At 60.2% G+C, this 54,080-nt stretch carries 58 protein-coding genes and 2 pseudogenes (2 of these 60 only partly in view); 21 read left to right on the top strand and 39 right to left on the bottom strand.

What is annotated here, in order from left to right; all coding sequences use genetic code 11:
- A protein-coding gene (locus ACXHRN_RS23590) for a DUF1049 domain-containing protein (protein WP_488638713.1) crosses the window boundary here: on the top strand, nt 1–245 show its 3' portion. 97 nt of this gene lie to the left of the window's left edge; the window shows 245 of its 342 coding nt (coding positions 98–342); its start codon lies beyond the left edge, outside the window; the stop codon is at nt 243–245.
- 5 nt (nt 246–250) lie between these two features.
- On the opposite strand, the gene ACXHRN_RS23585 is transcribed toward ACXHRN_RS23590, so the two are convergent.
- Both ACXHRN_RS23585 and fhuF read right to left on the bottom strand, forming a co-directional pair.
- Nucleotides 251–787: a GNAT family N-acetyltransferase gene (locus tag ACXHRN_RS23585; RefSeq protein ID WP_488638712.1), complete on the bottom strand. Its 537-nt coding sequence runs from the start codon at nt 785–787 to the stop codon at nt 251–253.
- 43 nt (nt 788–830) lie between these two features.
- On the bottom strand, nt 831–1,361 hold the full coding sequence (fhuF, locus tag ACXHRN_RS23580; RefSeq protein WP_488638711.1) for a siderophore-iron reductase FhuF: 531 nt from the start codon (nt 1,359–1,361) through the stop codon (nt 831–833).
- 137 nt (nt 1,362–1,498) lie between these two features.
- Here fhuF and ACXHRN_RS23575 point away from each other — a divergent pair, with 137 nt between their 5' ends.
- Nucleotides 1,499–1,633, top strand: coding sequence for a hypothetical protein (locus tag ACXHRN_RS23575; protein WP_488638710.1), 135 nt, complete (start codon nt 1,499–1,501; stop codon nt 1,631–1,633).
- A 49-nt stretch (nt 1,634–1,682) separates the two neighbouring features.
- On the opposite strand, the gene ACXHRN_RS23570 is transcribed toward ACXHRN_RS23575, so the two are convergent.
- Both ACXHRN_RS23570 and ACXHRN_RS23565 read right to left on the bottom strand, forming a co-directional pair.
- A complete protein-coding gene (locus tag ACXHRN_RS23570; protein ID WP_488638709.1) occupies nt 1,683–2,405 on the bottom strand; it encodes an anti-sigma factor in 723 nt (240 codons plus the stop codon).
- Nucleotides 2,402–2,935, bottom strand: a complete 534-nt coding sequence (locus ACXHRN_RS23565) for a sigma-70 family RNA polymerase sigma factor (RefSeq protein WP_488638708.1) — start codon at nt 2,933–2,935, stop codon at nt 2,402–2,404. The genes ACXHRN_RS23570 and ACXHRN_RS23565 overlap by 4 nt, the downstream gene beginning before the upstream one ends.
- A 156-nt stretch (nt 2,936–3,091) precedes the next feature.
- On the opposite strand from ACXHRN_RS23565, the gene argB reads away from it, so the two are divergent.
- Both argB and ACXHRN_RS23555 read left to right on the top strand, forming a co-directional pair.
- Complete coding sequence (gene argB, locus ACXHRN_RS23560) at nt 3,092–3,979, top strand: acetylglutamate kinase (RefSeq protein WP_488638707.1); 888 nt, start codon at nt 3,092–3,094, stop codon at nt 3,977–3,979.
- Nucleotides 3,980–4,033: 54 nt separating this feature from the next.
- The gene (locus tag ACXHRN_RS23555; protein WP_488638706.1) at nt 4,034–4,765 is read left to right on the top strand and encodes a glycoside hydrolase family 16 protein; all 732 of its coding nucleotides are present in this window, start codon (nt 4,034–4,036) and stop codon (nt 4,763–4,765) included.
- A gap of 31 nt (nt 4,766–4,796) precedes the next feature.
- Here ACXHRN_RS23555 and ACXHRN_RS23550 read toward each other — a convergent pair whose 3' ends face one another.
- The 12 genes from ACXHRN_RS23550 to ACXHRN_RS23495 form a co-directional block, all read right to left on the bottom strand.
- Nucleotides 4,797–6,290 carry an MFS transporter gene (locus tag ACXHRN_RS23550; protein WP_488638705.1) on the bottom strand — a complete coding sequence of 498 codons (1,494 nt, stop codon included), beginning with the start codon at nt 6,288–6,290 and terminating at the stop codon, nt 4,797–4,799.
- Entirely contained in the window at nt 6,283–6,900 is a 618-nt protein-coding gene (locus ACXHRN_RS23545) for a TetR/AcrR family transcriptional regulator (RefSeq protein WP_488638704.1), read from the bottom strand. Before ACXHRN_RS23545 ends, ACXHRN_RS23550 begins: the two co-directional genes overlap by 8 nt.
- 151 nt (nt 6,901–7,051) lie before the next feature.
- A complete protein-coding gene (locus ACXHRN_RS23540; RefSeq protein ID WP_488638703.1) occupies nt 7,052–7,510 on the bottom strand; it encodes an NfeD family protein in 459 nt (152 codons plus the stop codon).
- Nucleotides 7,507–8,559: an SPFH domain-containing protein gene (locus ACXHRN_RS23535; RefSeq protein WP_488641999.1), complete on the bottom strand. Its 1,053-nt coding sequence runs from the start codon at nt 8,557–8,559 to the stop codon at nt 7,507–7,509. The genes ACXHRN_RS23540 and ACXHRN_RS23535 overlap by 4 nt, the downstream gene beginning before the upstream one ends.
- A 113-nt stretch (nt 8,560–8,672) precedes the next feature.
- A complete protein-coding gene (gene hemH, locus ACXHRN_RS23530; protein WP_488638702.1) occupies nt 8,673–9,701 on the bottom strand; it encodes a ferrochelatase in 1,029 nt (342 codons plus the stop codon).
- 116 nt (nt 9,702–9,817) lie between these two features.
- A complete protein-coding gene (locus ACXHRN_RS23525; protein WP_488641998.1) occupies nt 9,818–11,800 on the bottom strand; it encodes a 5'-nucleotidase C-terminal domain-containing protein in 1,983 nt (660 codons plus the stop codon).
- Nucleotides 11,801–11,944: 144 nt separating this feature from the next.
- Nucleotides 11,945–12,307 carry an outer membrane lipoprotein Omp10 gene (omp10, locus tag ACXHRN_RS23520; protein ID WP_488641997.1) on the bottom strand — a complete coding sequence of 121 codons (363 nt, stop codon included), beginning with the start codon at nt 12,305–12,307 and terminating at the stop codon, nt 11,945–11,947.
- A 187-nt stretch (nt 12,308–12,494) separates the two neighbouring features.
- Nucleotides 12,495–13,097, bottom strand: a complete 603-nt coding sequence (locus ACXHRN_RS23515) for an HAD family hydrolase (protein WP_488638701.1) — start codon at nt 13,095–13,097, stop codon at nt 12,495–12,497.
- A gap of 67 nt (nt 13,098–13,164) precedes the next feature.
- The gene (locus tag ACXHRN_RS23510) at nt 13,165–14,610 is read right to left on the bottom strand and encodes a homospermidine synthase (protein WP_488638700.1); all 1,446 of its coding nucleotides are present in this window, start codon (nt 14,608–14,610) and stop codon (nt 13,165–13,167) included.
- Between the two features lie 132 nt (nt 14,611–14,742).
- Entirely contained in the window at nt 14,743–15,645 is a 903-nt protein-coding gene (locus tag ACXHRN_RS23505) for a heme-dependent oxidative N-demethylase family protein (RefSeq protein ID WP_488638699.1), read from the bottom strand.
- Nucleotides 15,642–16,010: a nuclear transport factor 2 family protein gene (locus tag ACXHRN_RS23500; protein WP_488638698.1), complete on the bottom strand. Its 369-nt coding sequence runs from the start codon at nt 16,008–16,010 to the stop codon at nt 15,642–15,644. The genes ACXHRN_RS23505 and ACXHRN_RS23500 overlap by 4 nt, the downstream gene beginning before the upstream one ends.
- The gene (locus tag ACXHRN_RS23495) at nt 16,007–16,291 is read right to left on the bottom strand and encodes a YciI family protein (protein WP_488638697.1); all 285 of its coding nucleotides are present in this window, start codon (nt 16,289–16,291) and stop codon (nt 16,007–16,009) included. Before ACXHRN_RS23495 ends, ACXHRN_RS23500 begins: the two co-directional genes overlap by 4 nt.
- 139 nt (nt 16,292–16,430) lie before the next feature.
- Between ACXHRN_RS23495 and trhO the strand changes: the two genes are divergently transcribed.
- From trhO to ACXHRN_RS23475, 4 genes are all read left to right on the top strand, one after another.
- Nucleotides 16,431–17,375: an oxygen-dependent tRNA uridine(34) hydroxylase TrhO gene (gene trhO, locus ACXHRN_RS23490; protein WP_488641996.1), complete on the top strand. Its 945-nt coding sequence runs from the start codon at nt 16,431–16,433 to the stop codon at nt 17,373–17,375.
- A 20-nt stretch (nt 17,376–17,395) separates the two neighbouring features.
- A complete protein-coding gene (locus tag ACXHRN_RS23485; RefSeq protein ID WP_488638696.1) occupies nt 17,396–18,577 on the top strand; it encodes an amino acid aminotransferase in 1,182 nt (393 codons plus the stop codon).
- A 113-nt stretch (nt 18,578–18,690) separates the two neighbouring features.
- On the top strand, nt 18,691–19,164 hold the full coding sequence (locus ACXHRN_RS23480) for a MarR family winged helix-turn-helix transcriptional regulator (RefSeq protein ID WP_488638695.1): 474 nt from the start codon (nt 18,691–18,693) through the stop codon (nt 19,162–19,164).
- Entirely contained in the window at nt 19,161–19,604 is a 444-nt protein-coding gene (locus ACXHRN_RS23475; protein ID WP_488638694.1) for a hypothetical protein, read from the top strand. The genes ACXHRN_RS23480 and ACXHRN_RS23475 overlap by 4 nt, the downstream gene beginning before the upstream one ends.
- A gap of 17 nt (nt 19,605–19,621) precedes the next feature.
- Here ACXHRN_RS23475 and ACXHRN_RS23470 read toward each other — a convergent pair whose 3' ends face one another.
- Both ACXHRN_RS23470 and ACXHRN_RS23465 read right to left on the bottom strand, forming a co-directional pair.
- Nucleotides 19,622–20,155, bottom strand: coding sequence for an NADPH-dependent FMN reductase (locus ACXHRN_RS23470; protein WP_488638693.1), 534 nt, complete (start codon nt 20,153–20,155; stop codon nt 19,622–19,624).
- Nucleotides 20,156–20,160: 5 nt separating this feature from the next.
- Nucleotides 20,161–21,546, bottom strand: coding sequence for a GH1 family beta-glucosidase (locus tag ACXHRN_RS23465; protein WP_488641995.1), 1,386 nt, complete (start codon nt 21,544–21,546; stop codon nt 20,161–20,163).
- A gap of 212 nt (nt 21,547–21,758) precedes the next feature.
- On the opposite strand from ACXHRN_RS23465, the gene ACXHRN_RS23460 reads away from it, so the two are divergent.
- Genes ACXHRN_RS23460 through ACXHRN_RS23450 form a run of 3 tightly spaced genes read left to right on the top strand, consistent with a single transcriptional unit; the run spans nt 21,759 to nt 23,069 of the window.
- Nucleotides 21,759–22,346: a TetR/AcrR family transcriptional regulator gene (locus ACXHRN_RS23460; protein WP_488638692.1), complete on the top strand. Its 588-nt coding sequence runs from the start codon at nt 21,759–21,761 to the stop codon at nt 22,344–22,346.
- Nucleotides 22,336–22,701 carry a nuclear transport factor 2 family protein gene (locus tag ACXHRN_RS23455; RefSeq protein ID WP_488638691.1) on the top strand — a complete coding sequence of 122 codons (366 nt, stop codon included), beginning with the start codon at nt 22,336–22,338 and terminating at the stop codon, nt 22,699–22,701. The genes ACXHRN_RS23460 and ACXHRN_RS23455 overlap by 11 nt, the downstream gene beginning before the upstream one ends.
- Nucleotides 22,698–23,069, top strand: coding sequence for a TfoX/Sxy family protein (locus tag ACXHRN_RS23450; RefSeq protein ID WP_488638690.1), 372 nt, complete (start codon nt 22,698–22,700; stop codon nt 23,067–23,069). Before ACXHRN_RS23455 ends, ACXHRN_RS23450 begins: the two co-directional genes overlap by 4 nt.
- A 15-nt stretch (nt 23,070–23,084) precedes the next feature.
- Here the strand turns inward: ACXHRN_RS23450 and ACXHRN_RS23445 are convergent, their stop codons facing one another.
- The 5 genes from ACXHRN_RS23445 to ACXHRN_RS23425 all read right to left on the bottom strand — a co-directional run bounded on the left by ACXHRN_RS23445 (nt 23,085) and on the right by ACXHRN_RS23425 (nt 29,263).
- On the bottom strand, nt 23,085–24,254 hold the full coding sequence (locus ACXHRN_RS23445; RefSeq protein ID WP_488638689.1) for a Gfo/Idh/MocA family protein: 1,170 nt from the start codon (nt 24,252–24,254) through the stop codon (nt 23,085–23,087).
- A gap of 181 nt (nt 24,255–24,435) precedes the next feature.
- Nucleotides 24,436–25,488 (bottom strand): sugar phosphate isomerase/epimerase family protein, encoded by a 1,053-nt coding sequence (locus ACXHRN_RS23440; RefSeq protein ID WP_488638688.1) that lies wholly within the window; start codon nt 25,486–25,488, stop codon nt 24,436–24,438.
- A 153-nt stretch (nt 25,489–25,641) separates the two neighbouring features.
- A complete protein-coding gene (locus ACXHRN_RS23435; RefSeq protein WP_488638687.1) occupies nt 25,642–26,592 on the bottom strand; it encodes a substrate-binding domain-containing protein in 951 nt (316 codons plus the stop codon).
- 64 nt (nt 26,593–26,656) lie between these two features.
- Nucleotides 26,657–27,667 carry an ABC transporter permease gene (locus tag ACXHRN_RS23430; RefSeq protein WP_488638686.1) on the bottom strand — a complete coding sequence of 337 codons (1,011 nt, stop codon included), beginning with the start codon at nt 27,665–27,667 and terminating at the stop codon, nt 26,657–26,659.
- Nucleotides 27,668–27,736: 69 nt separating this feature from the next.
- On the bottom strand, nt 27,737–29,263 hold the full coding sequence (locus ACXHRN_RS23425; protein ID WP_488638685.1) for a sugar ABC transporter ATP-binding protein: 1,527 nt from the start codon (nt 29,261–29,263) through the stop codon (nt 27,737–27,739).
- A gap of 162 nt (nt 29,264–29,425) precedes the next feature.
- Here ACXHRN_RS23425 and ACXHRN_RS23420 point away from each other — a divergent pair, with 162 nt between their 5' ends.
- Nucleotides 29,426–30,457 carry a LacI family DNA-binding transcriptional regulator gene (locus ACXHRN_RS23420; RefSeq protein ID WP_488638684.1) on the top strand — a complete coding sequence of 344 codons (1,032 nt, stop codon included), beginning with the start codon at nt 29,426–29,428 and terminating at the stop codon, nt 30,455–30,457.
- Nucleotides 30,458–30,506: 49 nt separating this feature from the next.
- On the opposite strand, the gene ACXHRN_RS23415 is transcribed toward ACXHRN_RS23420, so the two are convergent.
- The 9 genes from ACXHRN_RS23415 to ACXHRN_RS23375 all read right to left on the bottom strand — a co-directional run bounded on the left by ACXHRN_RS23415 (nt 30,507) and on the right by ACXHRN_RS23375 (nt 38,745).
- Nucleotides 30,507–30,725 (bottom strand): hypothetical protein, encoded by a 219-nt coding sequence (locus ACXHRN_RS23415; RefSeq protein ID WP_488638683.1) that lies wholly within the window; start codon nt 30,723–30,725, stop codon nt 30,507–30,509.
- A gap of 151 nt (nt 30,726–30,876) precedes the next feature.
- On the bottom strand, nt 30,877–32,184 hold the full coding sequence (gene xylA / locus ACXHRN_RS23410; RefSeq protein WP_488638682.1) for a xylose isomerase: 1,308 nt from the start codon (nt 32,182–32,184) through the stop codon (nt 30,877–30,879).
- A 34-nt stretch (nt 32,185–32,218) separates the two neighbouring features.
- Nucleotides 32,219–33,673: a xylulokinase gene (gene xylB / locus ACXHRN_RS23405; RefSeq protein ID WP_488638681.1), complete on the bottom strand. Its 1,455-nt coding sequence runs from the start codon at nt 33,671–33,673 to the stop codon at nt 32,219–32,221.
- A 23-nt stretch (nt 33,674–33,696) separates the two neighbouring features.
- Nucleotides 33,697–34,725, bottom strand: coding sequence for a LacI family DNA-binding transcriptional regulator (locus tag ACXHRN_RS23400; RefSeq protein WP_488638680.1), 1,029 nt, complete (start codon nt 34,723–34,725; stop codon nt 33,697–33,699).
- A gap of 123 nt (nt 34,726–34,848) precedes the next feature.
- Nucleotides 34,849–35,325 (bottom strand): hypothetical protein, encoded by a 477-nt coding sequence (locus ACXHRN_RS23395; RefSeq protein ID WP_488638679.1) that lies wholly within the window; start codon nt 35,323–35,325, stop codon nt 34,849–34,851.
- Nucleotides 35,326–35,440: 115 nt separating this feature from the next.
- Nucleotides 35,441–35,947 carry a DUF1993 domain-containing protein gene (locus ACXHRN_RS23390; protein ID WP_488638678.1) on the bottom strand — a complete coding sequence of 169 codons (507 nt, stop codon included), beginning with the start codon at nt 35,945–35,947 and terminating at the stop codon, nt 35,441–35,443.
- 95 nt (nt 35,948–36,042) lie between these two features.
- Complete coding sequence (locus ACXHRN_RS23385; protein WP_488638677.1) at nt 36,043–37,110, bottom strand: nickel/cobalt transporter; 1,068 nt, start codon at nt 37,108–37,110, stop codon at nt 36,043–36,045.
- Nucleotides 37,101–37,742, bottom strand: coding sequence for a DUF1007 family protein (locus tag ACXHRN_RS23380; protein ID WP_488638676.1), 642 nt, complete (start codon nt 37,740–37,742; stop codon nt 37,101–37,103). The genes ACXHRN_RS23385 and ACXHRN_RS23380 overlap by 10 nt, the downstream gene beginning before the upstream one ends.
- Before the next feature lie 109 nt (nt 37,743–37,851).
- Nucleotides 37,852–38,745 (bottom strand): LysR family transcriptional regulator, encoded by an 894-nt coding sequence (locus ACXHRN_RS23375; RefSeq protein WP_488638675.1) that lies wholly within the window; start codon nt 38,743–38,745, stop codon nt 37,852–37,854.
- Nucleotides 38,746–39,326: 581 nt separating this feature from the next.
- On the opposite strand from ACXHRN_RS23375, the gene odc2 reads away from it, so the two are divergent.
- Nucleotides 39,327–40,457: an ornithine/lysine decarboxylase gene (gene odc2, locus ACXHRN_RS23370; protein ID WP_488638674.1), complete on the top strand. Its 1,131-nt coding sequence runs from the start codon at nt 39,327–39,329 to the stop codon at nt 40,455–40,457.
- Between the two features lie 93 nt (nt 40,458–40,550).
- Complete coding sequence (locus ACXHRN_RS23365) at nt 40,551–41,150, top strand: GNAT family N-acetyltransferase (RefSeq protein ID WP_488638673.1); 600 nt, start codon at nt 40,551–40,553, stop codon at nt 41,148–41,150.
- Between the two features lie 132 nt (nt 41,151–41,282).
- Here ACXHRN_RS23365 and ACXHRN_RS23360 read toward each other — a convergent pair whose 3' ends face one another.
- From ACXHRN_RS23360 to ACXHRN_RS23345, 4 genes and pseudogenes are all read right to left on the bottom strand, one after another.
- Complete coding sequence (locus tag ACXHRN_RS23360; protein ID WP_488638672.1) at nt 41,283–42,008, bottom strand: hypothetical protein; 726 nt, start codon at nt 42,006–42,008, stop codon at nt 41,283–41,285.
- A 12-nt stretch (nt 42,009–42,020) separates the two neighbouring features.
- The gene (locus ACXHRN_RS23355) at nt 42,021–42,527 is read right to left on the bottom strand and encodes a Panacea domain-containing protein (protein WP_488638671.1); all 507 of its coding nucleotides are present in this window, start codon (nt 42,525–42,527) and stop codon (nt 42,021–42,023) included.
- A gap of 463 nt (nt 42,528–42,990) precedes the next feature.
- Nucleotides 42,991–43,197: pseudogene (locus tag ACXHRN_RS23350) on the bottom strand (cupin domain-containing protein); the annotation flags it as partial.
- Between the two features lie 13 nt (nt 43,198–43,210).
- The gene (locus ACXHRN_RS23345) at nt 43,211–43,684 is read right to left on the bottom strand and encodes a VOC family protein (RefSeq protein WP_488638670.1); all 474 of its coding nucleotides are present in this window, start codon (nt 43,682–43,684) and stop codon (nt 43,211–43,213) included.
- Between the two features lie 336 nt (nt 43,685–44,020).
- Here ACXHRN_RS23345 and ACXHRN_RS23340 point away from each other — a divergent pair, with 336 nt between their 5' ends.
- Nucleotides 44,021–45,604, top strand: a complete 1,584-nt coding sequence (locus tag ACXHRN_RS23340) for a Na+/H+ antiporter (protein WP_488638669.1) — start codon at nt 44,021–44,023, stop codon at nt 45,602–45,604.
- A gap of 4 nt (nt 45,605–45,608) precedes the next feature.
- Here the strand turns inward: ACXHRN_RS23340 and ACXHRN_RS23335 are convergent, their stop codons facing one another.
- The gene (locus tag ACXHRN_RS23335) at nt 45,609–46,466 is read right to left on the bottom strand and encodes a MerR family transcriptional regulator (protein ID WP_488638668.1); all 858 of its coding nucleotides are present in this window, start codon (nt 46,464–46,466) and stop codon (nt 45,609–45,611) included.
- A gap of 136 nt (nt 46,467–46,602) precedes the next feature.
- Between ACXHRN_RS23335 and ACXHRN_RS23330 the strand changes: the two genes are divergently transcribed.
- The 3 genes from ACXHRN_RS23330 to ygiD all read left to right on the top strand — a co-directional run bounded on the left by ACXHRN_RS23330 (nt 46,603) and on the right by ygiD (nt 50,346).
- Nucleotides 46,603–47,883 (top strand): 4-aminobutyrate--2-oxoglutarate transaminase, encoded by a 1,281-nt coding sequence (locus tag ACXHRN_RS23330; protein WP_488638667.1) that lies wholly within the window; start codon nt 46,603–46,605, stop codon nt 47,881–47,883.
- A gap of 3 nt (nt 47,884–47,886) precedes the next feature.
- Nucleotides 47,887–49,365, top strand: coding sequence for an NAD-dependent succinate-semialdehyde dehydrogenase (locus tag ACXHRN_RS23325; RefSeq protein WP_488638666.1), 1,479 nt, complete (start codon nt 47,887–47,889; stop codon nt 49,363–49,365).
- A gap of 171 nt (nt 49,366–49,536) precedes the next feature.
- Nucleotides 49,537–50,346: a 4,5-DOPA-extradiol-dioxygenase gene (gene ygiD, locus ACXHRN_RS23320; RefSeq protein WP_488638665.1), complete on the top strand. Its 810-nt coding sequence runs from the start codon at nt 49,537–49,539 to the stop codon at nt 50,344–50,346.
- Nucleotides 50,347–50,349: 3 nt separating this feature from the next.
- Here ygiD and ACXHRN_RS23315 read toward each other — a convergent pair whose 3' ends face one another.
- Nucleotides 50,350–50,790 (bottom strand): DUF1810 domain-containing protein, encoded by a 441-nt coding sequence (locus ACXHRN_RS23315; protein WP_488638664.1) that lies wholly within the window; start codon nt 50,788–50,790, stop codon nt 50,350–50,352.
- Between ACXHRN_RS23315 and ACXHRN_RS23310 the strand changes: the two genes are divergently transcribed.
- A complete protein-coding gene (locus tag ACXHRN_RS23310) occupies nt 50,783–51,430 on the top strand; it encodes a hypothetical protein (RefSeq protein WP_488638663.1) in 648 nt (215 codons plus the stop codon). The genes ACXHRN_RS23315 and ACXHRN_RS23310 overlap by 8 nt on opposite strands.
- Before the next feature lie 43 nt (nt 51,431–51,473).
- Here the strand turns inward: ACXHRN_RS23310 and amaB are convergent.
- Nucleotides 51,474–52,937, bottom strand: a pseudogene (amaB, locus tag ACXHRN_RS23305) (L-piperidine-6-carboxylate dehydrogenase); the annotation flags it as partial.
- Nucleotides 52,938–53,183: 246 nt separating this feature from the next.
- On the opposite strand from amaB, the gene ACXHRN_RS23300 reads away from it, so the two are divergent.
- Together ACXHRN_RS23300 and ACXHRN_RS23295 are read left to right on the top strand one after the other, a co-directional pair.
- The gene (locus ACXHRN_RS23300; protein WP_488638662.1) at nt 53,184–53,375 is read left to right on the top strand and encodes a hypothetical protein; all 192 of its coding nucleotides are present in this window, start codon (nt 53,184–53,186) and stop codon (nt 53,373–53,375) included.
- Between the two features lie 125 nt (nt 53,376–53,500).
- Nucleotides 53,501–54,080 carry the 5' portion of a hypothetical protein gene (locus ACXHRN_RS23295; RefSeq protein WP_488638661.1) on the top strand. It continues 374 nt past the right edge of the window, so only the first 580 of its 954 coding nucleotides appear in the window; its start codon is at nt 53,501–53,503; the stop codon falls past the right edge of the window.

The raw sequence follows: 54,080 nt of genomic DNA, 5'->3' as shown, positions 1-54,080 counted from the left end.
TCAACCCATTCCGCCCGGAAGACAGCGTTCTGTCGTTGTCGCTGCCCTTCTTCGTCTTCCTGTTCATCGCGCTGATGATCGGCGTACTGATCGGCTCCTCGGCCACGTGGCTGGCGCAGGGCAAGCACCGCAAGCGCGCCCGCGATGAGGCACAGGAAGCGCGCAAATGGCGTGACGAAGCCGGCCGCCAGCGCAACCAGCTTGAACAGGCCACCACGCAGAAGCTGATCTCGGCTTCGAAGTAAACGCCTTACAACGGGCGCGCCATGAAGACTTCGGTGTGCTTGATGGTGTCGGGTATTTCACGGAATTGCGGGCATCGAACGAAGCCGAAGGCCTCGTAGACCGAGATCGCGTTCCTCATGTAGACCGTTGTTTGCAGCACAAGCTTGATGTGGTGACCCTCGGCGGCTTCCAGGAGAGCTTTCTGGATAAGCGCTTTGCCGATGCCCTTGCCTCTGAACTCGGGATCGACATAGAATTTCTGAAGTTCCAGGGTGGTATCGTCGAAGGTATCCAAGCCGATGCATCCCGCAGCTGCGTCATCCCATCTGGCAACGAATATCTTTGCAATCTCACCGCTGAACTGGCGGCCAGGCTGGCGCTGGTATAGCCATGAAAGAGGCCGAGCACGACCTCGGGCGCCACGCCATAGGCCTGCACCTCCTGTGCGTCCCACTCTCCGAGCGCATCGCCCAGCCTTGCTACGACTTCGAAATCCTCTGCGCAATCCGCCCTGGAAACAGAAATCATCCGTCGCTCCTTGCTCGCCAGATGCCGGATACATAGCATAGGTTGAATTGCTCTTCCATCATCCGGCCATAAGGGCGTCATTCCCGCCCTGCCGGAAGCGGGCAGACCATGCCGCAGCCCGGCACACCGGGCAGGATATAGCGCAGGCAGCAGACGCGCCGGCGCGAGAAATCTCCCTCCGTTCCGCATTCGCGGCGGATGAGGCCGAAGACCGGATTGGTTCGCCCATCCCGCCACGTCTCGCCTTCAATGATTGCAAGCTCCTCGGCGGAAGCCACTTCGCCCATCTGCGTTGCAGCCTCGCGGATAATCCAGTCGAGATAAACCACCAAATTCGACCAAAGCAGCTTTCTTGACAGTCCGGCGTTTGCAGCGAGTGCCTGAACCAGCGGTGCCGCATGGTCAAAGATTGCGCCTTCCAACGCCTCGGAAAGGCTGACATCCGCATTGCCGTGACCCTCGTGATCGAGTGCGAAGGCAATGGGTGCCGAAGTCGTGGGCTCGAGGCAGATGCGGATCGTGTTCAGCGACAGCGGCAGATGCGGCGATGCTGGCGCCAGGCGACGACAGGGCCAATCACCAGTCCGCTGAAATAGTACATCGTCCACATCGACGCTGCGGCTCGATGGTCCACGCCGCCAAAGCGCGTCGCGTAGCGATCGAATACCCGGTTGCAAACATCAGGATCCAGGAGATCGCGGCATGAGATGGAATCTTGATGGGATGTACCGAGCAGGAACTTTCCATGACAGTAGGGGAATTTCTCGCCAAACAGGTGATCAAGGTTCTGGGCGCTTTCGCTTGCCAAAGCGCTGCTATCGTCGGTCATGTCATCGTCTTCATTCAAGATGTGTCGCACAGCGAGTCACCACATCTCTAATGAAACTTGAGTCGTATTGGAAGGTTTAAGAGGCCAGACTGCTCTGGTCTCAGAGCAGCCGTGTCTTGCCGAGCGCAATGACCGGGCCAGTCGGCTTGCCGGTCGGCGAGCCACCCAGGGGCTCGACCGTCATGGCGATGGTCTTGCCGGCGGCGAACGCGTCGCGCAGGCTGGCATTGATCAGGATATCGCCGTGGCCGTCTTCGGGCAGCACGCCGAGCGAGGCCGGCGGCTTGCCGTCTTCGATCAGCCACAGTTCGAGCGACTTCGGCTGCTCCTGCTTCAGCGCAGCCGGCGTGACGCTAAGCTTGCCGGAGGAAAAATCATAGGTCGCGACGAGACTGATCGGCGAATCCATGCCGGTGAGTTCGGCGACCAGCGGCGCCGCGGCCTTTGGCGTCCAGGGAAGCTGGATGCGACCGGAGATGCCAAACCCGACGGCGAGCACCAAGGCGGCGGCCGTCAGCGTCCGCCAGACGGCGACCGAACCCCAGAGCGACTGCCAGATTCCCGAAGATGTCGAATCGGGTACACCGAACAGGCGCTGCTCGATCTTGGTATAAGCATCCTGCGGCGGGCGGGCATCCTGGTATTCGTCGTTGAAATCGGCGAGATTGGTCTGCCAGCGGCGAACCTGCGTGGCAAATTTCGGATCGGAGGCGATCCGCGCTTCGACGCGGCGGCGGTCCTCCTCGGACAGGACGCCGAGTACATATTCGCCGGAGATGATTTCATCCCGGCTTTTGTCCCAATCCTGCGGTCTGTCGCTCATTGCCCGAGGCACTCTCTCAGTTTCAACAGGCTGCGCCGCAGCCAGGTTCGCATCGTGTTCAGCGGAATATTATAGATTTCCGCGAGTTCCTGATAGCTCAAACCTTCGACGTAAGCACGTTTTACCGCATCAGCCTTATCAGATTCGAGCGTCTGCATACACTTGTCTATTCGGCCACCCTCGCTGCGGTTCACAGCTGCGGTTTCCGGGTCTATTTCGTCGCTAGCAAGATCGAAAGCCTCGTCGATTGCCGAGGCCTGTGGTTTGCGGGCGCGGAGCATGTCGATGGCGTGATTGCGGGCAATCGCCATAAGCCACGTTTCCGCGCGTCCTTCCTCCGGGCGAAACCTGTCGGCGCGCTGCCAGATCTTGACGAAGACCTCCTGCAGCGCATCCTCGGACTCGCCCCGATCTCTAACTATACGGAGAAGCACCGAGAAGAGTTTCGGGGAATACAGGACATAGAGGCGGGAGAAGGCGGCGCGGTCCTTCAGCGATACGCGACCCAAGAGAGCACCGAGATCATCCATTGTTTCTCATCCGCCGGGCCGCTGGCCCCAAATCGCTTTCGGGAAATCGAAATCGTTCTGAACGTCCGGTTTACGCGAGAAACCTGTCTGCGGATCATTCCATGTGACAAAGAGTTACGCTAAAGAAGCCTCGACTTTTTCTTCCGAGAGGCCCCGATGTCCCAGTCCGAGAACGAGACCCAGGCGCGTTTGCTTGCCCAGGCGCTGCCGTTCATGCAACGGTATGAGAACAAGACGATCGTTGTCAAATATGGCGGTCACGCCATGGGCAATCCCGAACTCGGCAAAGCATTTGCGAGCGACATCGGCTTGCTCAAGCAATCCGGCGTCAACCCTATCGTCGTCCACGGCGGCGGGCCGCAGATCGGCGCCATGCTCGCCAAGATGGGCATCGAATCACGTTTCGAGAACGGCCTGCGCGTCACCGACCAGAAGACGGTCGAGATCGTCGAAATGGTTCTGGCCGGCTCGATCAACAAGGAAATCGTCGGCCTGATCAACCAGACCGGCGAATGGGCGATCGGCCTCTGCGGCAAGGACGGCAACATGGTGTTTGCCGAAAAGGCCCGAAAGACCGTCATCGATCCTGATTCGAACATCGAGCGCGTGCTCGACCTCGGTTTCGTCGGCGAGGTCGTCGAAGTCGACCGGACACTGATCGACCTGCTGGCCAAGTCGGAAATGATCCCGGTCATCGCGCCGGTCGCGCCAGGTCGCGACGGCCACACCTACAATATCAATGCCGACACCTTTGCCGGCGCGATCGCCGGTGCGCTCAATGCCGTGCGCCTCCTGTTCCTCACTGACGTACCCGGTGTGCTCGACAAGAATGGCGAATTGATCAAGGAGCTCTCAGTCTCCCAGGCGCATGCGCTGATCAAGGACGGCACGATCTCGGGCGGGATGATCCCCAAGGTCGAGACCTGCATCGAGGCGATCGAAGGCGGTGTCGAAGGCGTCGTCATCCTCAACGGCAAGACACCACACTCCGTGCTGTTGGAACTGTTTACCGAAATGGGCGCCGGAACGCTGATCGTTCGCTGATCAGCCTGAAATCAGCCAGCGGGACTAGAGTGTCGCGTCCCGCTGGAGAAACGTATGCTCAAACCTGTTCTCGTCGTTGCTTTCATTGCGACAATGCTGGTGCCGGCGACAGCCGACGCCAAGCGCATCCGCTTTTCCGGTTATGACTTCAAGATCAAGCAGGGCGAGGGACTCGGGCCGGGCCCCAATAATTGGGCGACCTCGCAGGCCTTCGTCGACAGCAAGGGCCGGCTGCATCTCAGATTCTCCAAGAAGAAGGGCAAGTGGTACGCAGGCGAGATCCAAAGCGTCAGCCGCTTCGGCTTCGGCAAATACGAGATCGAATTCACCGGCGATATCGGCGGCCAGGACAAGAATGTCGTGTTCGGCTTTTTCAACTATCCGCCCGCCGATGTCGGTCCTGACGCGACCAACGAGATCGATATCGAGTTCGCCCGCTGGGGAAACAAGAGCTACCCGCCGTTGAACTACACCGTCTGGCCGGTCGATCCCGGCCTCAAGGCAACCACCCAGAGCTTCAGCTTCAAGAATGGTGTCGCCAAGAGCGAGCACAAGTTCGTGTGGGAACCCGATCGCGTCAGCTATTACTCCGTTGTCGTCAGGGACAACGGCACAGCCGGCCAGGATGCCTACTGGTCCTTCCAGCCGAAGAACCCCGGCAAGCGCATCAGTTCCAGCCCGATGCCGATCTTCTTCAATCTCTGGGGATTTCGCGGCCAGGAGCCCAGCGATGGCGAGAATGTCGAGGTGATCGTCAACTCGTTCAAATTCACGCCAGCAAAATGAAAAGGCCCGGCGAACGGGGCCTCGATGCTTGCTATTCCGCGATAACGGGCCTTGTGGCCGGCTGCGCCGCATGTGTCGGCGGCGCTTTCAGCAGCGTGGCCACCAGCGCGACGATCACATAGCAGGCGATATTGTAGAGCAAAGCCGTCTCAAATGCGGTCTTGAAGGCATCGTGTTGGACGACACCGCCAGCCATCTGCGATCCCAGCAGCGAGAAGAAGATCTCCGAGATGATCGCCACGCCAAATGCGCCGCCCATCTGCTGGATGGATTGCAGCGCGCCGGATCCCGAACCCGCATCGCGCGGCGGCACGCCGGCAAGAGCGACCTGAAACAGCGGCGAGATGGCGATGCCCGTTCCAAGGCCGCCGAGAAACAGAGGCAGGATGAAGTGCGACCGGATGACGACATCGCCGACGCCGGCCACCGTGTATCTGAGGATCAGCGCTGAGACGATCAGGATCGCGCAGCCCAGGATGAGCCGCTGCTTCGGCCCCTTGCCACCAAGCCGGCCCGTGACCACCGAGGCGATCAGCACGCCGATCGGGAAGGGGATGGTCGTCAGGCCGGATTCCAGCGGATTGAGGCTGTATCCACCCTGCAGGAAGATCGCCAGAATCAGGAAGAAGCCCGGCATAGCCGAGAAGAACACCATGGCGCCCAAGGCTGCGAAGACGAAATTGTGGTTGCGCATCAGGCTGAGCGGCACGAGCTCAGCGGCACCCCGGGCATTCTGCTGGCGCTCCCACCAGATGAATAGGGCGATGAACGGAATAAACAGCGCCATCATCGCCAGGCACCAGGCGGGCCAGCCGAAGCCGCGGCCCTCGATCAGCGGGAAAATCAAGCAGAAGGTACCGAACGCGGCAATGGCGATGCCGACCCAGTCGTTCTTCAGCTTCGGATTGCCCTTGATGTCGGGGATCAGGTAGCGGCCGGCAATCACGCAGGCAATGCCGATCGGCACGTTGATCAGGAAGATCGGTCGCCAGTCGAGTCCGAAAATGTCGGCGTGGATCAGGGTGCCGCCGGTCACCGGGCCCGCAACCGAGGCAAGCCCTGCCGTCAGGCCGAACAGCGAGAAGGCCACCGCCCGCTCCTTCGGTGGAAACATGATCTGGGCGATTGCCAGCACCTGCGGCGTCATCACCGCACCGGCAATGCCCTGGATGACCCGCGATGCGATCAGCATCTCGACATTGGCTGCAAGCCCGCACAGCATCGAGGCGATGGTGAAGGCGGCGACGCCGATCAGGAAGATGCGCTTTTTGCCGACGATATCGCCATAGCGGCCGAACGGCAGCAGGCCGAGCGCGAAGGCAAGAATGTATCCCGCCACCACCCATTCGATGCCGCTTTCCGAGACCCCGAGATTCTTCTGCATTGACGGCAGGGCGACATTGACGATGGTCACGTCGATCATGTTCATGAAGCTCGCCATCAGCAGCACGCCCATTGCGATCCACCGGCGTTCGAAGGCATGCATTTCGCCATGCGGGGCGGGATGCGTTGGATTGTCAGACATTGGATTGTGCCTTTGCTTTATCGGAAAGAAGGGCGCGCAACAGTTCGGCGACGGGGCGGTCCATGCTTTGCCGGTCATCGAGCCGGAAGATCGACCCGGCAATCAGCACGCCGATGACCATATACGCTGCGGAATGAGAATCGAGATCGGCGCGGAACGTTCCATCCGCCACGCCCGCTTCGAGGATCTCGGCGATCTGTCGGTGCCAGTAGGCACGCATCGGTGTGATGTACCGGGCGATGCTCTCGTCATGACGAGCCCGCCGTCCCATTTCCTCCATGACCAGCAGCAATTCTGGATTTTCGCGCCGGGTCTCGCGGTGCTGGTTGATCTCGATCTTCAGCTGCTCGAGCGGCGGAAGCCCTTCGCGAGGGTGGCGCGCGTGTTGGCTCATGAAATCATCCTGCATCGACTGCGCTACCAACTGAATGAGCGCGTCCTTCGAGGGGACATGATAGTGAAGGGTGGCTATGTTGATGCCGACCCGGTCGGCGATCTCGCGTGTCCGCAGCCCCTCAAACCCCTTCTCGACGATCAGCGATCGCGCAACGGCTGCGATTGCGCGCTTGCGGTCGTCGGTGGGCTGATATTTTTGCGGAATCTCGGTCATGGTGTCTCGATCAAATCTATCCATCAATCACTTGATTGATTTTAGATCGAGAGTCAATCATCTGATTGAGAAAAAGTGAAACGGTTGCTTCACGGCCTGCCTCGGTCGGCGCTTCGATCGAAGCAGGATGGAACGCCCGCAATTATGACGCCTAGAACGCTTCGACCTTCAGGCCGCTGCCCTGGCTGCCGACGATCTTCACTTTCGTGCCTGCCGGCAGGTCCGGCCCGCTGACCGTCCAGAACGCATCGCCGATGCGCACGCGGCCGCGGCCATTCAGGATGGGATCCGTCAGGTCGGCGGTGCGGCCGATCAGACTGGCGCCGCGATCGTTCAGCGTCGGCTCCTCGGACTTGGCGCCCGAGCGGATCAGCCACGTGCGGCCGATAAACAGGCTGATGCATGACAGCACGGCAAACACCAGCCATTGCACCTGCCAGCCCCACCAGGCGGTTTCCCAGAGCATGTTGGAGAGTAGGCCGGTGATGACGCCGGCAATGCCGACCCAGATCAGGAAGTTGCCGGGCAGCATGATTTCGGCCACCAGCAGGACGATGCCGAAGATCCACCAGGCCCAGGGCCCGGCATTGTGAACAAGGTTGCTGATCATGTCAGATCACTCTGCGGCTCGGTCGGGCGGATCACGAACGGATTGGGCGTGCTGGCGGTAACGACAGGTGTCGAGCGAGTTGCCTGGCGCGGCGTTGCCGGTGCGGTGCCGCCGTCATTGCCATTGCCGAACACTTCCCTGGCGATGGCGCCGATGCCGCCGAGCGAGCCAATCAGCGAAGATGCCTCCATCGGCATCAGCACGATCTTGGAATTGCTTGCTGTGCCGATCGAGGCCAGGGCCTCGGTGTATTTCTGCGCCACGAAGTAGTTGATGGCCTGCACGTTGCCGGCGGCGATGGCCTCGGACACCATTTTCGTCGCCTTGGCTTCGGCCTCGGCCAGGCGTTCGCGGGCTTCGGCTTCGCGGTAGGCGGCCTCGCGTTCGCCCTCGGCCTTGAGGATGGTCGCCTGCTTGGCGCCCTCGGCCTTGAGGATCTGGGCATTTCTAAAGCCTTCGGCTTCAAGCACCTGGGCGCGCTTTTCGCGCTCGGCTTTCATCTGCCGTGCCATGGAATCGACCAGGTTCTGCGGCGGGGTGATGTCCTTGATCTCGACGCGGGTGATCTTGATGCCCCACGGGCTGGCGGCTTCATCGACGGTACGCAGCAGCCGCTCGTTGATCGTTTCGCGGTTGGACAGCAACTCGTCGAGATCCATAGAGCCCATGACCGAGCGGATATTGGTCATGGTCAGGTTGAGCAGCGCCTGATTGAGGTTGGAAATCTGGTAGGCCGCCTGGGCGGCGTTCAGCACCTGATAGAAGGCGACGGCATCGGCCTTGACGCTGGCATTGTCCTTGGTGATGACCTCTTGCGTCGGCACGTCGAGCACCTGCTCCATGACGTTCAATTTCGCACCGATCGTGTCGATGTAGGGCACGATCAGGTTGAGGCCGGGATGTAGCGTGCGAGTGTAGCGCTTGAAGCGTTCGACAGTGTAATTATAACCCTGAGGCACCGTCTTGATGCCCGCGATCAATGTCCAAAGAACAAATATCACGATCGCGATGACCGCATAATCCATGCCTGAAAAGGTATCGAAATCCATCATTTCCTCCAAAGGCGCGGATTGTTGCAGCCCACGCCTGATATCTACCATAAGACGTTGGTATCCGGCGTTTTATTTGCAAGGTGGCGGGACTATAAATCGGACGGGCGGATCTAAACCCAGCCCATCAATTCCCTTCGCACCTGCTCCTCCAGCACATCCATGCCGGGCTCGCTGTCGTTGAGGCAGGGGATATGGCTGAACTTCTCACCGCCATTGTGATGGAAGCTTTCGGCGGCCTGCTCGGCGATCTCTTCCAGCGTTTCCAGACAATCGGAAACGAAGCCGGGATTGAGCACGGCGATCCGCTTGACGCCGTCCTGAGCCAGCTTCTCCACCGTCTTGTCGGTATAGGGTTTCAGCCATTCCTCCGGCCCGAAGCGGGACTGGAAGGTTAGCATCAGTTTCTTGTCGTCCCAGCCCAGACGTTCCCGCAGTAGACGCCCCGTCTTCTGGCAATGGCGATAATAGGGATCCCCCTTGTCGAAATAGCTCTGCGGAATGCCGTGAAACGACATGATCACCTTTTCAGGCTCCCAGTCGAGCGTGGCGAGATGCGTGGTGATCGAATTGGCCAGTGCCTCGATATAGGCGGGATGGTCGTGATAGGGCGGCACCGTGCGAAGTGCCGGCTGCCAGCGCATCGTCTTCAGCGCATCGAACGCCTTGTCGTTGACGGTGGCAGTCGTTGCGGCCGCATATTGCGGATAAAGCGGAAACAGCAGGATCCGTTCGCAGCCCTGCTTCTGTAGCGCATCCAGCTTTTCGGCGATCGAAGGATTGCCATAGCGCATGCCCCAGTCGACGATCACATCGGGAAATTCGGCCAGCCGCGCGGCCATCTTCTCAGCCTGCGAGCGGGTATAGGTGCGCAGATAGCTTTCGTCGCGCTCCTTGTTCCAGATCAGCTCATAGGCCTTGCCGACCTTCTGCGGGCGGCGGTTGAGCACGATGCCGAACAAGATCGGATACCATTTCCAGGGCGACCATTCGATCACCCGCCGGTCCATCAGGAATTCCTTGAGATAGCGCCGCATAGATTTGTAGTCGGTGCCGTCGGGCGTGCCGAGATTGACGAGCAGCACCCCGATCTTGCCCCGCTTTGCAGGCGCGTGATTGGCGGGAGTGTGTTGCTCAGTCATTTCAGGTCCTTTGTTTTTCTTCTTCTACGCGCCGGGCGGGATGGGGCTTTCCTGCATATAGAAAATAACAACGGCCCGGGAAAGGCCGGGCCGTTGGGATAGATTGACGCTGGCACTTACTTGGCGGGAATTTCGAGCTCCTCGCCAACATGCAAGCGGCGCGCGCGCATGTCGGTATTGGCCTTGGCGATCTTCTCCCACATCGTGGCATCGCCGTAGAATTGCTTGGCCAGATCCCAGAACGTATCGCCCTTGGCGATCACGTGCTTGGTGTCGGTGGTCAAGGCAGGCTCCGTTTTCGGCTTGGCATTCATGGCGGGCTCGGTCTTGACCTCGGGCGCCTTGCTGACGAGGTCTGTCGAGGCGGCCGGCAGTTCGGGGGTCTTCACATCGCTGGCTGGCGCCACCTTGGATGCATCCGCAGCGGCATCGGCGGGTTTTGCTGCTTCCGTCTGTTGTGCGGTATCCGCTGGCTTTGCCATCTCGGCCGCAGCCGCGACCGCGGTGATACGACCATCGAGATACGGCTTGTATGGCGAATGCTTGGCGATATAGGCAGCTGTCGTATCTTCGAGGCTCGGGCCGAAGTCATAGGCATTCATCGCCTTGTCCTTGAACACGACATAGCCGTCGCCGCCCGCCCGCGTATAGTTATTGGCCACCACGCCATAGGTCTCGGCGTTGTCCAGTGGCTTGAACGTGCCACCCTCGTTGACCTCGACCGAGACGACGCGGCTGCCCGGAGGTTTTGTCGGATCGAAGGAATACTTGATGCCGGAGACCTGCGGGAAGCGGCCTTTGCCTTCTTCGATCTGGCTCAATCCGCTTTCGAGTGCGGCCACAACATCGGCGCCCTTCAGCTCGAATGTCGCAAGCGAGTTCTGGAACGGCAGCACCGTCAGCACCTCGCCCATCGACACATCGCCAGCGTCGATGGAAGCGCGCAAGCCGCCGCCATTGGCGAATGCGATCTCGATACCCTGGTCCTTGACGCGATCGAGCATCGCGTCGGCAACCAGGTTGCCCATTTCGCATTCCTTGGTACGGCAGGTCTCGCGCGAGCCGTCGATTGGGGCGGCGGTCGAGCCGATCACCTTTTGCTTGAGCGCCTCGATCGGTGCGCCAAGTTCCTTCACGCGGGCTGCGATCGCCTCGTCCGGCTTGAACGAAGCGTCGATCAGGATCGGGTCGCCCTTGGCCGACTTGACCACGCCGGCGTCGTCGAACACCACGTTGAGATCGCCCAGATACTTCGAATAGGAGCCGGCCTGCACGACCGGCACCTTGTAGCCGCCGGGATTGTCGACCATCGTCGGATAGGGGCCGGCGGCACTCTTGTCGGTGTTCGACAGCAGGCTATGCGAATGGCCGCCGACCACGATATCGACATCGGGGATCTTGGCGATCACGGCGAGATCGCGGGGATAACCGACATGCGTCAGCGCAATGATCTTGTTGACGCCCTGCGCCTTCAGCTTCTGCACTTCGTCGGAGATCGCCTTGTCGTCGATGCCGATCATGATGTTCGGGCCGGGAGAGGACAGTTCGTCGGTGTCATTGGCGACCGCCCCGACGATGCCGATCTTCTGGCCGCCGACATCGAGCACCAGCGACGGCACGATCTTGTCTTTAATCACGGATTTGTAATTCGCCAGCACGTTGGCAGTGACCACCGGGAACGTCACCTTGTCGAGAAAGATCTTGAGGCCGTCCTCGCTGTCGTCGAATTCATGGTTGCCGACGGTCATCGCGTCGAACTTCATCAGGTTCAGGAACTCCGCCTCGGCAGCGCCCTTGTAGGTCGTGTAGAACAGCGATCCCTGGAAATTGTCGCCCGCATTCAACAACAGCACGTTCTTGCCGGCGAGCCCCGCGCGGGTCTGGTCGATGGCCGTCTTCAGGCGGGCAACGCCGCCGAAGCACTCATTCTTGGATTCCTCCTCGGCCGAGCAGGTCGAATCGTATTTGTTGATCGATTCGATACGCGAGTGCAAATCGTTGATGTGAAGGATATTGAGTTCGTAGTCTGCCAGTGCGGCGCCAGCCGAGACGGCTAGGCCTGAAATACTCATAAGCGCTAAACGTAAGTAATGGCTCATCATTTTTCTCCTTCTCATTCCAAAATTCCAGCGAGAAATGGACTATCCGTTTCTCGTCAGCTTTGTCGTTCAAAGTCGATAGTCGCTCCGGATGGGAGCCCCGGAGCAAAAATGGAAGTACTGCCGGCTTATGCGGCAGTCACATCAGGATTTACGCATCAGAATAAACTGCGCGCCAGAATCGGCGGTGCAATTGACCTGACTTGGTGAAATCATCGCGCAATTGACCTTGGACTGCTTGTTCTGCACATGCGAGGTCATGCTGATCTCGTAGAGGTTGTTGCCGGGGAGCTTGATGTAGGTACCGGAAGCCAGAAGCTGGTTGGTATCTGTCGTTCGCGTGTTGAAAGCGCCCGCCTGGAAGGTCGAGATCAGGCCATTCGGGTCGGTCCATGCACCATCGATGGAAGCGGCGGCTGGTTGCGTCGGCAGCGGTCTGTCGCTGCTCGTTGTGCAGGAAGCCAAGGCCGCAGTCACAAGCAGGGCCGGAATGGCAAGCATCTTCATATTGGTCTCCCCTTCAGGTCGCCGGCCAAAGTCTGGCGCGACCGGCATTTCGTCACAAATTATTTTGACGCTTTTCCAGAATGAAAGCAAGGCATTGGCCAGCATCATTCGCGGCACGAGACATGATTGCAACATCGATTGGATTGAACGCTCCAAACGAACTGCGACGACGATGGTTCCCGTGTGTTCAACGGGCCTCCAGAATCGCCGCAAGCGAGCTATCGGCATGCCAGTGGGCACTTTGCCAGCCGGCCGCCTGAGCCGCCTCGACATTGGCACTCGTGTCATCGATCAGCAGCAGTTCGCGCGGTGCAAGGCCTGTCAAATCCGCTACCTTGTCGAAGAATAGCCTGTCAGGTTTGCGGCAACCGAGCGCCGCCGAATAGTGCATTCCATCGACGTGTGTTGCCAGTCCGATCGTTTCCATCAGATATTGCGCGCGGCGGTGCTCCTGGTTGGTCGTCAGATAGACGTGCATGCCGCGCTGCCGCTGCTCATCCAGTCCCGCCAGCAGGGCGGCATTGATCCGGGCGTCGTTTTCGAACCAGTAAGTGAGAACGACGTCAGCACTGAGATTGCAGGGGATTTTGTCCAGAGCCTTCGGCAGTTGCTCGGCGATGTCGGTGCGGCCGAGCACGATGTTTTCCCAATAGGGCAGGAAGAAATGTCGATGCAGATCGTCGGACGTGATGCCGAGATCCACTTCCAGCCCTGTTTCCCACGGCTTGCCATCATGGGGTCGGCCGGAAATGAGCACGCCGTCGACATCGATCATCAATGCTTTGATCATGCCCGGCCGCCCTCAATGGTGGTGTTTGAAACCCGCATCGCTGCGGGTTCCAAGATGCGCAAGCCTGTCAGCGAACCAGAATGTTCCGGAACTGCCAGGGATCGGACGTATCGAGGTCTTCCGGGAACAGGCCGGGACGACCGTCGAGTGGCGTCCAGTCGGTGTAGTGGCCTTCGACCGGACCGAGATAGGGCGCTTGCACTTCCAGGCAGCGCTTGTAGTCCATCTCATCGGCTTCGACGATGCCGGCCGTCGGGTTTTCGAGCGCCCAGACCATGCCGGCGAGCACGGCGGATGTCACCTGCAGGCCGGTGGCATTCTGGTAAGGTGCGAGCTTGCGGGCTTCCTCGAGGGAAAGCCGCGAGCCGTACCAGTAGGCATTCTTCTCATGGCCGTAGAGCAGCACGCCGAGTTCGTCGACACCGTCGACCAGTTCGTCCTCGTTGAGCACGTGCTGCACCGGCTGCGCATTGCCGCCATTGCCGAACATCTCATGCAGCGACAGAATGGCGTCGTTGGACGGATGATAGGCGTAGTGGCAGGTCGGGCGGAACGTCACGTCGCCATCCTTGTCCTGCACGGTGAAATATTCGGCGATCGAGATCGCTTCATTGTGCGTGACTAGGAAGCCGTATTGCGGGCCGGGGGTCGGGCACCAGGTACGGACGCGCGTATTGGCGCCGGGCTGGTCGATATAGATTGCGGACTTGTGGCCCTTCTTGAACTTCTTGCCGTTCTTGGGCATCCATTTTTCATGCGTGCCCCAGCCGAGTTCGGCAGGCTGCAGGCCTTCAGAAATGAAGCCTTCGACGGACCAGGTGTTCCAGAAGGTGTTGAACGGCTTGGGGTTCTTGGTGCGCTGGGTGTCGCGCTCGGCGATATGCACGCCCTTGACGCCAACCTTCTTCATCAGCTTGGCCCAGCCTTCGCGGTCGTCCTGCGAGGGCTCGTCATACTTGACGCCGATTTCGTTGGCGAGGTTGATCAGCGCCTGCTTGACGAACCACGACACCATGCCTGGATTGGCGCCACAGGTGGAAACCGCCGTTGCCCCACCGGGGTTCTTGGCCTTCTCCTTGCGCATGGTCTCGCGCAGCGCGTAGTTCGTGCGCTCGGCATTATCCATCTCCTGGTCGAAATAGAAGCCGAGCCAGGGCTCGACCACGGTATCGACATAGAGAACGTCATGCTTGCGGCAAAGCTTCATGACGTCGACCGAGCCGATATCGACCGACAGGTTGACGCAGAAGCCCTGGCCTTCGCCCTCTGTCAGGAGCGGCTTCAGCAGCGACTTGTAATTATCCTTGGTGACATGTGCCTGGATATGCCTGATCCCATGCTTTGCGAGAAGCTCCGCTTCGTCGTTTCGCGGTTCGATCACGACCATTCGGCTCTTGTCGAATTTGAAGTGGCGCTCGATGAGGGGTAAAGTACCACGTCCGATCGAGCCAAAGCCGATCATTACGATCGGGCCAGTGATTTCGCCATATACCGGATAGTTTTGATCATTCATTTTGGGGAGGCACTCCTGTGGTTGTTAAGAACGCCCCCACTAACCACGTTTCTCCGTCACAAAAAAGGGGAAACTGTGCCCATCACACGCCTTGCTTAACGGGATTCACACCTGTTTTGGCGTCTTTTAGGGCTAGCTACCCGCAAAATTATCGGCATTTCTGAGATAGCCCACCAGCGCATCGCGCTTGGTCACCATGCCCTTGTAGGCGAGTTGCTCGGGCGTGAAACCGTCCAACCGTTCGGCCAGTGCCCCTGCCATCTGCCCACCATCGCCAAGCGCCATCAGCATGGCGACCGGGTCGGCATAGATGCGGATGGTGAAGACGATGCCGCCGCTCTTCGGCAGGCGCCTGAGCGTCTGGCGCTCGACGCGGATAAAGTTTGTCGCCGGCGTGAAAGCCATCTTCTCGGACCGCGCGCCACGTTCAGGCGGCCAGAAGAGATCGCCGCCGGGATAGACCGACCAGTTCATCCGCACTGCCGGCAGGTCCGGCTGCAAATTGTCGAAGATGCGGTTGAGCATGGTCGCGTTGCGCGTGCCGCCTTCAAAGCCCGGCACATGCGCGTGCACGCCCTCCATCGGCAGCCCAGCCTTTTCTTTGAGCGACCAGCCGGAGGGGAAGGCCAGATGCGCCGCCGTCAGATGCCAGCCAGTCCAGCGCTTTTCGAGAATGACGAGATCGTCCTGAACGAGGGCGGCCGCCTTCTGGATCGGTGTGGTGCCCGGATCAGCAAGAACGACTTTTCTCTCCAGGAATTCGATTGTGTCGCCGGCGCGCGCATAGCGGTCGGCATGCCTGGCAGTCAGATGCTCGACCAGAAGATCGAGGCATTCCTGCTGCGCAGGAAGCGACGATTGCTCGGAATAGAAAATCTCTTCAAAATGCTCCCGCGCCAAACGGTCCTTTTCGGCAAGGAACGGCTCAAGATCGTCATCCGGTTCGATCCAGCAGCTGGGATCGAGCGCGGACAGGCCGATGGTAAAGGGCTTTGAGGAACCGTCATAAGGGGTGTATTTGAGATGCGTGGTCATTCTGTCTTCGTACCCTGATGAAATACCATCCGCCATTGGCCGTCTTGTTCAAGACGCCATACCGAACTGCGAAGGCTGCGGCTTGCGCCATTCTCGCTCGCCAGGACGGTGATCGTATAAGTCGCCAGTGCGATGTCCTTGCCCAGCAGCTGCAGCGTGAAGTCGCCGATGCGGTAGTCGATCGATATCGTCTCTGCAGCAAGCGCCGCCATTACCGTCGTCCTGTCAAAGACACGGCCCGACTTGCCAAACTCCCGAAAATCCGCCGCCAGCAACTGGCTCGTCACTTCGGCTGAGGAGCGGGTCCCGAAATCCAGCAGTTGCCGCTCAAGGCTTTCGATATAGAGGGAAAGATCGGCAGTCATGCCTTCAGGCTCTCCAGCCCTTCTGTTGCCGTGGTGAAGGCGACTTCAGTGATGTCATAGACCGCAATGCCGTGGATCACGAATGGGTCGTTGTCGCAGAAATCCTCGATTTCTGACCTGTCGCCCCTTGCCAGAATGACGCCGCCGGTGCGTGGCACCTTGCGGCCCGAAGCCAGGAACCAGCCTTCGTCGTAGCCTTGCTTCACCCAGGCCATATGCGCATCCATATGGGCATCGGCCTGGTCGAGGGGCGTCTGGTAAGTCAGCGAGAGGATCAGCATCGGGCATCCTGATTGCATTTCCGAATTTGCCGTCGAGCGTATCAGCTTGGAATCGGAATACAAGATTGCCCGCAATGCGTGGCAGCAAGCTATTTGACGGTGATTGCACTTGCCGCCCAAAAGCGCTATTTCCCCGGCCATGACCGAGATTGCGACCCAATCCAGCCCAGACGCAGCAAGCCCCTACCTGGTGGCCGCGCTCTATCATTTCGTCTCCGTTCCCGGCTTTCGCGAGCTGCGCGAACCGTTGCAGGCCTTCTGCGAGGCCAGTGATGTGAGGGGGACGCTGCTGCTTGCCCACGAGGGCATCAACGGCACGATCGCCGGCCCCGATGCAGGCGTGCATGCCGTGCTCGCCTTCCTGCGCGCCCAACCGGAATTCGCCGGGTTGGAGCATAAGGAAAGTCGCGCCAGCAAGGCACCCTTCCTGCGCATGAAAGTGAAACTGAAGAAAGAGATCGTCACCATGGGCGTCGAAGATATCGACCCGCTCAGAGTGGTCGGTACCTATGTCGCGCCGCGCGACTGGAATGCTTTGATCAGCGATCCCGATACGATCATCATCGATACACGCAACGACTACGAGACGGCACTTGGTGTCTTCAAGGGCGCGGTCGACCCTGACATCAAGACCTTTCGTGACTTTCCCGATTGGGTGAAGGCCAATGAAGGCCTGCACAACAAGCCGAAGATCGCCATGTATTGCACCGGCGGCATCCGCTGCGAAAAGGCCACGGCCTATATGAAGGAACAGGGCTTCGACGAGGTTTTCCATCTCAAGGGAGGCATCCTGAAATATCTGGAGGAAGTGCCGGCCGAGGAAAGCCTGTGGGAGGGCGCCTGTTTCGTCTTCGATGAGCGCGTCTCCGTCGTCCAGGACCTCAGGCAAGGCGATCACAAGCTCTGCCGCGCCTGCCGCAATCCGCTGACGCCGGAAGACATGGCATCTCCGCACTATGAAGCTGGCGTTTCCTGTCCGCAATGCTACGAGGTTCGTAGCGAGGACGATCGCAACCGCTTCCGCGAACGCGAACGCCAGGCCAAGCTTGCCCGGCAGCGCGGCCAGAAGCATATCGGTACCTGATTCAGCCCAAAGGAAAATCCATGTTCGAAACCCTGACTGCCGCTCCGCCGGATGTGATCCTCAGCCTCTCGGTTCTTTATCGCAACGACCCGCGGCCGACGAAAATGGATCTCGGCGTCGGGGTCTACAAGGATTCCGCCGGCGCAACCGTGATCATGCATGCGGTGCGCGAAGCCGAAAAGCGGCTATACGAGAGCCAGCAAACCAAGACCTATGTCGGCATGGCCGGCGATGAGGGCTTCAACAAGGGTATGCTGAAGCTGGTGTTCGGCGACGACGCCGATCTCAGCCGCATGTTCGCCTGCCAGACGGCGGGCGGTTCGGGCGCGCTGCGCACCGTGGCCGACCTGCTTCACAAGGCCCGTCCCGACGCCACGGTCTGGATGTCGGACCCGACCTGGGCCAACCACGTGCCGATCGCCAAGGCGGCCGGCTTCAAGATCGCCACCTATCCCTACTTCGATGCCGAGACGGGTCTGGTCAAGGCCGAAGAAATGCTCGAAGGGCTGAAGCAGGCCAAAGCGGGCGACATCATCCTGCTGCATGGCTGCTGCCACAATCCCACCGGCGCCAACCTGACGACCGAGCAATGGGGACCGGTTGCCGATCTGATCGTCGAGCGTGGCCTTTTCCCCTTCGTCGACCTCGCCTACCAGGGCTTTGGCGACGGCCTGGAAGAAGATGCGGCGCCCGTTCGGCTGCTGGCCGGCAAGGTGCCGGAAATGGCGGTTGCCACCTCCTGCTCCAAGAATTTCTCGGTCTATCGCGATCGCGTCGGCGCCGTCATCCTGATGGGCAAGGACGCCGACAGCGTCAAGATCGCGGGCGGCCAGGCACTCGCCACCACCCGCGTGCTCTATTCCATGCCACCGGATCATGCCGCCGCTGCCGTCCGGATCATCCTCGAAGACGATGCGTTGCGTGCCGACTGGAAGGCCGAGCTCGAGCAGATGCGCCTGCGCATGCTCAATCTGCGCAAGGGCTTTGCCGACGCCTTGCGCCGTCAGTCTAATTCCACGCGCTTCGATTTCATCGCCGACCATCGCGGCATGTTCTCGCGGCTCGGACTGACGCCGGCGCAGGTCGAACGTCTCCGCGACGAATTCGGGATCTACATGGTCGGAGATTCCCGGTTCAACGTGGCGGGTCTCAAAGAAGACCGGCTCGACGAACTGGCCAAGGCCGTCGTCTCGGTGCTCTAAGGAAAACCTTGACCACAATCTCTAGCGGGCCGCACGGCCCGCTTTCTTTTTGTTCCCGGTAAATTGACATCTAGTTGCCATTATGGTAACTAGATGTCAAATTGGAGACGAAGATGATAGTCCGAACTGCTGAAGCCCAGGCCTTGACCGATGTCATGCTGACGATCTTTCGCGTCAATGGGCGACTGCTCGCCCGAGGCGACCAACTGTCGGGGGCGCTTGGTTTGACCAGCGCCAGATGGCAGGCGCTGGGCGCAATAGCCCTTTCGGACCGGCCGCAGAGCGTGCCTGACGTCGCCGACCGCATGGGCATGACCCGGCAAGGCGCGCAGAAGCAGGTCAATCTCCTCGAGGGCGACGGATTGGTGGAGCCGATGCCGAACCCGCGGCACAAGCGCTCGCCGCTTTACCGATTGACCGAGGCAGGCATCGCCGCATTCGAAGACATCGACCACCGACACACCCGTTGGGCCAACCTTCTCGCCGACGGAATGTCAGAGCCGGAACTTCGGAAGGCACTCGATGTCATCGAAAGCCTCGGAGCGCGCCTCGAAGCCATAGACCCACTCAAAGCGAGCCAGCCATGAAGACCTTCCTGCATGCCGCCGTCGGCACACTGTCCATCCTCCTGGTGGCAAGCTTCCTTGCCTCCACGATCCTTGCCGAGCTGTTTCTGTCCTATCCGGGTATCGCCGCCGTCAAAGCCGGCATTGCCGCAACGATCGCGCTGCTGGTCGGCGCGATGGCAGCAACCGGAGGCAGTGGCGCCATCCTCGCGCGCGGTCGTGTGAGCCCGGTGATTAAGAGGAAGGTGCAGCGGATGAAGCTGATCGCGGCCAACGGGCTGCTGGTGATGCTGCCGTCGGCCATTTTCCTGTACTACCGTTCGGCGGCAAACCAGTTCGATGCGATTTTCTTGACTGTCCAGGTGGTGGAAATTGCCGGCGGAATGCTGCAGTTGTTCCTGCTCGGAAGGAATTTCCGCGACGGATTGAAAATGACCAGGGCCAAGAGGGTCGCGACCTGAGTTGCGTGAGCGAAGATCTAGCCTTGTTCGATCCATTCCCCAAACCGCTCGAGCGCCGCAACCATATCGGCCTGCGCCTCGGGTGCGGTAAGTGCTTGATCGATCTGATCACCTTTCTTGCCGAGCAGGTGGATCGCCATTCCCGCATGCGGCATCAATCGCACCGACATGGTCTTCAGCACTTCGCGAAGGGCGGCGTCCGAAATGTCGTTGCGGTTCGAAGCGCGCACCAGCATCACAGGTTTGAATGGTATCTCGTCGCGCGACACCAGCCAGTCTAGAGCGTTCTTCAGCCCGCCGGGAATACCATGCGCATATTCGGGGCAGGCGATGATCAGGCCATCGGCCTCGCCGACCTGGCGGGCAAAATCCAGCACCGGCTGCGGCGTCAGGTCACCCTCAAGATCGGGATTGAAGATCGGCAGGTTGCCCAAGCCTTCGAACAGATCGATCGAGACGCCGGCAGGTGCCTTGCCTGCCATCGCCCGCAGCAGCGCCGAGTTGGTCGAAACCCGGCGCAGGCTGCCTGAAATGGCCAGCAATCTTACCATGCGGCTCAGGCGGCGTTGGTCTTGGCGAAGTTGCCCTTGGGGAACTGCTGTGCCAGTTCGCTATACCACTTGCCGCTCTTCTTGACCGTGCGGACTTGTGTCTCATAATCGACATGGACGAGGCCGAAGCGCATGCGATAGCCTTCCGCCCACTCGAAATTGTCCATCAGCGACCAGGCGAAGTAACCGCGGAAGGGATAGCCCTCCTTGATCAGTTCGGCGGTCACCGAGAGATGGTCGACATAGTAGTTCAGGCGCGGCTGATCGTCGACCGAGCCGTCGGTACCAATGCCCATATTGTAGGCCGCGCCATTTTCGGTGATGTAGCATTCCGGCAGGTCGTAGGTCGCATAAAGTTCGCGCACGACGTGGCTGAGGCCCGAGGAGTCGATTTCCCAGCCGATATCGGTCTTTTCAGGATGCACGGGCGGCGCATTGACGACGGCCGGATAGGCCGCCGCCGGATCCGCATGGTGGGCGACGCGGGCAGGGGTGTAATAGTTCAGGCCCCACCAGTCGATCTTTTGCGAAATGATCTTGAGATCGTTGTCCTCGATCTTCGGCATGATGTCGCCATAGGCATCGAGCAACGGCTTCGGATATTCACCCTTGAACAGGGGTCCGAAGAACATGCCGTTGTGGAAGTCGTTGGCGCGGACAGCAGCGGCCTTGTCGGCGTCGCTTTCAGAAGCCGGGATTATCGACATGGCGTTGTAGACGATACCGACAGGCAGCTTCGGCGCTTCCGAACGGATTGCTTCGACAGCCAGGCCGTGGGCGAGATTGGTATAATGGGCTGCATGCAGGGTCGCCTGCATGTTGCGCTCGCCCGGCGCATGAATGCCGAGCAGGTGCGAGAGGATTACCGAACACCACGGTTCATTGAAAGTCGCCACCGAGTCCAGCCGGTCGCCAAGGCGACGGATCACCGTCTGTGCGTAGCGCTGAAAGGCGTAGGCGGTCGAACGCGACGTCCAGCCGCCATCGCCCATCAGTGTCAGCGGCAGGTCCCAATGATAGAGCGTCGCGAATGTCTTGATACCGCGCGCCTTGCAGCCATCGATAAGGCGGTCATAGAAATCCAGACCCTTTTCGTTGAGCGGGCCGACGCCATCGGGATAGACCCGCGGCCAGGCAATCGAGAAGCGATAGGCTTCGACGCCCAGTTCCTTGATCAGGTCAAGGTCTTCATCGAGACGGTTATAGTGATCGCAGGCAACGTCGCCATTGTCGCGGTTGTGAACACGACCCGGCATATTGGAAAATGCGTCCCATATGGACGGCTTGCGGCCATCGGCCTTCGAGGCGCCTTCGATCTGGAAAGCAGCCGTCGCAACGCCAAACACAAAATCTCCCGGAAACCGGGCGGCGAGAATTTTCGGATCCATGATGCGGCCTTCTTTGAAATTGTTTACGCCGCTTTTAAATAATTTAAATCGATTGAAAGCAGGCGACGAGGCGTTTTTAGCCCTGTCGCCCTTTAATGGCAAGTGACATTTGTCAGACTTTTATAAGGCCGCGCAGCGGCCTGCCCAGAAATTGCAGGTTGACCGGCGATTTAAAATTCTTATTCTAGAATAAGAATTTTAATAAGAGGCACGCAATGCCGCGAACACGATCCTATGATGAGACTTTGGTGCTGAAAGGTGCCGCGCGTGCATTTCGATTGCATGGCTATCAGGCCGCATCGATACGCGACCTCGAAGAGGCGACTGGCCTGAAGGCAGGCAGCATCTACAACAGTTTTGGCGACAAGGCAGGTTTGTTCGATGCTACTTTCGAGTACTACAACCACGCCGTACTGCAAGGCCGCATCGACCGCTATGCCCCCGCCGAAGCCGGACTTAAGGGGTTGCGCGATCTTTTCGTGTCCTTGATGCATGAAGCTGATGGCGAAAGCTATGGCTGCATGATTACCAACGCCGCCGTGGAACTCGATGCGTCAGGCGGTGCCTATCGGCACGTGCGCGAAGGTCTGGCAATTCTCTCGCAAACCTTTTCCGATCGCCTGCATGCGGCGTCGCGCGAAGGCAGCTTGCGGGCCAATATCGATCCCGACGTGGCAGCAGCCAAGCTGCTCGCGCTCTACCAGGGTATCCTGGTGCTTGTCCGCGCGCAGCAAGACAAGAATATCCTCGAGCGGCTTGTCGCCGCCGAATTTCTCGAACTGGAGCGTGACTATGACAGCTGAGGTTATTTGGAAGCGATATGCTGCGACCTGGTCGCTGGGCGACGAGCAACGGGAAGGTGAGCTTGCAGCCTGCCTCGCAAGCGATGCAACCTATTGTGATCCGAATGGGCTGATAGAAGGGCCGGATGGGCTTTCGGGCTACATGCGGCAGTTCCAGCACGGTGTGCCTGGAGCGCGGTTCGAGATCGGATCGGTTTTGCATCATCATGGCCGATCGATTGCGAACTGGACGCTGCGTGGACCGGGCGGCGGTGCGCTGCAGACGGGCGCAAGCTTTGCCACGATCGCCAATGATGGCCGTCTTCAGGATATCAGCGGGTTTTTCTATTCGGCGGAAGAACCTACCCAGCCATGAGCTTTGCTTCCTCGCTTGAATTGGCTCGGGAGGTCGCGGACGGCGCCAGCCGTCTCGGCTCGATCACGACCTCCCGGTTTTTTGGCGGAGCGGCGCTGAAACTGGACGGCATTCAATTTGCATTCGTGATCAAGAGCTCGCTTTACCTGCGGGTCGATGATCATGGGCGAGCCGCAATGCAAGCCTTGGGTGCCCAGCCATTCGTCTATGCAGGGGCATCGGGTCCGGTAACGGTGGCGAGCTACTACGAAACGCCTGCCGAGATCATGGATGATGCCGACAGTCTGAACGAGTGGGTCATACGTTCACACAAAGCGGCCGTTGCTCTTCGACGGGGTAAGTCATCGCGGGCAGGGCGCCCGCGATAACAGACTTTCTACGAGTCAGACTTTTACCCAGGCGCCGTTGCGCTTGGACGAAGCAATGCAGGCTTCCACGAATGCGACACCCTTCACTCCGTCCTGCACGGTGGGGTAAAGCACGTCGGGATCGACCTTCTGGCCCTTGCGCTTGGCGATGATCGCGCGCGCCGCCTCGGTGTAGATGGTTGCAAAGCCCTCAAGATAGCCTTCCGGATGGCCCGACGGGATGCGCGAGACGCGGCCTGCGGCCGGACCTGCGCCGGCACCGTTGCGGGTGATCAGCTGGCGTGTTTTGCCGAGCGGCGTGAACCACAGATAGTTCGGGTCTGCCTGCACCCATTCGATGCCGCCCTTGGTGCCATAGACGCGGACCTTGAGGCCGTTTTCATGGCCTGTCGCCACCTGGCTGCACCAGAGAAGACCCTTGGCGCCGCCGTGATAGCGCATCATCACATGCGCATTGTCGTCGAGCTGCCGACCCTTGACGAATGTGTGGACGTCTGCGGCCAGTTCCTCAAGTTCAAGGCCGGAAACGAACGCGCCGAGATTGTAGGCGTGGGTGCCGATGTCGCCGGTCGAGCCGCCGACGCCGGATTGCTTCGGGTCTGTGCGCCATGCCGCCTGCTTCTGGCCGGTCTGCTCGATGGGTTCCGCCAGCCAATCCTGCGGATACTCCATCTGCACGAGACGAATTTCGCCCAGCTCTCCCGATTTCACCATTTCACGGGCCTGACGGACCATCGGATAGCCGGTGTAATTGTGGGTGAGAATGAACAGTGCATCGGATTCCTCGGCGACCTTCAAGAGCTTCTTGGCATCAGTGAGGTTGGAAGTCAGCGGCTTGTCGCAGATGACGTGGATGCCACGACGCAGGAATTCCTTTGCGGCGGGATAGTGCATGTGGTTCGGCGTGACGATCGACACCGCCTCGATACCATCCTTGAGCTTGGCTTCACGGATCGCCATCGCCTTGAAGTCGTCATAGATGCGCGACGGATGCAGGCCAAGCTCGGCGCCCGACTGCTGCGATTTCTCGGGCGTGGAGGAAAGCGCGCCCGCCACCAGTTCGTACTGGTCGTCGATGCGGCTGGCAATGCGATGCACCGCGCCGATAAAGGCGCCCGAGCCGCCACCCACCATGCCGAGCTTGATCCGTGGCTCGCGCTTTTCCGTCGTTCCTTCGATGGCCATTCTTTCCTCCTAGGAAATTGGTTTGCTTCTACGGTGCCACGAGTCTCTTCTCCCCTCGGGGAGAAGGTGGCGGCAGCACAGGCATAACTTGTTATGCCGGGGATGAGGGGATCTAGCGAGATTGTGGCTCTCCCCTCATCTGTCCTTCGGACATCTTCTCCCCAAGGGGAGAAGAGGGATATCACAGTCCCAGCATCCGCCGGTTGGCGGCATCATCCGTACCGGCATCGGCAAAATCGTCGAATGCCTTTTCGGTCACGCGGATTATGTGCGCCTTGACGAATTCAGCCCCCTCGCGGGCACCGTCTTCGGGATGCTTGAGCGCACATTCCCATTCGACCACGGCCCAGCCGTCGAAATCATTGGCGGTCATCTTGGAGAACACGGCGCCGAAATCGACCTGGCCATCGCCGAGCGACCGGAAGCGGCCGGCGCGGTTGACCCAGCCCTGATAGCCGCCATAGACGCCTTGACGGCCGGTCGGATTGAACTCGGCATCCTTGACGTGGAACATCTTGATGCGGTCTTTGTAGATGTCGATATTGTCGAGGTAATCCAGGCACTGCAGCACGTAGTGCGAGGGATCGTAGAGCATGTTGGCGCGGGGATGGTTTTTGACCCGTTCGAGGAACATCTCGAAGGTCACGCCATCATGCAGGTCTTCGCCCGGATGGATCTCGTAGCAAATATCGACGCCATTGGCGTCGGCATGGTCGAGGATCGGCGTCCAGCGGCGGGCGAGCTCGTCAAAAGCGGTTTCGACCAGGCCGGCAGGGCGCTGCGGCCAGGGATACATGAACGGCCAGGCAAGCGCGCCGGAAAAGGTCGCGTGCGCCTTGATACCCATATGCTTCGACGCCGTCAGCGCCATCTTTACCTGCTCGACGGCCCATTCCTGTCGTGCCTTGGGGTTGCCGCGCACTTCCGGCGCCGCAAAGCCATCGAAGGCCTCGTCATAAACAGGATTGACGGCCACCAGCTGGCCCTGAAGGTGGGTCGAAAGCTCGGTGACTTCGATACCGTTCTGGCGAGCCTGGCCGAGAAATTCGTCGCAATAGTCCTTTGAGGAAGCGGCCTTCTTGAGGTCGATCAGCTGGCTGGCCCAAGTCGGCACCTGCACGCCGATATAGCCGGTATCGGCCGCCCATTTGGTGATGGCGTCCCATGAATTGAATGGCGCCACGTCGCCGGCAAACTGTCCCAGGAACAGTGCCGGACCCTTGATTGTCTTCATGCTTTCCTCCCGAAAGATGCTTCTGCAACGTTGCCGTAAACGTTTAGATAATTTCCACGGCGGGTACAACTGAGATGAATCCAGTCTGCGGAATAAATCTGCCCGGACAAGCCGGGCAGATCGATGTCATGTACTTCCGTGAGAACCGTTCGATTAGAACGGGGAATCGGGGAAGTAGAAATCCTTGGCATTGTCCTTGGTGATCAAGGTCGCATCGAGCGTGTAGCTGCCGCGAACCGGAACCTGGCCGTAGAAGTTGGCGACCGTCATTTCGAGCGCGGTGCCCACCATTGCCGGCGGATAGAGCACGTCGACCGGGATCATCTTATCGCCGTCCATGACCTTCTTGACCATGTCCTTGGAGCCGGCGCCGGCGACGACATACTGGATGTCGGTGCGCTTGGCTTGGTCGATGGCCTGCAGCACGCCGACGGCCATGTCGTCATCCTGGCACCAGACCACGTCGATCTTCGGATACTTGGTCAGGTAGTCCTGCATGACCTTGAAGGCATCGTCGCGGTTCCAGTTGCCGAACTGGCGGTCGAGAACCTTGACGTTGGAGCCTTCGATGCCCTTGTCGAAACCGTCCTGGCGCTGCTGGTCGATCGGAATCGGCAGGCCGCGGATCACGACGACCTGCGCGTCAGGCGTGGTGGACTTGATATATTCGCCGGCGGTCTGGCCGAGCGCCGGGTTGTTGCCGGCGATGTAGAGGTCACGCACCGAGTTGTCGTTGACCGAAGGCGCGCGGTCGACGATGGCGACGAACGTGCCCTTGCTCTTGACTTCCTTGATGGCGTTGACGAGCGGATCCGGATCGGACGGCAGGATCACCAGCGCGTCGATGCCCTGGGTCTCGAGGTCCTGCACGGCATTGGCCTGGCTGGCCGGATCGGGCGACGTCTTGACGATGATGTTGAGGCCCGGATGCTGTTCCATCAGCAACTTGGCGACACGCTCGGCATGGAACACCACGCCGGAGGTCCAGCCATGGTCGGCGGCCGGGATCGAGACGCCGATCGTGACCTTCTTGTCTTCAGCGTGGGCTACGCTTGTCAGCGCCATCATGGTGATGGCAGCCAGGCCCATTAGTCCTTTACGCATGTTTCTACTCTCCCAAGTGATTTCAGGTCTTCGGTGTGGCCGGGTGACCCATAAACCCGGTAACTCACGATTTCCGCATCAGCGAACGCTGTACGAGCATCGCGATGATGATGATCGCGCCCTGGATGGCCCCGATCAGATATTCGCTGATGAAATTGGACAGCAGCATGATGTTGCCGACCAGTTCGAGGATAAAGGCACCGCAGATCGTGCCCCAGACGCGCCCGGCGCCACCTTTCAGTGCGGTGCCGCCGACCACGACGGCGGTGATGGCTTGCAATTCCCAAAGGATGCCGGTGGTGGCAGAGGTCGAGCCCAGCCGCGGCACGTAGAGAAGCACGGCAATAGCGACGCAGAGGCCCTGGATGACAAAGGCGATGGTCCGGACACGGTTGACCGCAATACCGGAATAGCGTGCGACATCGCTGTTGGAGCCGACGGCAACGACATGTCGTCCATAGCGCATGCGATAAAGGACGAAGGCAGCAATGGCGGTGACCGCAAAGATCACCACAATCGGCACCGGCACGCCGAAGATGTAGCCGAAATAGGCGGGCCGATAGAGTTCCTGGATTTCCGGCGACCGTAGCGTGATCGCCCCACCCTGCGACAGCCACGTGGTCAGGCCGCGATAGATGCCCATCGTGCCCAAGGTGGCGATGAAGGGTTCAATCTTGCCGACGGTAGTGATCAGGCCGTTTGCCAGTCCGCAGGCAGCGCCAATGACGACGGCGAGCACAACGGCGGCGGTCAGCATCAGCGCCGGATCGGCAATCACGCCGGAATTCATGAACAGGATCATCAGGCTGGCGACAAAGGCCACCATGGAGCCCACTGAGAGGTCGAGATCGCCCGAAGAAATGACGAACGTCGCGCCCACCGCGATGATGGCGATGAAGGCACAGCGCGTCGCGACATTGGCGAGGTTGTTGATGCCGATGAAGTTCGGATTGACCAGGGCTCCAACGATCAAGAGCAGCGCCAGGGCCGCAAAAGGGGCTACGGCGCGCAGGTCGATATCCCGCCAGGATCGACGCCGAATGTCAGTCACTGTGGTGTCCTCGTTCACGCTCATGTCTAAAACCAGCCTCCGCCCTCTATGTCCGGGAATGTCTCTGCATTCGCCGGTAAATCACGCCTGTTTTCAGGCGACCGCCTTCTTCTTCAGTCCCGCCGAGTAGCGCATGATCTCCTGCTCGGAGATCTCGTCGCCCTCGAGTACGCCAACGATCCGGCCTTCGCGCATGACGGCCACCCGCGTGCAAAGTCCGATGATCTCTGGCATTTCGGACGAGACGACGATGATGGCGCGCCCATCGCGGGCCAACGCCGAGATGAAATGATAGATTTGCTGCTTGGTGCCGACATCGATGCCGCGGGTTGGCTCGTCGATGATGATGATCTGCGGTTCGGTCTCCATGACCTTGGCCAGCAACAGCTTCTGCTGGTTGCCGCCGGACATGCGGCCTGCGACGATATTGCCGTCGCGGACGCGGATGTCGAAGCGGCGGCGGGCCTTTGCCAGGGCCGCTGCCTCGCTGGCGGGATTGAGGTAGCCGAGCTTGCCGTGCTGGTCGAGCGACTGCAGGGTCAGGTTGGCGATCATGTTGGAATTGAGCAGCAGCCCCTTGGACTTGCGGTCCTTGGTCATGTAGGCGAGTCCGGCGCGATTGGCGGCGTGCACGTCGGCTGGCGGAATGGACTCGCCCTTGATCGTCACCTCGCCGGACAACCGCCCGCGAAGACCCGCCACGGCTTCCATCAATTCGGTGCGGCCCGAGCCGATCATGCCGGAAAAGCCGAGGATTTCGCCCTTGCGGATCTCGAAGCTTGCGTCCCGGACGTAACCGGTCGTCAGCGATTTCACGCTCAGCACGACCTCTTCATCGATATCGGGCTCGGTCTTGGCCGGATAGAGGCTGGACAGTTCGCGGCCGACCATCAGCTGGGCAATGGATTCGCCGTCGAGGATGGAGGTCGGCGATGTCTTGACCCATTGGCCGTCGCGCAACACCGTGACGCGGTCGGTCAGTTCCATGACCTCGTCGAGCTTGTGGGAGACGAAGACGAAGCTCGTCCCACTGTCACGCAGCTTGCGTACCTGTTTGAACAGGAAATTGGTTTCCTCACGCGACAGCACGGCGGTCGGTTCGTCCATGAACACGATTCGCGCGTTGCGGCTGATCGCCTTGGCAATCTCGACCATCTGCTTGTCCGCGATCGACAGCGAACTGATCATCGCGTTTTCGTCGACATGCGAACCGAGCATCTCGAGCACGCGGCGTGTCTCGGCGCGCATATGCTTGCGGTCGAGCATGCCGAAACGAGTGACCTCGCGACCGAGAAACAGGCTCTCGGTGACCGTCAGGTGTTCGGCTAGGTTGAATTCCTGGTGGATGATGACGATGCCCAACGCTTCGGCCGCGCCATTCGGCGGCAGCTTGACCGGATCGCCGTCGAGCAGGATCTCGCCGGAGGTGGGCTGTTCGAAGCCTGACAGGATTTTGACGAGGGTGGATTTGCCGGCGCCGTTTTCACCCATAAGGGCATGGATTTCACCGGCACGGAGATCGAAATTGACGCTGAAAAGGACCTGCACGCCGTTGAACGACTTGCTGATACGCCTTGCGGACAACACCACGGCGCCAGCCTCGACGATCTCCGATTCCATCAGTCCCTCCCCTACGGCTCCCATCCGTATGACAGGCTGTGTAAACCTTTACATCGGCTATGTAAAGGTTTACATTTTGGGATATCGCAGATTTTGGCCGGTCAGCCTTTGACCTCTCTGCAAGTCTGTGTAGTGTCGCGGCGATTGAGACCAAGGTGCACAGTGTCGAATTCCACGCCCGCAACAATTGAAGACGTCGCCCGGATCGCCGAGGTTTCGATCGCGACCGTTTCCCGGGCGATCCATATGCCGGAAAAAGTGGCCAATTCGACGCGGCTGAAGGTCAATCAGGCCATCGCCATCACCGGCTATACGACCAATGCGATGGCACGCAGCCTGCGACTCGGCCGCTCCAATATGATTCTCGTCGTCGCGCCCGACATCGGCGACCCCAACTTCTCCAACATTCTCGTCGGCCTCGAAAACGAGGCGCGTGCGCACGGCTACGGCATCCTGATCGGCCATACGCAGAACGACGCCCAGCGTGGGTTGGAATATCTGAAATTCCTCAATTCCAACCAAGCGGCCGGGCTGATCCTGTTCACCGGCATCCTGCCCTTCGGCCACCAGACGATGACAGCGCGCCTGCCGCCCAGCGTCGGCGTCTTCGAGCCGGTCTTCAATGGCGGCATTCCCTATGTCGGCGTCGATGACATCGAGGGCGCCCGCAAGGCGGTCGACCTGTTGCTCGCAGAGGGCCATCAGCGGATCGCCTTCATCGGTGATTCCAAGACCCGGCTTGCCTATAGCCGCCGGCGCATGGGTTATGAGGCCGGTCTGGATGCGGCGGGCATCGGCACCGATCTGCGCACTGTGCTCGAAGGTGACGGCACGATCGAAAGCGGCCGGCTGGCGCTCGAACAACTCTTCATGCGTGACACGCTGCCCACGGCCTTCATGTGCGTCAACGACCAGACGGCGATTGGGGTGATGATCGGCCTTGCCGCCAGGGGTTACGATATCCCACGCGATTTCTCGGTGACCGGCTTCGACGATGTGCCGCAAGCGAGCTTCATGACGCCATCGCTGACCACGATCCGCCAGCCGCGCACGGCAATCGGCAAGCACGCCATGGCGCTGTTGCTGGAACTGCTCGGCGACGGCCAGCCGGCCGAGACCGAAATTCTGCTGCGGCCCGATCTCGTGGTCCGCAATTCGGTTTCCGCGCCGTCCCGGCAGTGGACCAAGCGCTGATATGCGTTACGAAACGCAGTTTTCGAAATAGACGGCAATCCGATTTCGATTATTTTGCAGGTTTGAACGTCCACTTGACGACATATTCGCCGTTGCGCTTGACCTTGGTCTTCAGCTTGACCCGGACTGGTCCAGCGAGGGCAACCTCGGCCGCTTCGAAAGCGCGCCGGGCTTCTGCCATGGCATGATGATACGTGCTGTTGTCGCGTTTGGGGCTTTCCGCAAGCGCCTTGAGAAGGGCGGTCAGCTCTGCTTCATTCTCGCCCATAGATCCTTCCCGCCCCGTTGTGCAAGGTCGCCGCACATTGCCGGCTAGGCCTTCTCAAGCCCAGGCCTCCAGCTTAACGCGGGCTCTGAATTTATGCAAAGAGCCGGGAAGCTCTCACTCCCCGGCTCTTAAATCTGACTTTGGACAGCCGTCAAACGTAGCGATTGACGACGTTTTCCAGCAGCTCCTGGCGCCCCGACTTGGGTTGCGGGTTGATGTCCTTGTCCTCGACCAGCTTGGCGATGCTTTCCAGCGTCTCGCCGCCATCCAGCATCTTCTTGGCGGATGCCGAGTCCCAGCCGGCATAGCGCGCATCGAGCGGGCCCGAAAGCGCCTTGTCCTCGATCATCTTTGCGGCTGCCTTCAGGCCGCGGGCGCAGCAATCGATGCCGCCGATATGACCGATCAGCAGGTCTTCGGCGTCGATCGACTGGCGGCGCAGCTTGGCGTCAAAGTTGGTGCCACCCGTCGTGAAGCCGCCGCCCTGCAGGACCTGGTAGTAGGCCAGTGCCATTTCCGGAACGTTGTTGGGGAACTGGTCGGTATCCCAGCCGGACTGGTAGTCGTTGCGGTTCATGTCGATCGAACCGAAGATGCCGAGTGCGTTGGCAAGTGCCAGTTCGTGCTCGAATGTGTGCCCGGCCAGGATCGCATGACCCTGCTCGATATTGACCTTCACCTCGTTTTCGAGGCCGTACTTCTTGAGGAAGCCATAGACGGTGGCGACGTCATAGTCGTACTGGTGCTTGGAGGGCTCCTGTGGCTTCGGTTCGATCAGGATCGCACCCTTGAAGCCGATCTTGTGCTTGTACTCAACGACCATGTTGAGGAAGCGGCCCATTTGGTCGAGCTCGCGCTTCAGGTCGGTGTTGAGCAGCGTCTCGTAGCCTTCGCGGCCGCCCCACAGCACATAGTTCTCGCCGCAGAGCTTCTTCGTGGCGTCAAGGCAGGTCTTCACGGTCGCTGCAGCAAATGCGAACACATCCGGATCCGGATTGGTCGCGGCACCTGACATGTAGCGGCGGTTGGAGAACATATTTGCCGTGCCCCAGAGCAGCTTGACGCCGGTCTTGGATTGCTTCTCGGCGAAGTAATCGACGATCTCGTTGAGGTTCCTGGTGTTCTCGGCAAAGTTCTTGCCTTCAGGGCGCACGTCGGCGTCGTGGAAGCAATAATAGGGCGTGCCGAGGATGGTGAACAGCTCGAACGCCACGTCGGCCTTCAGCTTGGCGGCTTCCATTGTGTCCTTGAACCACGGGCGCTCGAAGGTGTTGCCGCCGAACGGGTCGGTGCCCGGCCAGGCGAATGTGTGCCAGTAGGCGACCGCGAAGCGCAGATGGTCTTCCATCCGCTTGCCGAGTACGATTTCGTCGGGATTGTAGTGACGATAGGTGAGCGGATCGGTGCTCGACGGATCGTATTTGATCTTCTGGATATTTCCGAAAAAGCCGGTTCCCATAGGTATCTCCTTCCAGGGTGGTATTTCTTGTGTGTTAAGCGGTGAGTGCCGAAATCGCCGGATAAAGCGCGCGGTAGCGCTGGTAGGCGGCTTCGTATTTCGGGTTGAGGGACGTGTCCGGATCGATCGTCTCGGCTGTTTGCGGCGGCGTGCAGACCGAAAGCGGATCGGCGCCAGTTGCCGCGATGAGGCCGAGGCGGGCGGCTCCGAAGGCTGCGCCGAAATCACCGTCGGCCGGGATATCGACCGGTACGCCAAGCGCGGTGGCGATCGATTTCAGCCAGTAGCGGGAACGCGATCCGCCACCGATGGCGGTCATCCGGGCAATGCTGGTGCCGGCGCTCTTCAATGCTTCGAGATTGTCGCGGAAGGCAAACGACACGCCTTCGACCACGGCCTGGGTCAGCACGACGCGCTCGCTTTCATGGCCGAGGCCGGTGAATACGCCGCGAATGGTGGCATCGTTGTGCGGCGTCCGTTCGCCGGAGAGATAGGGCAGGAAGGTCACCGGTCCCGGCGCTTTCAGGTCGTCGCCAAGTTCCTGTGTCAGCTCGGCGGCCGACTTGCCGGTGACGCCCGAATACCAGTTGAGCGCATCGGTGGCGCTGAGGATCACCCCCATCTGATGCCAAGTGTTGGGCAGCGCGTGGCAGAATGCGTGGACGGCGCTGGCCGGGTTGGGCAGGTAGCTGGAATTGGCGGCGAACAATACGCCTGATGTGCCGAGCGACACGAAGGCATGACCTTCGCCAACGGTACCCATGCCGCAGGCGGACGCAGCATTGTCGCCGGCGCCGCCGGCAATGACCACACCAGCGCCCATGCCCCATCTGGAAGCCAGTTCGGTCTTCAATGTGCCGGCACGCTCCGTGCCTTCGACGAGCGCAGGCATCTGCTTTTCGTCGAGATCGGTCGCGGCAAGCAACTCGCTCGACCATACCCGCCTGCCGGTGTCGAGCCAGCTTGTGCCGGCGGAATCCGACATTTCCGACATGTGTTCGCCGGAAAGCCACAGGCGGAGATAGTCCTTGGGCAACAACACCCAGCGCACGCGGCTGAAGATCTCGGGCTCATTGTTCCTCACCCATGCAAGCTTGGGAGCAGTGAAGCCCGGAAACACGATATTGCCCGTGATTGCGCGGAAACGGGGATCGGCATCAAGCATGGCCGCTTCGTGATAGGAGCGCGTGTCGTTCCAGAGGATGCAAGGGCGCAGAACCTTGTCGCTGGCGTCGAGCAGCGTTGCCCCGTGCATCTGGCCCGAAAGGCCAATACCCTTGACGGCGGCGAGTTCCGTGGGATGCGCGGTCTTCAGCCCTGCCACGGCTTCCTCGGTGGCGCGGATCCAGTCGGCCGGATCCTGCTCCGACCAGCCGGAATGCGGGCGTGAGACATCGAGCGAGCCATGTGCGGAGCCGATGATTTTCTGATTTCCATCCATCAGCATGGCTTTGACGCCCGATGTGCCGAGATCGAGACCGAGATACATTGCTTATTCTCCCTTCCGCCGCTTCACGGCAGATTATCCTTCAGGAATATGTCGAGACGAATGCGTTCCTGCGCCGCAATCACCGCCTGGCCGTCGGCCTTGGCTTTCAGCACCCGGATGGCGCTGCGGATTTCGTGGCCGGCATCCTGGTTGAGGATGGCTTCGATGAGGTCGTCCTGCAGAGCCTGCCGCGTATGCGGAGTGAGTTCATGGGCTATCACGACGGGCCGCGACGACGCGCCCTTCAGCACCTTGAGCGCCTTGATCAGGCCGCGATTGCCCGCGCCGAGACTGTAGATGCCCGCTATGCCCGCATGCATGGCGAAGGTCTGCGAGATTAGCCGATGCACGGCGCTGGGGTCGTCATGACCCTCCATCACGGGCAGGATCTCGATACGCGGATTGATGGCACCGAGCCGTTCGGAAAAGCCGGCCAGCCGGTCCCGGTGGTCGCCCACCAGCATCGAGCCGGCAATCACGGCGACCTTGCCGCTCTCCTCGCTCAGGAAACGTCCCATCAGGCTGCCGGCGGTGCGCCCCGCAGCTATGTTGTCGACGCCGACGAAATGATCGCGGCTGGAATTCGGCAGATCGGACACCAGCGTCAGCACAGTGGTTCCCGCTTCACGAAGTGCCTCGATCGCCGTATGCACCTCGGGCGCATCGACGGCAACGACCGCGACGCCCATCGGCGGATTGGCAAGCAAGCCAGTCAGGCGCCTGGCCAGCGCTGCCCCATCGAAGGCCGGCGTGTCGATGATGCGGATATCGGTGCGCTCGAGCGCAGAGCGCGTGATCGCCTCGGCAATCTCGGTCCGCAAACCAGCCATGAAGGAGTTTTCGCCCTGCGGCAGGATGAAGACGAGGGGATAGATACGGCCCTTGGCAAGGTTGGCAGCGGCCATGTCGCGGATGAAGCCGATCTTGCCGATCGCTTCCTCGACCTTGGCGCGCGTCTGCGCACGGACACCCGGCCGCTGGTTCAGAACCCGGTCGACAGTGGCGAGACTAACGCCCGCAGCTTCCGCAATGTCATGTACCGTTGGCCGCATATCTCCTCCTGGCCGCGTCTCTTACAGGAGAATTTGAGGTACGTAAATCAGAAATTTTCACGAACGCGTTTTCGAGACATTCCACGAGGCTGCACGGGTGTTTGAAGCGTTGGTCGCTTGTGCTCAGACGGGGCACATCGTGCGGACACTTTGATAGTGGTCCATCAGGTCAATGCCGAGCTTGTCAATGAAATCAACGATCTGCTTGAGGCTATGGCAGATGTCGCGGTTCTTCATATCTTCCATGTTGGCCTCGATCCGCGCCCTTTCGACGGGATCGGACAAGGGCAGCCGGGCATTCAGCGCCTCCCATTGCCTCATCGCCACGGCCATACGATTTTCGAACGAACGTATGAAGTTGATATCGTTCTGGTCGAGCCTGTTCGCCAGATCCGCATAGGTCATGACCACGCGCGCAGGCTGGGTCACCGAGGTGAGCGGCACATACTGCAGAACTTGTTTCTGAGGATCGCTGCGCAACCCCATGGAGGCAGGCTTTTCTCCACGAGTGGCCTTCCACCAGTTGTAGACCTTGTCTATGGCAGCGACCGAATTGTTGAGCAACGCGGCGGCCGTGGCGGCACTTGCAAGGTCGATCATGGCCGACTCCCGGAATGCACCTGTGCGCTGTTCGTCAGAACGGCTACATCATAAGTTAGCGGGGCGGCGGACGCAACCTGGCCCGCAACCCCGCCTCATACCGAAGAAATCGATGTCAGTCGCGGCCCATGAACACGTTCTTACCGAGCGGCATGCCGTTGTGGCGCAGGATCGCGTAGGCGGTCGTGACATGGAAATAGAAGTTCGGCAGCGCAAAGCCGAGAAGGTAGCCCTCGCCGGTGAAGTTCATCTCGCCGCGCGGAAATTTCAGCAGGATATCAGCGTTTTCGCGGCCGTTCATCTGTTCGGCCGTGACTTCGCTGATCAGTTCCAGCGTCTTGTCGATGCGGGCATGCAGCTCGGCAAAGGTGGATTCGTTGTCCGCCAGCGACGGCGAAGGCAGGCCGGCGGTGCGATAGAAGGCGCCCTTGGCATGGTCCGACGAAAGCTGCACCTGCCCGATCAGGCTGCGCATGTCGGGTGCAAGCCGGGCGTTCAGCAGGACGGACGGATCGACCTTCTTTTCAGTACAGTAGGCTTCGGCCTGGTTGAGGGCGGCCTTCAGGCCCGCAAAGCGAGGAAGGATGGACATGGTTGCGATGGCGTGGAGAGAGACTGACATGGTGTTTCCTGACAGCAAAAGAGTGAGTGGCAACGCCAATGTGTGGCCGACGCGACCGATTTGCGAGCGCCACCGACTATTTATTTCTGCCGTCCTCAGCCCTGCAGCGATGCCATCAGGAACGTGAAGCCGAAGAGAACGATCACGATAGCGCCGGCAATTTCGATCCCATTGCCGATCCACAGTGCGCGCGAGCCGGAACCCGCATAGCGGATCGCCGCGTCCTTGGCGGTAACAGCGATGGTCGCCAGGATCGAGACGGTGATCGCGGTGCCGATCGACATGAACAGCACGGACAGCACGCCGCCGAGATAAAGCCCGTTGAGGAACGAGAAGGTCAGCACGAAGATCGCGCCCGAGCAGGGACGCAGGCCCACCGCCATGATTGCCGTCCAGGCATCGGCCAGCGAAAACCTTTCGCCCGATACCATATCAGGCGAGGGTGCATGCGCGTGGCCGCAGACTTCGCAGACCTCACCGGCGCCGTGGGCATGAGCGTGCTGCAGGCCGGGACCATGCGAATGGCCATGATCGAGCCCCTCGCGAAAACTCATGCCGCCGGCCATGGCCAGCTCCGGCCCTGCCGACGCAAAGCTCGCTGCCGTCCGCCGCAGCATGCCGCGCAGCTTGCGGTAAAGCAGATAGAGACCGAAGGCCATGATCAGCGCAAACGAGGCAATCTCCAGCCAGCGCGATGCATCGGTCATGGTGATGGTGCTGCCGCGCAGGATCAGGAATCCGGCTGCGGTCACGAGGATCGCCACGCCGCCCTGTACGAAGGCCGACAGGAAGGAGATCAGCACGCCGCGCTTCAGCTCTGTCTCGTTGGCAATCATGTAGGAAGAGATGACGGCCTTGCCGTGGCCGGGACCGGCGGCGTGGAAGATGCCGTAGAGAAACGAGATGCCGACCAGCCACCAGAGCTGCCAGACATCGGTGCGCATTGCCTTCAGCGAGGTCGTCAGTGCACGGTAGAATTCCTGCTGCTTGGACTGGATGAACTGCAGCACCGGCTCGAACCACGGCATATAGTGCATCACGAACATCGAGGGTCCGGCGCCGGGCTCGACATTGCCCAGGCCGAGCGACGAGGCGTGGGCAAGGGTGGCGGTGGCCATCAGCAGCATGGCGACAATGGCGGAATTTCGGCGCATCACTGGCATGTCACCTCCGCGCGGGTCGCAAAAAGCTTCGACATATCGGTGCCGGTCGGGTCGTTGAAGAAGGCGTCGGTCAGCGTCGACTTGTTCTCGGCGATCACCTCGTCGGGATCGGGCCGGACGATGGCGCTCTTGCAGGCGTCGAACTTGCCCAACAATACCACGTCCTTGTCCGATGGAAAATCGATCGACGTATAAAGCGTGGGGTCGTAGATGCCGAAGGTCAGCTTGCCCTTGAGCGGCATGGGCGCAGCGGGCTTGATGGCAAAGAACATCAGCAGCTGCCCGTCCTTGTAATCCACATGGATCATGTCCGGCTTGCTGACACCAACCGCTTTGCCGTTGTCGGTCAGCGTCGTGTAGTAGCCGAAATCCTCAAGCGACGTCAGCACCGTCTTGCCGATCTCCGCGAGTTCGTCGGGGTCGAGCTTGAGATTGGTGTTCTTGTCGAAATCCATCAGCACGCTCGAGGAAAACACTTCGTCGAAACGCCAGACATTGTGGAGTTCGGTGACATTGCCGTCGCCGCCGGCGACGATTTCCAGCCGCGCATCGGCAAACACATGCGGGTGCGCAAAGGCCGCGGCGGGTGCGCATGCCAACATAGCCAGGAGCGGCAGGACTTTATTCTTCATTGTAAAAACAGCTATCCCTACTTCGCATGGCAGCATGCGGAACAATGAGTCGAAATTCCGGCCATCCCGCCACCTTGCGGCATTCTTTCGCATCGCAGTCCGGCAAACGTTAGACGTTCTTGCGGAACCACGCATGCAGGAAGTCGACGAAGCGCCGCACCTTGGCCGGCAGATAGCGCCGATGCGGGTAGATGGCATAGATGCCGCCGCCATGCGGCATGTATTCCTCGAGAATGACGACAAGTTCGCCGCATTCGGTTTGTGGCTTGGCGACGAAATCCGGGATCAGCGCCACGCCGAGGCCGGCAATGGCGGCGCGTGTCGAGGCGATCGGCGAATTGACCTCGATCGGGCCGGAGACCGAGACGGTCTGGCTGCCCCCGTCCGGCATCTCGAAGCGCCAGTTGTTGTAGTAGCGGCTGTTGGTGTCGACGATGCAGGGAATGTTGGCGAGATCGGCCGGCTTGGCGACATCACCGTATTTTTCCAGCAGCGAAGGCGCCACGAAACAGTGCAGGCCGAAATCACAGAGCTTCCGCGCGATCATGCCGGAATCCTCGAGCCGGGTGATGCGGATCGCCACGTCGAAGCCTTCCTCTATCAGATCGACGAACCGATCCTCGGCGATGATCTCGAGCGTAATGTCGGGATGTTCGATAGAAAAATCGATCAGCGAACGGCCGATCTCAGCGTCGACGAATGAGCGCGGCACGGAGATCTTGACGCGCCCCTTGAGATCCTGCGCACCCTCGCGGACCATGTCGGAGAGATTGTCGATCTCCTTCAGGATTTCCGATGCAGTCTTGTAGTAGGTATGCCCTGCCTCGGTCAGCGAGAACTGCCGCGTCGTGCGATTGAGCAGCAAGGCGCCAAGTTCATCCTCGAGTTCCTTGACATATTTCGACAGCAGGGCTTTCGAACGGCCGAGCTTGCGCGCCGCTGCGGAATATCCTTCCGCGTCCACCACATCGATGAAGGCGCGCATACGCGTCAGAGTGTCCATAAATCCCCATTTTGTTTTTCGGTCGAAAACCACGTTTGGCCAGTGTTTTACCATGGGAAAAAAAATTCGATAGGGGGCAAGAAAATTCTTGATTATGACGGCGAACATCCCTATTTCACCTTCAGCCCAAAGTCGCACGTGCCCATGGGTGTCCGCCGACCCTCTAAGTGGTGAGGAAATCGGTATGGTACCTGGAACTAACCGCTCCAGTCGCAAGTCCGGCCTTCCGGATAATGCGAGGACATCTGAAGCAACGACGGTGCGGGCCTTTCTGGTGTCGTCCGGCTTTCCATCAGCCGGGGTTACTGAAGAGGCACACCTTCATTGCCAAAAGTGCGGTTGGGACAACCATCCAATCTAAGGCAGACAAACTGAACAGACGCCCGCTAACGGCGCTTGCTCAAACCGCTTGACGGTTTTCCGTGATCGCGCCGGGGTCTCCATCGGCTGGTGCGTGATCGTAGCTCCGTCTTTCGCTTGTCCTCCGGAGTTGCCGGAGAAATGCCACCTGTCCATGCGGTCGAGCCGGTTGAGTCCGGCTTCCGCAAAGGACAGCCCAACTGATTTGGAAGGACTCTGTCATGACCGCACGTATTCGCGATTTCCTCGCCACCCGACGACCGGAAGGCCCGTGCCTCATCGTTGATCTCGATGTCGTCAAGGACAATTTCAAGGCATTCCGTCACGCCATGCCGGACAGCTCCATCTACTATGCTGTCAAGGCCAACCCGGCGCCGGAAATCCTCAAGCTGCTTGCTGGCATGGGCTCGAATTTCGATTGCGCCTCCGTGGCTGAAATCGAAATGGCGCTCAATGCCGGCGCGACCCCCAGCCGGATCTCGTTCGGCAACACCATCAAGAAAGAGCGTGACATTGCGCGCGCTCATGGCCTGGGGGTCAACCTTTTTGCCGTCGACAGCCACGAGGAAGTCGAAAAGGTCGGCCGTGCCGCTCCCGGCGCCCGGGTGTTCTGCCGCGTGCTCACCGATGGTGACGGCGCCGAATGGCCGCTGTCGCGCAAGTTCGGCTGCGTGCCGCAGATGGCCGTCGACGTGCTCGTCTATGCTCATCAGCTGGGCCTCGATTCCTATGGCGTGTCGTTCCATGTCGGTTCGCAGATGACCAAGGTCGATGCCTGGGATTCGGCTCTTGCCGATGCCAAGCGCGTCTTCGTGTCGCTTGCCAAGCAGGGCATCGAGCTGAAGATGGTCAATATGGGCGGCGGTTTTCCGACCAAGTACCTCAAGGACATCCCGTCGTCGGAGGCCTATGGCCGCGCGATCTTCGCAAGCCTGAAGAAGCATTTCGGCAACAACATTCCCGAAACCATCATCGAGCCGGGTCGCGGCATGGTTGGCAATGCCGGTGTCATCAAGTCGGAAGTCGTGCTGATCTCGCGCAAGTCGGACAATGACACCCATCGCTGGGTGTTCCTCGACATCGGCAAGTTCGGCGGCCTGGCAGAGACCATGGACGAGGCGATCCGTTACCCCATCCGCACCGAGCGTGATGGCGACGAGATGGAGCCCTGCGTGCTGGCCGGCCCGACCTGCGACTCGGCTGACGTGATGTATGAAAAGAACATGTATCCGCTGCCGCTGTCGCTCTCGATTGGTGACGAAGTGCTGATCGAAGGCACCGGTGCCTACACGACGACCTACTCGGCCGTGGCCTTCAACGGCTTCGAACCGCTCAAGGCCTACGTGATCTGATATCTCCATTGCCAGCCCCGTAGCCAGCCGGGGCGGCAAATTCACAATTCCTATCATCGCCGTGCAATTCGGTATTGGGTACGGGAGGCCAAGATGGCCGCTGTTCTTGATTCTGTCCGCGCATTCCTTGCGCCAAAAAACAAAGATGCCTTCCTGATCGACCGGGAAAACCCGTCCGATGTCGTGGCGCGTGAAAGCCTGCTCGATCGCGCCATGGGTCCGATGCGCAAGAAGAAGTCTTCCGAAGCGCTTCGCCGCAACCGCCTGCCGGCCGAAGGCCTGGCGCTGGTAGCCCGCGATTCCTCGGGCCATGTCATCGCCACGGTGCGCCTCTGGAACATCGATGCCGGCATCACGCCGGAAGGCAATGTCGTGCCGGCCCTGCTGCTCGGCCCGCTGGCTGTCGATGCCGACAATGAAGGCAAGGGCATTGGCGGAGCACTGATGCGTGCCGCCATTCTCGAAGCCAAAAAGCGCGGCCACGGCGCCATCCTGCTGGTCGGCGATGCCCCCTACTATGAGCGCTTCGGCTTCTCGGCCGATAAGACCACCACTCTTATGATGCCTGGGCCTTTTGCCCGCGAACGCTTCCTGGCGCTGGAACTCAAGAGCGGATGGCTGGAAGGTGCGGTCGGTGTGCTGACGGCTTCGGGTGCGAGGATGATGGACGCGGGGATGAAGCGGGCGGCGTGAGGTTGCCCGTCTGTATTTGGTCGGGGTCGCCGTTGCGCCAGATGCAAACGTCAGCTCGCACGTTTGGATGCGAGCCTTGCTGGCTATCAATAGCGCACCAGCTCGCTTCGAGCACTGCCACCCGCGCCACGGTCAATCCCAGAAATCGGGTTGATCGGGATCGGGGGCGCGATTGTCCGGCCGTCCGCCTGGCGGCGGTGGTGGCTGTGCACCTGCGAGTTCATCAAGCGCGCGATAATATCCTTCGGCAAAGCACTCCAGCATTTCAGACTTACGCTGGTAATCGACGCGCGGAATGTCGCGTGCGTCGATTACACGGAGCGTTCTAGGCTGCTTGGGCGAAGGCGAGCTGAAATCCAGAATTTCGAACCGCGCGGTTTCCAGGTCCGGGTCCTGCATGATGATTTCGTCTACGAGTGTGACGAAGAGGGAAAGCCGTTCCTTTGCCAACGGATTCTGGCGCCAGAAACTGAACCAGGGAAAATAGAGCTGCCCGCCGATACCGTAGATCATGGGCGGCTCGAACGGCACCATCAGGTCGCGACCGATGGGATAATACCGCTTGTCGATGGTCTGGTAGAAGTCAGGCGAAACGCCCGCGAAATGGTCCCGGATTAGCGGCAGTACGCTCAGCAGGTTGTTGCGCACCGTCTCTCGTCTGATCTTCTTAATGCCCTTGACGACATCGTCATAGGGCACACCCAGCACCAGCATGTCACGGACGGCACCGTATAACGGATTGTAGTTGAACCTTGGCGGATCCTGCTCCAACCGGACCAATGCACGGGCTATAATAGCGGGCTCGCTACGCCAGTTACGCGCGAGGTGTTGAAGAGAGGGGATACGCAACTCAGCCATATAGTCATCCATCTATTGGATTGTGAACGGACGCACTGCTTTCGAATAAAAGGCCTGAATCTCGACATCGTCGATTTTCATGCCTGGATTCACTCTCCCCCCGTGATTCCATACTTTATGCCACGGACCGCCTTCCGCATGGCTCAAGCTGACAAGATCGCTGGCGCGCATTTTTGTATAGAACGCGACAATTTCGCTTAGCAGCGACTCGGTCTGCAAATCGAAATCATACTCCACTACGCACTGTTTACCATCAACGGTATTAATCTGCGTTGCCCGGCCCTCGATGGGATACCGGTCGTATGCCCGGAATTCACGATACAGGTATGGCAGGACCGGGCCGTACTCCCAAGCTTCAAACTTGTGACGTACCAGCGGTCGGTCCAGTTCGATAAGCGACCAGACATGACAGAAGTAAATAATCTTCTGCAGCGCGAGATTGGTCACGACCCGGCCGTTCCTGTCACAGAAGTCGAGTATGAAGTTGGCGATGGCGCGTCCGTCGTAACCGTTGGGCATTCTCATGTTCCTTGTCTGTTCCTAGCGCACGCCGCCTGTGTTTGCAATGGCGGGCAATACGCTGCGCACAGGATTTTAGCGAGCCACCCTCAGGGAGCGGATGAAGGCGATCGACAATTAAATCTTTCGAGGCAGGCGTGGAAGGCGGCAAGGAAATTGGCGAGGCAGTTAGCCCGGCATCGTGGCGGACGCTCGTACGACATGGGCGCTACCAAGCGTCCAGCAAAGGCTTTTGGGTATGCCCGGAAGCACGCATCGGACAAAAATACTCCTGCCGTAGGCGAAGCAGCGGTTGCATGATCCCGGCCGCCGTCTTCTGATGCCGTTCAAGCCTAGCTTGATCGAGGTCTGCTTTCTGGCAGACCCCACCGCAGGCCCTACGGCCGACGTGGGCGCAAAGCAGGCCTTGGTTGGGTGCATTTTCTATGGCCGCTTCGGGCCAAAAGCCGCAGCCTCCTCTAAATCAAAACGTTGGCGGCGTATTGATCCATACCAGCACCGTCTCGCCGGCAAAAACTGTTGCGCCAGGAATGTGGCCGGCGGCTCTCGGAGTAGAACGAATCCCCACGCCGAGCTCGAAGAACTGGTCGCCGTCGAGCACGATCTCGATGCGGCCCGCCAGCACGTGCAAAAATTCCTCGCCGCCGGGCTCGCACGCGCCTTCGCTCGATAGCTCTCCGACATCAGCCGCGCCGTGCGGCCTCGATCGCGGCGACGTCGATCTTTCCCATGTCCATCATCGCCTCAAATGCGCGCTTTGCTTCGGCGCCACCGGCGGCCATAGCCTCGGTCAGCGCGCGCGGGGTGATCTGCCACGAGATGCCCCATTTGTCCTTGCACCAGCCGCAGGCGCTCTCCTGCCCGCCATTGCCGACGATGGCGTTCCAATAGCGGTCGGTCTCCTCCTGGTCGTCGGTTGCAATCTGGAACGAGAAAGCCTCGTTGTGTTTGAACATAGGGCCTCCGTTGAGCCCCATGCAAGCCACGCCCGCAACCGTGAAGTCGACCGTCAGCACGTCACCTTCCTTGCCGGACGGGTAGTCACTGGGCGCCCGATGGACGGCGCTGACCGCGCTATCGGGAAACACTTCGGAGTAGAAGCGAGCAGCAGCCTCGGCGTCCTTGTCGTACCAGATGCAGATGGTGTTCTTGTTCATGGTCTCATCCCTTCTCGTTGAAAGTCAAATTCGCCTTTCCGTCTATGCGCCCGGGAGCGCTCAGTCTTATCATCAACGTGCATTAAGAGAAAATGCGCCCGCGCGCCCAACATTCCTGCGAAGCGTCTAAAAGTCTATGGCGCTTCTGCGAAATGCGTCAAAACGTAGGCGGCCTGTTGATCCAGATCAGCACCGTCTCGCCCGCGAAGCAGGCAGCCAGATCCCAGAGTGTTGACCCTGCAGACGCCGCGCACCCGGCAGCGGACAGAAGTGTTTTCAAATCGGAACCGAATGTTCTACGTTGGTGGCAAACAAAGATCACGAGGAATAAGACCAATGAATTCAATGGAGTTATTCGAGCTTGTGATCGGAATGTTCGTGGCGATCATCGCGCTGCACTATGCCGCCCACCGGCTCGGACTCCCGCCCTCCGTGGCGCTGCTCGCGGGCGGCGCGCTTCTGGCCTTCGCGCCGGGCCTGCCGACGATCGAGGTTGATCCAGAGCTGGTGCTGGTGATATTCCTGCCGCCGCTGCTGCTGGACGGGGCTTGGTCCATCCCGCTCGGCCCCCTGCGCCGGCACATGATCGGCATCGTGTCGCTTGCGGTCGGGGCGGTGTTGTTCACCTGCATCGCCGTCGCCGTAGTGACGCATCTTCTCTTTCCGTCACTGCCCTGGGCGGCCTGCGCGGCACTGGGGGCGATCGTCTCGCCGCCCGACGCGGTCTCGGCCCGCGCGGTGCTGCAGCGGGTGAGGTTGCCGCGGCGTCTGCAGATCCTGCTCGAAGGCGAGAGCCTGTTCAACGACGCGAGCGGCCTCGTGCTTTTCCGCTTTGCCATCGCCGCTGGTGTGACCGGCATGTTCAGCGCCGCCGATGCAGTGGAAAGCTTTTTTGTGCTGGCGATCGGCGGAGCCCTTGTCGGCGCCGCGGTTGGCGCTGCATGGGTCGTCTTCGCGCGCCGCCTGGGGGATGAGTATCTGATCATCGCGTCCACCGCGCTGATTTCGTGGACGTCCTATCTGCTCGGTGAATTGATTCACGTTTCGGGCGTCATCGCCGTCGTTACCGCCGGCATGATAGCGAGCTGGCATCAGCACACCGTGCTGTCCGCGTCCACCCGCATGCGCGGCACGTCCTTCTGGACAGTGATCGTCTTCCTGATGGAAGCGGCGGTCTTCATTCTGATCGGCCTGTCGCTGCGGGGTGTGGTTGAGCGCGGCGGTGGCTTCGGCGTCGTCGCCGCAACGATGGGATGGCCGATCCTGGCGCTCCTGCTTGCGCTGACGCTGGCGCGCTTTGCCTGGGTTTTCGCGTCGGACTGGATGATTCGGCTTTGCAACTTCTTTGGTATCAAGCGATATACGCCGCTCGGTGCCCGAAGTGCCGTCGTGCTCAGCTGGGCGGGCGTTCGTGGAGTGGTCACGCTGGCCCTGGCGCTCAGCGTGCCCGAAAATTTCCCCGGCCGCGACTTCATCTTGGTGGCCGCTTTCGCCGTTATCGTCGGAACTGTGCTCCTTCAGGGAACGACATTGAGCCGCGTGATTGACTGGGCCAGACTGAGTGAGGCGATATCCGAAAAGCCTCGGCTGAGCATGAGCCAGGCCGAAGCCGCGATGGCCCAGGTCCAGTTCACAGCCGTGCAAGGCCTAGCCTATGACGGCGAGGGCACCCTCATTCATCCGCAGTTGCTTGACCGGTATCAGCGACGGGCGGTGGGGATCGTCGATTACGCTGAACGCACGGAGCACTATACGCCCCTGTTGCGCGCGCATTTCACAGTCGTGCTCGAAGCGGTGGCCACCGGGCGTCGGGAACTCATCAAGCTTCACCGCGCCGGCGATATCGACGACGAGACCTTGCATGAACTGGAACGTGACCTCGACCTCGAGGAGTTGAGCGCATACGCCGCGATGGGATGACCAATCAAAACGTCGGTGGCGTGTTGATCCAGATCAGCACCGTCTCGCCGGCAAAGCTGTTGCGCCAGGAATGTGGCCTCCGGCTTTCGAAATAGAACGAATCCCCCATGCCAAGCTCGAAGAACTGATCGCCATCGAGGATGATCTCGATGCGCCCCGCCAGCACATGCATGAATTCCTCGCCCTCATGCTGGTACGCCCCTTCGCTGGATGCGCCGGGTGCCAATACGAAGCGGTGACACTCCATCTGGTTCTTGCCTTCCGACAGGATCTGGACCGTGACGCCGGAGGACGAGGGCGGCCAGTTGGACCATTGGCCGCGGCGGATCAGCGATTCCCCCGCATGCCGGTCTTCCTGCCCGCTCAAAACGGCGAGCGTCGTGCCAAAGGATGCGACGAGCTCATGTAGCGCCTTGAAGGACAGGCCCTGCGACGTGCGCTCGAAGGTCGAGAGCATCGACACCGGAATGCCGGTCTCAGTTGAAACCTTCTCCAGCGTCTTGCCGGCCTCGCGACGCAGATAGCGCAGCTTGCGGCCAATGTCCGAAGTGGGATGTGCCTTTGCCCGGATCTTCGGCTCCGCCCGATGGGGGGCGCCCTGTCCCAAGCCCTCGCGAATGGCCGCCGGGTTCAGGCCCTTGCCGTTCCTGAGCCAGCTGATTTCCTTCAGGCGTTCGATATGGATCTGCTCGTAAAGCCGCTGGCCGGAGTCGGTTCGCACGGGCTCGATCAGCCCCTGGCTTTCCCACAGGCGTAGCGTAGAGGGCGATACGCCGGCCATTCGGGCGGCTTCGGCGATCTTGAACCGCACCCGACCTGTCATCCCGGCGTCCTGGCCGCTGCTCATACGGTGTCTACCCATCAATAATTTTGCTGCATGCCCATATTGCAAGTCTACAGAAAAAATGCAAAAAATATTTTCAGCACCTCGACCTGCATCGCCGGGAGGCGGCGGGGCGGGGTATTTGCTTTGTCACAAAACAGGTCAGGGGTTTTCCATGTTGAACACGGATGTTGCGGCCAGACGGTCCGATGCGATCTCGCGCGGCGTTGGCGTCACCACGCAGATTTATGCCGATAAGGCGCTGAATGCCGAGATCTGGGATGTCGAGGGCCGCCGCTACATCGACTTTGCCGCCGGCATCGCCGTGGTCAACACCGGCCACCGCCACCCCAAGGTGATCGCTGCCGTCAAGGACCAGCTCGATCATTTCACCCACACCTGCCACCAGGTCGTGCCCTACGAGAATTATGTCCGCCTCGCCGAGCGCCTGAACGATGCCGTGCCCGGCAATTTCAAGAAGAAGACGATCTTCGTCACCACCGGCGCCGAAGCCGTTGAAAACGCCATCAAGATCGCACGTGCCGCCACCAACCGCTCTGCCATCATTGCCTTTTCGGGCGCCTTCCATGGCCGCACCTTCATGGGCATGACGCTGACCGGCAAGGTCGTTCCCTACAAGGTCGGCTTCGGCGCGATGATGCCGGATGTCTTCCACGTTCCTTTCCCGGTCGAGCTGCACGGCACCACAATCGAGGATTCCTTCTCGGTTCTCGACAAGCTGTTCAAGGCCGATGTCGATCCCAACCGCGTCGCGGCCTTCATCGTCGAGCCGGTGCAGGGCGAGGGCGGTTTCTACGAAGTGCCGCGCGCCTTCATGGTCAAGCTCCGTGAACTCGCCGACAAGCATGGCATCCTGCTGATTGCCGATGAAGTGCAGACCGGCTTTGCCCGTACCGGCAAGCTGTTCGCCATGGAGCATTTCGGCGTCGTCGCCGACATCACCACGATGGCCAAGGGCCTCGGCGGCGGCTTCCCGATCGCGGCTGTCACCGGCCGCGCTGATATCATGGATGCACCTGGCCCGGGCGGCCTCGGCGGCACCTATGGCGGCAACCCCATTGGCATCGCCGCCGGCAATGCCGTCCTCGACGTCATCGAGGAAGAGAAGCTCAACGAACGGGCGGAATCGCTCGGCAACCGCCTCAAGCAGCGCCTGCAGTCGCTGATCGGTGTGGTGCCGCAGATCGCCGACATCCGTGGCCCCGGCTTCATGAATGCGGTGGAATTCAACATTCCCGGCAGCAAGACGCCGAATGCGGATTTCGCCAACAAGGTGCGCGAGAAGGCGCTTGCCAAGGGCCTGATCCTCTTGACCTGCGGCGTCTATGGCAACGTCATCCGCTTCCTCGCTCCCATTACCATCGAGGATAGCGTCTTTTCGGAAGCGATGGATATTCTCGAAGAAACATTGCGCGAATGCGCCGCGGAGGCCTGATCCATGACCATTTCTGACAAGCTGCTTTCCAAGCTCAAGGACCCATCGCTCGTCGTCGACAAGGCTTTGATCGCGGGCGAATGGGTCGCCAAGAGCGACAGCGGCAAGACTTTTGAGGTCACCAATCCATCAAACGGTGAAGTCATCGCCACGCTGCCGGACATGAACCGTGCGGAAACCGCGCGCGCCATCGACGCAGCCTACAAGGCGCAGAAGCTCTGGGCTAAGAAAACCGGCAAGGAACGCGCTGCCGTTCTCCGCAAGCTCTATGACCTGATGGTCGCCAATGCGGACGACCTTGCAACCATCCTGACCATGGAAATGGGCAAGCCGGTGGCCGAGGCCAAGGGCGAAATCCTCTATGGCGCGTCCTATGTCGAATGGTTCGGCGAGGAAGCCAAGCGCGTCTACGGCGACACCATTCCCGGTCACCAGCCCGACAAGCGTATCATCGTCATCAAGCAGCCGGTGGGCGTGGTGGCGGCGATCACGCCGTGGAACTTCCCCAACGCCATGCTGGCCCGCAAGTTCGCGCCGGCTGTCGCGGCCGGTTGCGCGATGATCTCCAAGCCTGCGGCCGAAACACCGCTGTCGGCGCTCTCGCTGGCCCTTCTCGCCGAGCGTGCAGGCCTGCCTGCCGGCATCTTCAACGTCGTGCTCTCCAAGGACTCGCCGTCGATCGGCAAGGAATTCACCGAGAACGACAAGGTACGCAAGCTGACCTTCACCGGCTCCACCCAGGTCGGCAAGATCCTGATGCGCCAGGGCGCCGACCAGATCATGAAGCTCGGCCTTGAACTGGGCGGCAACGCGCCCTTTATTGTCTTTGATGACGCTGATCTCGATGCGGCCGTCGAAGGTGCGATGATCTCCAAATATCGTAACAACGGCCAGACCTGCGTTTGCGCCAACCGGCTCTATGTCCAGGCCGGTGTCTATGATGCATTTGCCGAAAAGCTCGCCGCCAAGGTTTCGGCCATGAAGGTCGGCGACGGTTTCGAAGCCGGCGTCAATGCCGGGCCGCTGATCACCGCAAAGGCTGTCGAGAAGGTCGAGGAGCATATCGCTGACGCGGTTGCCAAGGGCGCCAAGGTCTCCGTCGGCGGCAAGCCGGATGCCAAGGGTGGCCTGTTCTTCCAGCCGACCATCCTCACCGGCGTCACCCCCGACATGATGATCGCCCGCGAGGAAACCTTCGGTCCGGTCGCCCCGCTCTTCAAATTCGACACCGAAGAGCAGGTCGTCGAGATGGCCAACAACACCGAGTTCGGCCTGGCATCGTATTTCTACTCGCGCGACATCTCCAAGATCTTCCGGGTCGCCGAAGAGCTGGAATACGGCATGGTCGGCATCAACACCGGCCTGATCTCGACCGAAGTGGCGCCATTCGGCGGCATCAAGCAGTCGGGCCAGGGCCGCGAAGGCTCGAAATACGGCCTCGACGACTACACTGAGATCAAGTATCTCTGCCTGAGCATCTGATCCAGTGTGAACGAATGTGCAAAGGCCGTGGAGCGATCCGCGGCCTTTTTACATTTCCATCGTTCGCAAAACCGCAACGATATGTCGACCGCGGCGCGTCTTTCGTGAACGGTCGCGGCGAGCTATCTCTGTCTCAAGTAAACGGCCAAGGGCCGTTGGAGGTTTAGAAATATGGCATCGCTGAGCAACGCATTCGCAAATCTGAAATCCACGCCGCGCATGCCGGCTTTGTTCGTGGGCCATGGCAACCCGATGAACGCCATTCTCGACAATGAATACAGTCGCGAGTGGCGCCATATCGGCGAGGAATTGCCGGTGCCGAAGGCGATCCTGGTGGTCTCCGCCCACTGGATGACGCGGGGTGCGACACTGGTCCACATCGGCAACAATCCCAAGACCATCCATGATTTTGGCGGCTTTCCGCCCGAACTTTTCGCCCAGCAATATGCGGCACCCGGCGCACCGGATTTTGCCCAGGCGACCATCGATCTGCTGGAAGAAAGCCACGCCCATTCCGACGAGCGCTGGGGGCTGGACCATGGTGCCTGGTCGGTGCTGATCCAGATGTTCCCCAAGGCCGATATCCCGGTCTATCAGCTGTCGCTCGACCTTTCCAAGGATCTGTCGGAGCATTTCAAGCTGGCGCAGGAGCTGAAGAAGCTGCGCGAAAAGGGCGTGCTGATCATCGGCTCGGGCAATGTCGTGCACAATTTGCGCATGCTCAGCATGGATGGCACAAAGCCGGAATGGGCGCTGCAATTCGACCAGTACATGGCCGACGCAATCGCCGTGAGGGATGTCGGCAAAGTGCTGGAAGTCGGCCAGCTCGGCCGGGTCGCGACACTCGCGCACCCAACCATCGAGCATTTCCTGCCGATCCTTTACCCGCTGGCCGTCATGGCCGACGACGAGAAAGTCGGGTTCTTCAACGAAGGCTTCGATATGGGCTCGATTTCGATGCGGAGTTTTCTGCTGTCGTAGAAATTATGCCGACGGATGCAGCAGCAATTCCAGCGTTCGTCGGTCCATCTCCCCTCCGCAATAACGGTCGAGCGCGTCCAGATACAGCCTTTCGCGGCCGGCCCTGGAAAACAGCGTCATCGACGAGCGGAATTTCATGTCGTCGGGTGACCCGAAGATCTGGTTAAGCGTCCGTCCCTGCACCTGCAAGACCGCCTCGGTGCACCGTCTCAATCGCTGACCCAGAACCGGATGCTCCAGATAAGCCTTCGCCTCGTCGAGCGAGACGATCCCGTATTTCTGCGCCGTGGAAGACACGCCAAGCCCGCGCAGCTGCGGAAAGACGAACCACATCCAGTGGCTTCGCTTCGCGCCAGCCGTCAATTCCGCCAGCGCCTGGTCGAAGATGCCGGCTTGCGCGGTGATGAAACGGTCGAGGTCGAAGGGGTGGGCTTCAGTGATCATCAGTTTCCTCCCTCGTGCATTGAAACACCACGCGGACGGTGATGCAAATCCATTGTCAACGCATGTCAGTCGTGGAAAAGGGAAAGCGTTCCTTTCCGATGAGGTGTTGAAAATGCGTCTTCCTTCTGTTTTGGCGATCCTGCTGGTTCAAGCTCTCGCTATATTCGCCTCCCTCCATGCGGTGGCCGAGCCGTTGCCGGAGATCTGGAAAAAGACCATGACCGGCGACCCGGCAACCAATTTCTTTCTGAAGAAATACAGCGAGAAGTCTGAAAAGCCGGCGGTTCAATATTACCGCGACATGTACCTCATAGCCTTGCTCAGCGGTTGCGGAACGCTCGATATCCGGCTCAAGACTTTCTTCGAATACGAGAGGGCAATCGGCTTCGGTGCCTTCAGCGAGAAGGACATCAAGGACGCAAAGTTTGAGGTCGGGGCTTTCATGCGCGGCATGGATGTGAGGACAGCGGCGCATCTCTGCGCGGGCGGAGACTACATGTTCGGCAAGAATGGCGTGTTGATTCCGGGCGTCATGCGCCCCAATGGGCAGCCGCTGAACGTGCAATATGACCCGAAAAATCCATACATCATGCTCGAGATCGACAAGATCGAAAGCGCGTTCAACAGCCACAGGAAATAGGATCGCGGCGGCTGTCCGCCGCGATCCTTAATTTCGACGCAGACTACTCGACGTCGAACTTGACGCCCTGTGCGAGCGGCAGCGTGCGGCCGTAGTTGATCGTGTTGGTGGTGCGGCGCATATAGCCCTTCCAGGCGTCCGAACCGGATTCGCGGCCGCCGCCGGTTTCCTTTTCGCCACCGAAGGCGCCGCCGATTTCGGCGCCCGACGGGCCGATATTGACATTGGCGATGCCGCAATCCGAACCGCGTGCGGAGATGAAGGTCTCGGCTTCGCGCATGTCGTTGGTGAAGATCGACGACGACAGGCCCTGCGGAACGTCGTTGTGCAGTGCCAGCACAGCGTCGAAATCAGAATACTTGGTCACGTAGAGGATCGGCGCGAAGGTTTCGTCCAGCATCGGTCCAGCCTGCTTGGGCATCTCGACCAAAGCCGGGCGCACATAGGTGGCGTCGCCTGTCGAGGAAATCTCGACCTTTTCGCCGCCATGCACCTTGCCGCCCTCGGTCTTGGCGGCTTCAAGCGCCGACTGCATGCGGGTAAACGCGCCCTTGTCGATCAGCGGGCCGACCAATGTGCCGGTTTCCAGCGGATTGCCGACCTTGACGGAGCCATAGGCCTTGATCAGCCGCGGCACGAGCGCGTCGTAGACGCTTTCATGCACGAACAGGCGGCGCAGCGACGTGCAGCGCTGGCCAGCCGTGCCCATGGCCGAGAAGGCCACGCCGCGCAGCGTCAGGTCGAGATCGGCGGACGGGCCGACGATGGCGGCATTGTTGCCGCCGAGTTCGAGGATCGAGCGGCCGAAGCGGGCTGCAACACGCGGGCCGACGGCGCGGCCCATGACCGTCGAGCCTGTGGCCGAGACCAGCGCCACGGCCGGATTGTCAACGAGCGCCTCGCCGAGCGCGCGTTCGCCGATCAGCAGCTGCGAAAGGCCGTCTGGTGCGGTGCCGCCGGCGGCACGGTAGCGGGCGACCGCTTTCTCGAACAGGGCATGGGTGGCCAGCGCTGCGAGCGAAGACTTTTCCGACGGCTTCCAGATGATCGAATTGCCCGACACCAGCGCCAGCGCCGCATTCCACGACCACACCGCGACGGGGAAGTTGAAGGCCGAGATGATCAGGGTCACGCCCAGCGGATGCCAGGTTTCCATCATCCGGTGGTCGGTGCGTTCTGTAGCGATCGTCAGGCCAGTCAGCTGGCGTGAAAGGCCGACCGCGAAATCGCAGATGTCGATCATTTCCTGCACTTCGCCGAGGCCTTCGGAGACGATCTTGCCGACTTCGATCGAAACCAGGCGCCCGAGCGCATCCTTGTTGGCACGCAATTCTTCGCCGAGCAGGCGGATCAACTCGCCGCGCTTGGGGGCGGGCACGCCGCGCCATTCGAGGAAGGCGGCCTGCGCCTTTTTCACGGCGTCGCCCGCAACTTTCTCGTCATCCGCCGGCAGGTTGGCCAGGATCTCGCCCGAGATCGCCGAGCGTGCGGCAAGCGTGCCGCCGCTGACGGCTTTGTCGGAGACGCCGAGCGATTTCAGGAGGTCGAGCGTTTCGGATTTCAGGCTTTCGATGGCGTTGCCCATGCTATTTTCCTTAGAAACTGAATGTCTTCATTTGGCGAGCGTTTTGGCCGAGACGGCGCAAAATCGCAAGCAGATTCGCTGATGTACCCATGGGAACAGCGCAATGTGGAGCAAAATCGTAGAAGAAACCCAGAAAAACAACTTAACAATCGTCTGTCTGGGGAAATCATGAAAAAGTTTGCAGCCCTTGCTCTTCTCGCCGCACTCGGTCTCTCCATGAGCCTGAGCGATGGCGAAGCCGCCTGGAAAAAACGCGGCTGGTACACGAAGAAGCCGGGCGCCAATTGCGTCATGCGCAAGGTCGCGACCACCAATGCCTCTGGCCAGGTCGTCGTCCAGAAGGTGCGGGTCTGCAGCTGATCTCACGATCGCTCCAATCGACCACTTCCCGTTAAAGTTTCCGAAACGCGAACACCTCTATAGTCCCCCGGGGTTTATCAAGACACGCCTTGGCGGGGCGGTGGAGTGTTGCGTTGAAAATTGGCATGCCCAGGGTCCGGTTTACCCGGAAAGTCATCATCATATCGTTCGGCATGCTGGCGCTGCTCGGCGGCTCGGGCGCCGCTGCGCTGTATGTCGGTGCCGACAAGTTGCTGGGCGAGCCGCAGGCGAGCATTGCCGGCGGCCAATGCACGACAATCCAGACCATGGTGCTGAAGACGCCCGCCAAGCGGCTGTGGCTCCGGAAATATGTCCGCATGGACAATGCCGATGGGCCGACGCGCATCCGCACCGCATTGCGAGTCGCCGGCGTGCTGGCCAAATCCAACGCCGTCGATCTGATTCAGGTCAGCGTGCTGGATGCGCACGGGCCGGACAAGCGCGCCGATATGCGCGGCCGGGCCATTGGCGCCGAAGTCACCTTCGCGCTCGAACCGCATTACCTGCCCGAGATGAAGCAGCCGTTCACTGCGCGCTATTATGACGGCGTGCCGACGTCAGAAGGTCGCTTCTACGGCCGCAAGGTGACACTCGAAGTCGCCAGTATCGAAAAGCTAATGACCTCGATGAAATCGGAGCCGGATCTAGAAGGCTGCACCGAGCCGGAGCGCCCCGAAGACGCTG

The sequence above is a fragment of the Shinella sp. OV683 genome (assembly GCF_057787725.1).
The sequence above is the reverse complement of the archived record's forward strand: the minus strand, read 5'-3'. Positions and strand labels throughout refer to the sequence as shown.

Bases quoted from the DNA above. Each gene is read 5' to 3' on its own strand.
- ACXHRN_RS23585 (WP_488638712.1), bottom strand. From the start codon at position 787: ATGTATCCGGCATCTGGCGAGCAAGGAGCGACGGATGATTTCTGTTTC.
- ACXHRN_RS23575 (WP_488638710.1), top strand. From the start codon at position 1,499: ATGACAGTAGGGGAATTTCTCGCCAAACAGGTGATCAAGGTTCTGGGC.
- ACXHRN_RS23570 (WP_488638709.1), bottom strand. From the start codon at position 2,405: ATGAGCGACAGACCGCAGGATTGGGACAAAAGCCGGGATGAAATCATC.
- ACXHRN_RS23565 (WP_488638708.1), bottom strand. From the start codon at position 2,935: ATGGATGATCTCGGTGCTCTCTTGGGTCGCGTATCGCTGAAGGACCGC.
- argB (WP_488638707.1), top strand. From the start codon at position 3,092: ATGTCCCAGTCCGAGAACGAGACCCAGGCGCGTTTGCTTGCCCAGGCG.
- ACXHRN_RS23555 (WP_488638706.1), top strand. From the start codon at position 4,034: ATGCTCAAACCTGTTCTCGTCGTTGCTTTCATTGCGACAATGCTGGTG.
- ACXHRN_RS23550 (WP_488638705.1), bottom strand. From the start codon at position 6,290: ATGTCTGACAATCCAACGCATCCCGCCCCGCATGGCGAAATGCATGCC.
- ACXHRN_RS23545 (WP_488638704.1), bottom strand. From the start codon at position 6,900: ATGACCGAGATTCCGCAAAAATATCAGCCCACCGACGACCGCAAGCGC.
- ACXHRN_RS23540 (WP_488638703.1), bottom strand. From the start codon at position 7,510: ATGATCAGCAACCTTGTTCACAATGCCGGGCCCTGGGCCTGGTGGATC.
- ACXHRN_RS23535 (WP_488641999.1), bottom strand. From the start codon at position 8,559: ATGGATTTCGATACCTTTTCAGGCATGGATTATGCGGTCATCGCGATC.
- hemH (WP_488638702.1), bottom strand. From the start codon at position 9,701: ATGACTGAGCAACACACTCCCGCCAATCACGCGCCTGCAAAGCGGGGC.
- ACXHRN_RS23525 (WP_488641998.1), bottom strand. From the start codon at position 11,800: ATGAGCCATTACTTACGTTTAGCGCTTATGAGTATTTCAGGCCTAGCC.
- omp10 (WP_488641997.1), bottom strand. From the start codon at position 12,307: ATGAAGATGCTTGCCATTCCGGCCCTGCTTGTGACTGCGGCCTTGGCT.
- ACXHRN_RS23515 (WP_488638701.1), bottom strand. From the start codon at position 13,097: ATGATCAAAGCATTGATGATCGATGTCGACGGCGTGCTCATTTCCGGC.
- ACXHRN_RS23510 (WP_488638700.1), bottom strand. From the start codon at position 14,610: ATGAATGATCAAAACTATCCGGTATATGGCGAAATCACTGGCCCGATC.
- ACXHRN_RS23505 (WP_488638699.1), bottom strand. From the start codon at position 15,645: ATGACCACGCATCTCAAATACACCCCTTATGACGGTTCCTCAAAGCCC.
- ACXHRN_RS23500 (WP_488638698.1), bottom strand. From the start codon at position 16,010: ATGACTGCCGATCTTTCCCTCTATATCGAAAGCCTTGAGCGGCAACTG.
- ACXHRN_RS23495 (WP_488638697.1), bottom strand. From the start codon at position 16,291: ATGCTGATCCTCTCGCTGACTTACCAGACGCCCCTCGACCAGGCCGAT.
- trhO (WP_488641996.1), top strand. From the start codon at position 16,431: ATGACCGAGATTGCGACCCAATCCAGCCCAGACGCAGCAAGCCCCTAC.
- ACXHRN_RS23485 (WP_488638696.1), top strand. From the start codon at position 17,396: ATGTTCGAAACCCTGACTGCCGCTCCGCCGGATGTGATCCTCAGCCTC.
- ACXHRN_RS23480 (WP_488638695.1), top strand. From the start codon at position 18,691: ATGATAGTCCGAACTGCTGAAGCCCAGGCCTTGACCGATGTCATGCTG.
- ACXHRN_RS23475 (WP_488638694.1), top strand. From the start codon at position 19,161: ATGAAGACCTTCCTGCATGCCGCCGTCGGCACACTGTCCATCCTCCTG.
- ACXHRN_RS23470 (WP_488638693.1), bottom strand. From the start codon at position 20,155: ATGGTAAGATTGCTGGCCATTTCAGGCAGCCTGCGCCGGGTTTCGACC.
- ACXHRN_RS23460 (WP_488638692.1), top strand. From the start codon at position 21,759: ATGCCGCGAACACGATCCTATGATGAGACTTTGGTGCTGAAAGGTGCC.
- ACXHRN_RS23455 (WP_488638691.1), top strand. From the start codon at position 22,336: ATGACAGCTGAGGTTATTTGGAAGCGATATGCTGCGACCTGGTCGCTG.
- ACXHRN_RS23450 (WP_488638690.1), top strand. From the start codon at position 22,698: ATGAGCTTTGCTTCCTCGCTTGAATTGGCTCGGGAGGTCGCGGACGGC.
- ACXHRN_RS23445 (WP_488638689.1), bottom strand. From the start codon at position 24,254: ATGGCCATCGAAGGAACGACGGAAAAGCGCGAGCCACGGATCAAGCTC.
- ACXHRN_RS23440 (WP_488638688.1), bottom strand. From the start codon at position 25,488: ATGAAGACAATCAAGGGTCCGGCACTGTTCCTGGGACAGTTTGCCGGC.
- ACXHRN_RS23435 (WP_488638687.1), bottom strand. From the start codon at position 26,592: ATGCGTAAAGGACTAATGGGCCTGGCTGCCATCACCATGATGGCGCTG.
- ACXHRN_RS23430 (WP_488638686.1), bottom strand. From the start codon at position 27,667: ATGAGCGTGAACGAGGACACCACAGTGACTGACATTCGGCGTCGATCC.
- ACXHRN_RS23425 (WP_488638685.1), bottom strand. From the start codon at position 29,263: ATGGAATCGGAGATCGTCGAGGCTGGCGCCGTGGTGTTGTCCGCAAGG.
- ACXHRN_RS23415 (WP_488638683.1), bottom strand. From the start codon at position 30,725: ATGGGCGAGAATGAAGCAGAGCTGACCGCCCTTCTCAAGGCGCTTGCG.
- xylA (WP_488638682.1), bottom strand. From the start codon at position 32,184: ATGGGAACCGGCTTTTTCGGAAATATCCAGAAGATCAAATACGATCCG.
- xylB (WP_488638681.1), bottom strand. From the start codon at position 33,673: ATGTATCTCGGTCTCGATCTCGGCACATCGGGCGTCAAAGCCATGCTG.
- ACXHRN_RS23400 (WP_488638680.1), bottom strand. From the start codon at position 34,725: ATGCGGCCAACGGTACATGACATTGCGGAAGCTGCGGGCGTTAGTCTC.
- ACXHRN_RS23395 (WP_488638679.1), bottom strand. From the start codon at position 35,325: ATGATCGACCTTGCAAGTGCCGCCACGGCCGCCGCGTTGCTCAACAAT.
- ACXHRN_RS23390 (WP_488638678.1), bottom strand. From the start codon at position 35,947: ATGTCAGTCTCTCTCCACGCCATCGCAACCATGTCCATCCTTCCTCGC.
- ACXHRN_RS23385 (WP_488638677.1), bottom strand. From the start codon at position 37,110: ATGCCAGTGATGCGCCGAAATTCCGCCATTGTCGCCATGCTGCTGATG.
- ACXHRN_RS23380 (WP_488638676.1), bottom strand. From the start codon at position 37,742: ATGAAGAATAAAGTCCTGCCGCTCCTGGCTATGTTGGCATGCGCACCC.
- ACXHRN_RS23375 (WP_488638675.1), bottom strand. From the start codon at position 38,745: ATGGACACTCTGACGCGTATGCGCGCCTTCATCGATGTGGTGGACGCG.
- odc2 (WP_488638674.1), top strand. From the start codon at position 39,327: ATGACCGCACGTATTCGCGATTTCCTCGCCACCCGACGACCGGAAGGC.
- ACXHRN_RS23365 (WP_488638673.1), top strand. From the start codon at position 40,551: ATGGCCGCTGTTCTTGATTCTGTCCGCGCATTCCTTGCGCCAAAAAAC.
- ACXHRN_RS23360 (WP_488638672.1), bottom strand. From the start codon at position 42,008: ATGGCTGAGTTGCGTATCCCCTCTCTTCAACACCTCGCGCGTAACTGG.
- ACXHRN_RS23355 (WP_488638671.1), bottom strand. From the start codon at position 42,527: ATGCCCAACGGTTACGACGGACGCGCCATCGCCAACTTCATACTCGAC.
- ACXHRN_RS23345 (WP_488638670.1), bottom strand. From the start codon at position 43,684: ATGAACAAGAACACCATCTGCATCTGGTACGACAAGGACGCCGAGGCT.
- ACXHRN_RS23340 (WP_488638669.1), top strand. From the start codon at position 44,021: ATGAATTCAATGGAGTTATTCGAGCTTGTGATCGGAATGTTCGTGGCG.
- ACXHRN_RS23335 (WP_488638668.1), bottom strand. From the start codon at position 46,466: ATGGGTAGACACCGTATGAGCAGCGGCCAGGACGCCGGGATGACAGGT.
- ACXHRN_RS23330 (WP_488638667.1), top strand. From the start codon at position 46,603: ATGTTGAACACGGATGTTGCGGCCAGACGGTCCGATGCGATCTCGCGC.
- ACXHRN_RS23325 (WP_488638666.1), top strand. From the start codon at position 47,887: ATGACCATTTCTGACAAGCTGCTTTCCAAGCTCAAGGACCCATCGCTC.
- ygiD (WP_488638665.1), top strand. From the start codon at position 49,537: ATGGCATCGCTGAGCAACGCATTCGCAAATCTGAAATCCACGCCGCGC.
- ACXHRN_RS23315 (WP_488638664.1), bottom strand. From the start codon at position 50,790: ATGATCACTGAAGCCCACCCCTTCGACCTCGACCGTTTCATCACCGCG.
- ACXHRN_RS23300 (WP_488638662.1), top strand. From the start codon at position 53,184: ATGAAAAAGTTTGCAGCCCTTGCTCTTCTCGCCGCACTCGGTCTCTCC.